This is a genomic window from Mesorhizobium salmacidum (SeqCode), assembly GCF_037179605.1.
Taxonomy (GTDB): Bacteria; Pseudomonadota; Alphaproteobacteria; order Rhizobiales; family Rhizobiaceae; genus Mesorhizobium; species Mesorhizobium salmacidum.
Genome location: NZ_JAPYKS010000001.1, coordinates 56,831 through 113,264, shown reverse-complemented (window position 1 = coordinate 113,264; position 56,434 = coordinate 56,831). Strand labels below are relative to the sequence as shown.

The following is a 56,434-nucleotide window of genomic DNA, read 5'->3' as shown; positions in this document are numbered from 1 at the left end:
GCCCTGCAGCGCGAGCAGGAAAAAGCCGACCAGCAGGATGGCCTTGGCCGGCCACACGATCAGGCCGCCGGCGTTGGTCGACATTTCACCGCTGTGGAACGACAGCGATACGTAGGGCACGAAATAGAACACCATCAGCGTCACGAACGGCATCAGGAAGAAGAGGTGGCCGAAGAGGTCGATCCAGTGCTGCACGCGGCGTGAAAACAGGCCGTAGACGATATCGATGCGGATATGCTCGTTCTGTTTCAGCGTATAGGCGGCGGCCAGCATGAAGGCGGCGCCGAACAGGTACCATTGCAGCTCGAGCCACGCGTTCGACGAGGTGTCGAACACCTTGCGGATGACCGCGTTGGCCGCACTCACCAGGATGGCCAGCAGGATCAGCCAGGATACCGATTTGCCGATGAACTCGTTCATACGATCGATCGTTCTGGATAGAGCGAGAAGCCCTGCCATGCATTCCTCCCTGATGCGGTGACGCGCGATCCCCTTTTTCGTCGCGCCGCCTGGCCCAACCGTATGCAGTGCGTGGTCCGGTTGGTCAACAAGAGGAGGAAGGATGCAGGCCATCTGCCCTTGCGGCACGGTGGAAAACCGCAGCCTGACGATACGTCATGCAACCAAAGTCTGATGGGTTCAGACGACCTTGCCGGTGTCCCGGCCGGCGCCGATCAGGATCAGCATGGCCACCAGGAACAGATACATCCAAGCATCGCGCCATTCGACCGGGAAATAGCCGGCCCACAGTGATTCGGCCATGCCGAAAGCGGCCGCGCCCAGCGCGGCCCTTGGCGGCGAGAGATAGCCGCCGACAGCCGTCACGAACAGGATCTTCAGGCCGTAGACCAGACCGGAACCGAAGCTGACATTGCCGTAATAGAGACTGGCCATGACCCCGGCCAGCGCGGCGCAGAAGCCTCCGAACAGCACGGCGCGCCTAAACACGCCACGCACGTCGACGCCGCACAGGGCGGCGGCCCTGGGGTCGTCGGAGACGGCACGCCAGCACCGGCCGAAGTTTGAGCGGGCAAACGCCCATGTAGCGAGTGCGACCGCCGCCAGGACCACGACGCAGTCGAGCACCTGGATCAGCGTCAGCGTCGCCTTGAAACCGGAGCCTTCGGCGAAAACGATGGGCTCGGCCAGCATCGGCGGCAGCCACAGATCATGCGTGTCGGCCGCGATGCGGCTTGCTTCCGACAGGATGATCAGGATGCCGAGAGTCGTCACCACGATGGCATTGGGCGAGCGGTCGGCCAAGGGTTCAAAGACGCTGCGTGAAAGGACATGGCTGATGAGCGCGGCATAGAGGAACGCCGCGACAACGCCGAACAGCACCGAAGCCAGCAGCGTCAGCCACAGCACCTGGTAGCCGAAGGCGACGCTCAGGATCATTGCCTGGCCGCAGAAGGCAAACAGCGCGCCATAGGCGAGGTTGGTGCGGTGCAGGATGCCGTTGGTCAGCACGTAGCCGAAGGCGAGCAGCGCATAAAGCGCGCCCGAATGCAGCCCGTTCAGCACCTGCTGGAAGAAATAGAGCATGCTCGACAACACCACAAGCATCCCGCCCAAGAGCGGATCGGACAGGAGCGGATCGGATAAAGGCGATCATACCGTGCGCATCTGAGGTTTGCATCGCCGAATCTAACTTGTCAAATGCGATTTATCGGTTAGATTTTCGGAATGACAGTCGCCTGGACCCCACACCGCTTCGCCGGCGGCCTGCTTGCGCTCGACACGGCAAACACCGTCGTGCTGCGCGGCGATCCGGAGCGCACGTTCGACCGCTTCGACGATCCGGTCGAAATCGCCCGCTTCGCCGACGCGGCCAGCGGATTTCGCGCCGTCGAGCTTGGCGACAGGCGGCTGGCGGTGTCCTCGCCGGCTGCAATCGCGCCCGTCGTGCTGTCGATCCGCGAGACGACCGACCGGCTGTTTCGAGGCGCGGTCTCGAAGGGCGCGGTCGCCACCGCCGACCTGCCTGAATTCCTGCGGGCCTGCGCCGACGGCCTGGCCGCCGGCCGGACCGAGATCGGGGCGCCGGGACGGCCGTTCGGCGATCCGGCGACGCCGATCGCCTTCGAGGCGGCGCTGGCGGTTTCAGCCCTTTCACTGCTGCGCGGCGACACGGTCGCGAGGCTCAGGATTTGCCCCAACTGCACCTGGCTGTTCGTCGACAGAAGCCGCAATTCCAGCCGCCTTTGGTGCGACATGGCGGTGTGCGGCAACCGGCAGAAGGCAAGCCGCCACTATCGCCGCCGCATCGCGGCCAATGAGGTCAGGAATGGCTAGAATTCTTTCCCGCTTGATCGTTGTTGGCGTAGCGCTGGTTGCGGCGATGGCGCTCGGCGCCTGTCGCGATACCGGCGGCGAGGGCAAGCTGTTCGAGGTTTCCGGCAAGATATTCGTCTTCAACTACCGTCTCGCCAGGGCGACCTATGTCGTGACGCTGCGGCCCTTGCGGCCGATGGGCGAGGGTCAGGTGGCGGTCGCCAGTTTCCAGAATCCGGCCGGCGGCGCGCCCTTCGTGGTCGAACAGAAGATCTGGCCGAAGCTCGACAAGGTGAGCCTGGAAAGCCCGGCGCTCACCTGCGTCGTCAAGAACAAGCCCTATGCCATCGCCATCAGCATCAAGGGCGCCGACGGTGCCGTCCTGCAGACCATCGACACCACGCTGATGTCGACGGAAGACCAGTCCATCCTGCCCGACCGGCCGCTGGTCATCGACCAGCTCTACACGGCCAATCCCGATCTCGCCGGCCATCCCGACGGCAAGCTGCCGGGCGAGCCGAAGCCGGACTGCTCGAAAGCTGGCTGACGCCTGCCGACGGCATCGATTTCGCCCGGAATTTCTGTGCACCGTCGCACTGTCGGCGCACCCTTTCATGCGCGGCCCAGCACCCGCCGGACTGTTTGTTGCGCATTGGCTGGTCCTTTCGATTTTGTTTGACCTGTCTTGCAAGGGAAGAAAGGATGCGTCATCCGATCCCGACGTTGGCCGCTGCCCGGCGCGGCCTTCGCAGAGGAAATGCCTGATGACGCTGCACGATGTCGCGCTCGACGACAAATTCGATCTTGGCAAGGAGCGCATCTTCCTGTCCGGCGCGCAGGCGGTCATCCGCATGCTCCTGATGCAGCGCGAGCGCGACCGCCGTGCTGGCCTGAACACGGCAGGCTTTGTCTCGGGCTATCGCGGCTCGCCGCTCGGCGGCCTGGACATGCAGCTGTGGAAGGCGAAAAAGCAGCTCGCTGGCGCCGACATCGTTTTCCAGCCTGGCCTTAACGAGGAGCTTGCCGCCACCGCCTGCTGGGGCTCGCAGCAGACGGAACTGTTGGGCGAGGGTACCCATGACGGCGTGTTTTCGGTCTGGTACGGCAAGGGTCCGGGCGTCGATCGTTCAGGCGATGTGTTCCGCCACGCCAATCTCGCCGGCTCGTCTAGATATGGCGGCGTCCTCGCGCTCATGGGTGACGACCACATGGCCGAATCCTCGACCAATGCGCACGCCACCGAATTCCTCTTCGTCGACACCATGGTGCCGATCCTGAACCCGGCCGGAGTCCAGGAGATCATCGACTACGGCCTGTATGGCTTTGCCATGTCGCGCTTCGCCGGCACCTGGGCGGCGATCAAATGCGTCAAGGACAATATCGAATCGACAGCTTCGGTCGATGCCTCGCTCGAACGGTTGAACATCGTCGTGCCGGATTTCGACATGCCGCCGGGCGGCCTCAACATCCGCCACGAGATCGACATGCTCGGCCAGGAAGAGCGGTTGCATGAGCACAAGCGTGCCGCGGCCTCCGCCTTCATCCATGCCAATGGGCTGAACAGGATCGTCTATTCGGGCGGCCGCAATCCGAAGCTCGGCATCATCACGCTGGGCAAGAGCTATCTCGACGTCCGCCAGGCGCTGGAGGATATCGGCATCGACGAGGCGGAAGCCAACCGCATCGGCGTGCGGCTGTTCAAGGTCGGCTGCCCCTGGCCGCTCGACCTGCAGCACATCGGCGAGTTCGCGCGCGGTCTCGACACCATCGTCGTCGTCGAGGAGAAACGCTCGCTGATCGAGGTGCAACTGCGCGAAAGCCTTTATGGCACTGCCACGCAGCCGGTCATCGTCGGCAAGAAGGACGAGCGCGGCGACTGGCTGTTCCCGGCCAAGGGGGCGCTGGACCCCAACGAGATCGCCATTGCACTGGGCGAGAGGATCGTGAAGACCATCGGCCCGTCCGAAGAGATTTCGGCAAGGGTCGCGAAGTTGCGCCAGTTCCAGGCGATGCTGAAGGACGCTACCGACATCGGATCGCGCACGCCCTTCTTCTGTTCGGGCTGTCCGCACAATTCCTCGACCAAGGTGCCGGACGGCTCGATCGCCGCCGCCGGCATCGGCTGCCACTTCATGGCGCTCTGGATGGACCGCAACACGCTCGGCTTCACCGCCATGGGCGGCGAGGGCGCGCAATGGGTCGGCCAGGCGCCGTTCTCGAAGCGCGGCCACATCTTCCAGAATCTCGGCGACGGCACCTACAACCATTCGGGCACGCTGGCGATCCGCTTCGCCCTGTCGAGCGAAGCCAACATCACCTACAAGATCCTCTACAACGACGCCGTCGCCATGACCGGCGGCCAGCCGCATGAAGGCGGGCTGACCGTGGACATGATCGCCAGGCAGGTGCGGGCGGAGGGCGTCGACCGCATCGCCATCGTCACCGACGAGCCCGACAAATATGCTGGGAAGGCCGAGTTTCCGGCGGGCGCGACTATCCACGACCGCGACGACCTCGATCTCGTCCAGCGCGAGCTGCGCGAGGTCAAGGGCGTATCGATCCTGCTCTACGACCAGACCTGCGCCGCCGAAAAGCGCCGCCGCCGCAAGCGCGGCACTTTTCCCGATCCTGACAAGCGCGTCTTCATCAACGAACTGGTCTGCGAAGGCTGCGGCGATTGCGGCGTGCAGTCGAACTGCGTCTCGATCCAGCCGGTCGAGACCGAATTTGGCCGCAAGCGCAAGATCGACCAGTCGAGCTGCAACAAGGACTTCTCCTGCGTCAACGGCTTCTGCCCGTCCTTCGTCACCGTGCACGGTGCCAAGATCCGCAAGGCAGAAGGCCTGGCCGGCAAGACCGACCCGCTCGAAGGCGTACCGACACCAGTGGAATTCCCGCTCGGCGTCGAGGGTTGGGCGGCGATTATCGACGGCGTCGGGGGCACCGGCGTCGTCACCGTCGGCGCCGTGCTCGGCATGGCGGCGCATCTGGAGGACAAGGGTTGCGGCATGATCGACATGGCCGGCCTCGCCCAGAAGGGCGGCTCTGTGTTCACCCATGTCCGCATCGCCCGCACACCCGAAGACATCAATGCCATCCGCGTTTCGGCGGGCAAGGCCGACCTCGTGCTCGGCTGCGATCTCGTCGTATCGGGGGCCAAGAAGGTGCTGACGGCGGTGCGCGAGGGCCATACGATCTTCCTTGCCAACACCGCCGAGATCATGCCGGGCGAATTTGCCCGATCTGCCGATTTCTCGCTGCCGGTCGAGCGCCTGAAGAAGGCGATCCGGTCCGCCGCCGGCGACGACAAGGCCCATTTCTTCGACGCCACCCGTACCGCCACCGCACTGTTCGGCAATTCGCTCGGCGCCAATATGTTCATGCTTGGCTTTGCCTTCCAGCACGGTGGTTTGCCGCTCTCGGCCGAAGCCGTTGAAAAGGCCATTGAATTGAACGGCGAAGCGGTGGCAATGAACATCGCCGCTTTCCGGTGGGGCCGCCGCGCCGCACATCAGCCGGATTTTGTGCGCGGCCTCGTCGCCCAGCCGGGCTCAACCTTCGCCAAGACCGGGCACGCCGCGCCGGTCGCCGAGACGCTCGACGAGATCATCGCCCACCGAGGCACTTTCCTCACGGCCTATCAGAACGCTGCTTACGGCAAGCGCTACGCCGACAGGATCTCGACGCTGCGAGCGGCGGAAACCAAGGCCATGCCGGGTTCGACGACCGTGACCGAGGCCGCCGCCAAAAGCCTGTTCAAGCTGATGGCGATCAAGGACGAATACGAGGTGGCGCGGCTCTACACCGACGGCTCCTTCGCCGCCGAGCTTGGCAAGCAGTTCCAGAGCTACGAGAAGCTCGAATTCCATCTCGCGCCGCCGATCATGGGGCGTCGCGGCAATGACGGCAAGCCGAGGAAATCGAGCTTCGGGCCTTGGATGATGAAGGGCTTTCGCCTGCTGGCGGCGATGAAGGGCCTGCGCGGCACGGCTTTCGACCTGTTCGGCTACACCGCCGAGCGGCGCATGGAACGGCAATTGCTGGCGCAGTACGAAGCCGATCTGCAGCTCGTGGCCAGCTCGCTGGCGCCGGGCAAAATCGAGGCCGCGGTAGCCCTTGCCTCGGTCCCGGCGCTGATCCGCGGCTATGGCCATGTCCGGCGGGCAAGCGCCGAAAAGGCGGCGGGCGAGCGCCGCAGGTTGCTCGACCGTTTTGCGGCGGCGCCGGCGAGGCCTGAACTCCAGGCCGCCGAGTGAGCCAAAAGCGCCCGAAAATCAGGCGTTTGAGCCCAAGCTAAAGGTTTTTTAATGGGACTATGCCAAGGCTGAGGCTCATTGGGCGCCAGTAATGGGCAGAACAAAAACCGATAACATCCCGGTGGATGTTTATATCCAGTTTGTGCGCTCGTTGTTCGACAACGCGCATATGCTGGTTATCGGCGCGCTTTGCCATGCCGTCATCAGCCTCATGGTCTACTGGCGCAACGGCCAACCCATCTTCCTGGTTCTCGCAGGCGCGCTGCTTGCCATCGGCGTCTGGCGCTACTTCAGCCTGCGGCGGTTCCACCGCTCGGGTGGCGTGATGCGCGACGCCGCCGATGCGACCAGGTGGGAGCGCGAATACATCCTGAAGGGAAGCCTTCAGGGGTTATTGCTGGGGTTCTTTTGCTTCATTTCCATCTATGTCTACTCGGATTCCTATGCCGAGATCGGCGCGCTTTCGGTAACGCTGTCCTCGCTGGTGACTGTCGTGGGCCGAAATTACGGCTCGCCGCGCATGGTCATGATCTTCGCGGTCACCTTCGTCGGGCCGATCGCCGCCGCCCTCATTCTCAGGTTCGACATTCCCTACGTCGTGCTTGGCCTGCTGATCATTCCGTTCATGTTCATCATCAAGGGCAGCGCCGACCATGTCCGCAACGTGCTGTTTTCGGCCGTTGTCGGACACAAGCAGGCGAGGCAGATCGCGCAGCGCTTCAATCGCGCCCTCAACACCATGTCGCATGGCCTCGTCATGCTCGGCCCCGATGGCAAGGTCGTCGTCGGCAATGCGGAAGCCGCCCGTCTGATGTCGCTCAAATCGCCGGACCAGTTGCTCGGACGGTCGATCCATTCGCTGCTCTTGCGCGGCGTCGCCGGCGGCATGCTCGCACCAAAGGACTGCCGCTATGTCGAGGCGCAGCTGACGCGCGCGTTGCGCGAAGGGCGCGACCGCAAGGTGCTGGTTTCCTTTTCCAACGGACAGCACTTCGAATTCTCGGCGCGCGAGGGCAACCAGGAATTGGGCGTCATCACCTTCGAGGACGTCACGGCGCGTGTCGAAGCGGAGGAAAAGATCCGGTTCATGGCGCGCTACGACAACCTCACCGGCCTTCCGAACCGCGCCTATTTCCACGAACTGGTCGGCGAATTGATGGCCTCGGGCGACCGCGATCGCATGTGCGGCCTGGCCGTGGTCGACCTCGACGATTTCAAGAGCGTCAACGACACGCTCGGCCATCCTGTCGGCGATGGCCTGATCTACGCCGTCGCCGAGCGGCTGGCGGCCATTGCCGGACAAGGCCTTACCGTCAGCCGCTTCGGCGGCGACGAGTTCATGCTGTTCTTCGATCGCATTGATGATGAGAGCCATCTGGCGAGCCTGCTCGACGAGATTTTCGCCGAGCTGCAGGGAGAGGTCGACGTCGCGGGCCATGGGTTGCGGATTCAGGCCAGCGCCGGCGCGGTGCTGTCCAAGGTCGACGAAATCGATGTCGACGCCATGATCGTCAAGGCGGACCTGGCGCTCTACAAGGCCAAGGAACTGGGCAAGAACGGTTGGCGGCTGTTCGAGGCGGCGATGGACGCCGCGTTCCGCAACCGCCAGCTGATGAAGGCGGATCTGCGCACCGCCGTGGAAAGCAGGGACCTGCGGGTCGTCTATCAGCCGATCGTGGCGATGAACACCATGCGCATCGCCAGCTGCGAGGCGCTTTGCCGCTGGGATCATCCCGATCTCGGGCCGATTTCGCCCGGCATCTTCATTCCGCTTGCCGAGGAGATGGGCATCATTTCCGAGATCAGCACCTTCGTGCTGCATGCGGCTTGCACCGAATGCGCCAAATGGCCTGACCAGACCAGCGTCTCGGTCAATCTCTCGGCCAGGGATTTCCGCAGCCGCGACGTCATCCAGAAGGTGCGCGATGCCTTGGCGAACTCCGGGCTCCCCGCTAGCCGCCTGGAAATCGAAGTCACGGAAACCGCGCTGCTCGACGACAAGTCCTTGACCCGCCAATATATCGAGGAACTGAAGCAGCTCGGCGTCCGCATCGCCCTCGACGATTTCGGCACCGGCTATTCAAGCCTGAGCTATCTGCACAAGCTGCCACTCGACAAGATCAAGATCGATCGGTCGTTCGTGATGGACATCACCCACAATCCGCGCTCGCTCGAGCTGTTGAAGGGCGTCGTCGACCTGATCCGCATCCTCGGACTCTCCGTCACCATCGAAGGTGTGGAGACATTCGAGCAGCTCAAGATTCTCATGCAATCGGTGAAGCCGGATCTTGTCCAGGGCTTCCTTTTCGGCGCCGCGCTCAGCGCGTCGGGCATCGAAACCATGTCCAACGTGACCTGGCCCTTCGCTGCCGAATTGCGGCCGCTCAAGCAGCGCGCCACCACCTGACATCGTCCTGAAGTCATTCGTCGAGAGGCATGATGCTCCCGTGCTCGTTATTTACGATCTGTTAACGTTAATTTAGGGTAAACGCGAAAGCTCGCAATTTTGCTTCTTGTTCCTCCAGCGCTTCGCTATGGTCGTTTGTGCGGCGGTACGAGGGTCAAATGGACAATAAGTTGGTGAGTAGGCCGCTGGCGGCGGCTGCGGGCAGGGACAAGAATCGTCCTTCGGTGTTTACAGATCACATCATGGATGTTCTGGAGCACGTGGAGTATCGCCTTTGCGATGGCGCCGAGGATTTGGAAGCGATCTATAAGCTTCGCTACAATTCCTACCTTCACGCCGGCATGGTAAAATCAGATGCTTCCCGCATGGTGAAGGACAGCTTCGACGATCTGCCCAATTCTTACCGCTTTGGCGTCTTCTTCGACGGCACGCTCGTCAGCACCATCAGAATTCACTACGCCAGCGCGAGGTATCCTGTTTCACCCAGCACCGATGTTTTCGGCGACGTGCTGTCACGGCGTCTGGCTTCTGGCGAGACGTTCGTCGACCCGAGCCGGTTCGCCGCCGATCTCGAGTGGTCGAGCAGTTTGCGGGTGCTGCCCTACATCACGTTGAGGCTGGCGGTGGTCGCCTGCAGCCATTTCAAGCCAACCTATTGTCTGACGGCGATCAAGGAAGAGCATTCCGCTTTCTATCATCGCATCTTCCGTTCCGAGCAGGCGGTGCCGCCGCGGAATTATCCCGGACTTACCGTTCCCGTGCATCTGTTCCAGTCGAAATGCTCCGAGAACATGCAGGCGACGCTGGATCGTTTCCCTTTCTTCAATTCCACGGCGTTCGAGCAGCGCATGCTTTTCCAACGCCCCAGGCGGGGCGAGTTGGCGCCGCTGACCATTTTGCCCACGGCCAAGTATTTCGAGGCGGCCTGACCCCACGCCATTTCCGGGCCTTACGCCTCCTGCGGGTCGATGGAGCTTTCCAGGCCTGACCGCGTTGTGATTAGCGGCGTCGACGCGAGTTGATGCTTATCGCTTCTTGAAAGGACAACGACATGCATCTATCCCAGCCCGCGCTCACGCCGCTGATCTCGCTGATCGCCGGCGTGCTGATCCTGATCATGCCGCGGCTGCTGAACTATATCGTCGCGCTCTATCTGATCATCGTTGGGCTGCTCGGGCTTTTTCCTCACCTTGCTGGCTGAGACGCTGGGCAGGCCTCGCACAAAACCCATCCCTGCGGGCATCGGCCCGCCTGTTTCTATTTTCCCTTGAGGCAGTTGTCGGCTGCGATGCGGCAATAGCGCCATTGCTCTCCGCGCGGCTTTTCGGTATGTGCCTGAAAGATGTCTTCGAAGGGGTATTCCTATGGCTGAGCATACGCCGAGTGGTCCTGCAGAACTGGGCGCGAAGATGGACTATGCCGAGCATGACCGCACCTATGCGGGCTTCCTGGCCCTGGCCAAATATGGTTCGCTCTTCTGCGGTGCGCTTCTTCTGGCGATGGCTTTCGGCTTCTTCGCGGGCGGGTTCTTCTCTGCGCTGATCCTGTTCGTGCTTATTCTGGCCGTCGGCGCCTTCATTCTGCGATAGACCTTCCAAAAACCCTCTTGCGGTTGAAGTAGCCGGATATCCCGGCCGACACTTCGCGCAGACAGGTTCCAGCCGAAAGGATCATGCGGTGGGACAGACGGTTTTCATCCCTCGTGAGCTCGATGCGAACGAGCCGCGCGTTGCCGCTTCGCCCGATACGGTGAAGCGGCTGGCGGGGCTGGGCTTCGACATCATCGTCGAAGCCGGTGCCGGCACCCGCTCGCGCATCCCCGACGAGGAGTTTGCCAAGGCAGGCGCTGCCATCGGCAAGGCGGCGGATGTCGCCAAGGCCGATGTCGTGCTGAAGGTTCGCCGGCCAACGCATGCCGAGCTGAAGGGCTACAAAGCCGGCGCCGCGGTGATCGCCATCATGGATCCCTACGGCAACGATGCTGAAGTCGCGGCCCTTGCCAAAGCCGGCGTCACCGCCTTCTCGATGGAGTTCATGCCGCGCATCACCCGCGCGCAATCGATGGACGTGCTGTCCAGCCAGGCCAATCTTGCCGGCTACCAGGCGGTGATCGACGGAGCCGCCGAATATGACCGGGCGCTGCCGATGATGATGACGGCCGCGGGCACGGTGCCGGCGGCGAAGGTCTTCATCATGGGCGTCGGCGTCGCCGGCCTGCAGGCGATCGCCACGGCGCGCCGTCTCGGCGCGGTCGTCACCGCCACCGACGTTCGGCCCGCCGCCAAGGAACAGGTCGCCTCGCTCGGCGCAAAATTCCTGGCCGTCGAGGACGAGGAGTTCAAGGCCGCCGAGACCGCGGGCGGCTACGCGAAGGAAATGTCGAAGGAGTATCAGGCCAAGCAGGCGGCGCTCACCGCCGAGCATATCGCCAAGCAGGACATCGTCATCACCACGGCGCTGATCCCAGGCCGGCCGGCGCCGAAGCTTGTCTCTGCCGCCATGATTGCCTCGATGAAACCGGGCTCGGTAATCGTCGACCTCGCCGTCGAGCGTGGCGGCAATGTCGAGGGTGCCGAGCCGGGCAAGATCGTCACCACCGCCAACAATGTGAAGATCGTCGGCCATCTCAACGTGCCGGGTCGCATCGCGGCATCCGCCTCGCTGCTCTATGCCAGGAACCTGTTCGCATTCCTCGAGACGCTAGTCGACAAGACCACCAAGACGCTGGCCATCAACCGCGAAGACGATCTGGTCAAGGCGACGATGCTGACCGATGGCGGCAAGGTCGTCCATCCGGCCTTCGCCAAGGCCGACCAGCAGCCTTATATCGAGCCGCCCGCGATCCCGGCCACGACCATGGTCGCCGATGCTTCGGCTGCGCCGAAGAAGTCAGCGACCCGGAAGACCGCCGCATCCAAGTCACCCTCGCCGAAGCCGAAAGGGACCGCGTGATGGATCAGACCTTGCAGAAAGCCCTGGACCAGCTCGACCAGGCGAGTGCCGCCGTCAGGCTCGCGGTGCAGAACCTGGCCAATGCCCCGGGTGGCACTGAGGCCGCCGGTGACGCCGCGCACGCGCTGTCGGGCGGTGCCATCGATCCCTTCGTCTTCCGTTTCGCCATCTTCATCCTGGCGATCTTCGTCGGCTACTACGTCGTCTGGTCGGTGACCCCCGCACTGCACACGCCGCTGATGGCGGTCACCAATGCCATTTCCTCGGTCATCGTCGTCGGCGCGCTGCTCGCGGTCGGCATAGCGGCCTCCGGCGTCGCCGCCGGCTTTGGCTTCGTCGCGCTGATGCTGGTCTCGGTCAACATCTTCGGCGGCTTTCTCGTCACCCAGCGCATGCTGGCCATGTACAAGAAGAAGGACAAGTAGAGCGCCATGAACGCCAACTTCGCGTCCTTCCTCTATCTGGTTTCCGGCGTCCTGTTCATCATGGCGTTGCGCGGCCTGTCACACCCGACCACCAGCCGCCAGGGCAATCTCTACGGCATGATCGGCATGGGCATCGCCATTGCCACCACACTGGCGCTGGCAGTCCCGTTGGTCCCGTCGGCCGGCCGCTACGGTCTGATCGTGCTCGGTCTCGCCATCGGCGGCGGCGTCGGCGCCGTGACCGCGCGCCGCATCGCCATGACCTCGATGCCGCAGCTGGTCGCCGCTTTCCACAGCCTCGTCGGTCTCGCCGCCGTCATGGTCGCGGCCGCGGCCATCTACGCGCCCGAAAGCTTCGGCATCGGTACCATGGGCGACATCCATGCCCAGGCCCTGATCGAGATGAGCCTGGGCGTCGCCATCGGCGCCGTCACCTTCACCGGCTCGGTCATCGCCTTCCTGAAGCTCGACGGCCGCATGTCGGGCAAGCCGATCATGATCGGCGGCCGTCATTTCATCAATGCCGCGCTTGGCATCGCCCTGATCGTGCTGATCGTGCTTTTGGTCGCCACCGAATCGAAGCTCGTCTTCTGGCTGATCGTCGCCGCATCGCTGGTGCTCGGCGTGCTCCTGATCATTCCGATCGGCGGCGCCGACATGCCGGTCGTCGTCTCGATGCTGAATTCCTATTCGGGCTGGGCAGCGGCCGCACTGGGCTTCACGCTCGGCAATCTGGCGCTGATCATCACCGGCGCCCTGGTCGGCTCGTCGGGCGCGATCCTGTCCTACATCATGTGCAAGGGTATGAACCGAAGCTTCATCTCGGTCATTCTCGGCGGTTTCGGCGGCGAAACGGCGGCTGCCGCCGATGACGGCATCGAGCGCACCGTCAAGCAGGGTTCGGCCGACGACGCCGCCTATCTGATGATGAACGCGCAGAAGGTCATCATCGTGCCGGGTTACGGCATGGCGGTCGCCCAGGCGCAGCACGCGCTGCGTGAAATGGCCGACAAGCTCAAGGCCAACGGCGTCGACGTGAAGTACGCCATCCACCCGGTCGCCGGCCGTATGCCTGGCCATATGAACGTGCTGCTCGCCGAAGCCAACGTGCCTTACGACGAAGTGTTCGAGCTCGAGGACATCAACTCCGAGTTTGCCCAGGCCGACGTCGCCTATGTCATCGGCGCCAACGACGTCACCAACCCGTCCGCGCGTGATGACAAGAGCAGTCCGATCTACGGCATGCCGATCCTCGACGTCGACAAGGCGCGCACCTGCCTGTTCGTCAAGCGCTCGCTCGGTTCCGGCTATGCCGGCATCGACAACACGCTGTTCTACAAGGACGGCACCATGATGCTGCTCGGCGACGCCAAGAAGATGACCGAGGAAATCGTTAAGGCCATGGATCACTGACCGGGCGGCCTTGACCGTCGAATAGAAAGAGCCCGGTCGATGCCGGGCTCTGCGATTGTGGCGTGATGCTGCCTTCAACCGTTGGTCAGGAAGACCGCTTCCTCTTCATCGCGCTGCCGGCCGCCGAGCGCGGCGGCCGCACTGGCGATGAAGGCGCCGATGACCAGCGACAAGGCGCCGAGGAGCGCAAAGGTGGCGCTTGCCTTCCTTGCCGTGTCGGCCGCCTGTTTTGCCTTGACCTTCGCTTCCTGCGCCTTCGCCAGCACCGTGTCGACACGCGTCTTGGCGTCTGCCTCGGAAAGACCGGTTCGCGCGGCGACCAAATGGGCAAGATAGGTCTTGTCTTCCGCGGGGACCTCGCCGGCGACAGCGCCGGCGATCAGGATGCGCGAGGCCTGCCCGGCCGCGGCCGCTTCGTCGCCTGGATTGGCGGTCGCGAGCTTGGCCGGATCGGCCGGGCGGAACAGCGAATCCACTAGATAGGATGTCGCATTATCGGCCGAGGTGGCGCTGGCATTGGCGGAGGCACCGGCCGACGCACCCATGGCGGCTCCCGAGGCCACGGTGGACACGGCCTGGACGCCTGAACCAATCGCGGCGGAAAGCGCCGAGCCGAGCACGCCGACGACCAGCAAGGTGGCCAATGCCCAGGCGAGGAAGCCGTGCGCGGTGTCGCGGAAATAGACCTCGTCGGTGTGGATGCCGACCCATTTGGTGCGCAACCGGCCCGCGAGGTAGCCGCCGACGCCCGACGACAGCCATTGCACGATGATAAGCCAGATGGCGGTCGAGACCGCGAAAGTGGTGGCCGATGCACCGGAACCCGACCATGGCGAGACCATGCTCAATCCAAGGCCCGAGCCGAGCAGCATGAGGATGAACGTCAGCGTCGAGGCCGCGAAGGCGCCGGCAATGATCGGTCCCCAGCTGACGGCGGTGGAGGACGATTCCGTTGAAGCTGATACGTCGACAGGCGATAGGGTGGCGGACTGCATAGCGGCCCCCTATCGCATGAAAAGCATGAGAAGAATGATGATCGGAATCGGAACTCCGAGCAACCAGAGTAGAATGCCGCGTCCCATGAAAGCCTCCTGCAAGAAATTGTGATCGACACTGTCACAATGTCTCTGAAGGCCTTCTGTTCCGGCAGGTCCTCATTATTGGCGCGCGCCCGAGCTACGCCAATGTACCGAAAAGGCTGGGCGAAACCTCAAATGTCCAGATTGGCGACCGACAGTGCGTTGTCCTGGATGAATTCGCGTCGTGGTTCCACCTCGTCGCCCATCAGCCGCGAGAACAGGCTGTCGGCATCGGTCGCGTCATTGACCTTGACCTGCAGCAGCGAGCGCACATTCGGGTCGAGCGTGGTCTCCCAGAGCTGCTCGGCATTCATCTCGCCGAGACCCTTGTAGCGCTGCATGGTCAGTCCCTTGCGGCCGGTCGCGAAGACCGCGTTGAGCAGCGCCAGCGGTCCCGACACGGTTTCGGACACCTCCTTGCGGCGCAGCACCGGCGGCGCCCCGTAGACCTCGCTGAGGCGCTGGGCGTAGCGGTCGAGCTGGCGTGCGTCGGCGGAATTGATCAGTGCCATGTCGAGATGGGCATATTCCTTGACGCTGCGCACGGTGCGTTCGAAGACATAGCCGCCGATGCCCTCGTTCGAGGTGGACATGCGGCCGGTCCAGCCGCGCTCGGTGTCTTCGGCAATGATGTCGAGGCGTTGCGCGATCCGCTCCGCCATCGCGTTGGCGCGACCGAGATCGGCGAAGACATCGGGATTGAGCCCGCCGGCGATCGCCGCCTGCTCGACGACATTGCGGTTGTAGCGCGTGTGCAAGCCGTTGATGAGCTGGCGCACAGCCAGCGCATCGGCAACGGCGCCGTGCAGATCCTGTCCGGTCCGCACTTCCCCAGAGCCAAGCGTAAGGGAAGCTTCCTCCAACCCTGAAACGATCAGGAATTCTTCGAAGGCGCTCTCATTCTTGATGTATTGCGAGCTCTTGCCGCGGGTCACCTTATAGAGCGGCGGCTGGGCGATGTAGAGATGGCCGCGCTCGATCAGCTCCGGCATCTGCCGGAAGAAGAAGGTGAGCAGCAGGGTCCTGATATGGGCGCCGTCGACGTCGGCGTCGGTCATCAGGATGATCTTGTGATAACGCAGCTTGTCGGCGTTGAATTCGTCCTTGCCGATCGAGGTGCCGAGCGCAGTGATCAGTGTGCCGATCATGTCGGACGAGAGCATTCGGTCGAAGCGGGCCCGCTCGACATTGAGGATCTTGCCGCGTAGGGGAAGGATCGCCTGGTTCTGGCGCGAGCGGCCGCCCTTGGCGGAGCCGCCGGCCGAGTCGCCCTCGACGATGAAGATTTCGGACTTCGCCGGGTCGCGTTCCTGGCAGTCGGCCAGCTTGCCCGGCAGCGAGGTGACGCCGAGCGAGGTCTTGCGGGTGATGTCGCGCGCCTTGCGCGCGGCTTCGCGCGCCGCCGCGGCCTGGATCACCTTGTCGACGACAACCTTGCCCTCGGCCGGATGCTCCTCGAGCCACGTGCCGAGCGCTTCGTTGACCAGCCCCTCGACCACGGGACGGACTTCCGACGAGACCAGCTTGTCCTTGGTCTGCGACGAGAATTTCGGATCGGGAACCTTGACCGACAGCACCGCCGTCAGGCCTTCGCGGCAATCGTCGCCGATCAGCGAGACCTTTTCCTTCTTGGTGAGGCCCGAGGATTCGCCATAACCGGTGATCTGGCGGGTCAGCGCGCCGCGAAAACCGGCCAGATGTGTGCCGCCATCGCGCTGCGGAATGTTGTTGGTGAAGGCCAGCACATTCTCGTGATAGCTGTCGTTCCACCACATCGCCACTTCGACGGTGATGCCGTCACGCTCGGCCCTGATGGAAATCGGCTTCTCGATCAGCGGTTTCTTGACCCGGTCGAGATATTTGACGAACTCTTCGAGCCCCCCGTCATAGTGCAGTTCATGCCTCACGACGTCGGCATGACGGGCGTCTGTCAGCACGATGCGCACGCCGGAGTTCAAGAAGGCGAGCTCGCGCAGCCGGTGCTCCAGCGTGCCGAAATCGAACTCGACCATGGTGAAGGTCTCGGCGGACGGAAAGAAGGTGATCTCACTACCGCTGCGGCCCTCATTGGTGCCCGGGCGCTTGTTCTGTTCGTAGCTGCCGGTCGCCTTCAGCGGCGCGTCGGCATCGCCATGGGTAAAGCTCATTTCGAAGATCTGGCCGTTGCGGCGGATCTTGAGCTTCAGCCAGGCCGATAGTGCGTTGACCACCGAGACGCCGACGCCATGCAGGCCGCCAGACACCTTATAGGAGTTCTGGTCGAATTTTCCGCCGGCATGCAGCTGCGTCATGATCACTTCGGCCGCCGAAATGCCCTCACTGGGGTGAATGTCGGTCGGAATGCCACGGCCATTGTCGATAACCGTCACCGAGCCATCGGGGTTGAGCGTCACCGAAACCAGGTCGGCATGGCCCGCCAGCGCCTCGTCGATGGCGTTGTCGACCACCTCGTAGACCATGTGATGCAGGCCCGAGCCGTCATCGGTGTCGCCGATATACATGCCCGGCCGCTTGCGGACAGCATCCAACCCCTTCAAAACCTTGATGGAATCGGCGCCGTATTCGGCTTCAGCGCCGTTGGTGTTCTCGGTCTGGTCGCTCATGAAAACCTATTGTCTAGATGCCGTTTTTGCAGCGCGAAAAATTGGCCCCGAATCGCGCTTCTGAGATCGACTAGATATAGGCGCTAAAGGCGGTTTTTCCAAGGTTTGCAGGCATTTCCGGCGCAAATCCCAAGCCGGTGGCCGGCTATTTTTTTCGGGCGTTGATTTTGGCGAGAAGGCCGCGCAAATATTTGATCGTGGATTTGTCCCTGGGTGCCAGCCGGCCTGTGCGGTCGAGCTCCAGCGTCAGGTTCAGCGCCTTGGTCAGCACCGCCTTCGGATCCTTGGCCACATACGCATAGTTGATGTAAGCCTGCACCAGATCAAATTGCCAAACCGCGTTGTTCGGATCGGACTGAGCCAGTTGCTGGCGGATGCCAAGGCTGGCTTCGAAGGCCCTCTTGGAGCCCTCGAAGTGGCGCTGCTTGGTCTCCAGCATGCCGATTTCAGACAGAGTGATCGACAGGTCGCGTTGCCAGTCGGAATTGCCTGGGTCGAGCTGGGCCAGCCGGTCGGCAATGGCAAGACTGTCCTGGTAGTTTTGCAGCCTCGCTGACATTGCCCTGCGCATCAAGCACACTGGCAACCTTTTCCAGACAGACCGACAGGTCGCGCTGCCAGCCGGTGTTGCCGGGGTCGCTCCGGGCAAGGTCACGCGCTACGGCCAGCGCTTTCTGATAGGAGACCAGTGCTGCCGGCCAGTTCTCCTGGTCGTTGAGCGCGTTGCCGATCTTGGCGTAACTGATCGACAGGTCGCGCTTCAAGTCGGTATCGTTAGGGTCGCGGCGCACCAGGCTCCCGGCGATCGCCTGGCTCTTGTTGTAGGCCACAAGCGCACCGGCGGCGTCGCCTCGCTCGCGCAGCACGTTGCCGATCCTCTCGTGGCTGACAGAGACAGTCCGCTGGCGCTCAAGGTCGTCGGGTTTGTTCTCGGCCAGCGCCAGCCGGAGTCTCAGGCTCTCTTCAAAGGCGGTCTGGGCGCTGTTCAACTGGCCGGCGGTACGGGCAAGGTCGCCGATTTCGTCATAGGTTATGGTCAGGTCGCGCAGCAGATAAGCGCTGTTCGGCTCGGCGTCGGCCAATTTCTGCTTGATCGACAGGCTTTGTTGATAGGCCTGGGCCGCCGCACCCACATCGCCTTGCGTCGCCAGCACGTTGCCGATCTTGTCATTGGCCATGGCAAGATCACCGAGCCAGTCTTTCTTGCCCGGCACGCTTGCGGTCAGCTCCTGCAGCATGCCCCTGGCCGCCTCATAGTTTTCGAGCGAGTTTGGCAGGTCGCCTTGCGCCATCTCTATGTTGGCGAGCTTGATGTGGCTGATGGCGAGATCGCGTTTGACGCTGGGATCGGTTTCCCGAAGCGACCGCTGCTCGAGGTTGGCCAACAGGGCGGTGAAGGCCCGGCCGGCCGCCTCGACATTGCCGACCGTCGTATAGAGCAGACCGAGCTCGTCCAGCGTGCTGCTCTGGCGGTCGGCTTGTTCCAGGCTGAGCGGGGTCTGCCCAGCCTCGCCATACAGCGACAGCACCGTTTCATAGCCCTTGATGGCCGCCGCATAATCGAGGTCGGCGCGCGCCGTGCCCGCCGACAGGAACAGCGTCGCGGCTTGCGACAGCGTTCGATCGACGAAATTCACCTTCAGCGCCTTGCGCGACACTTCGTCGATGCCGACCGCCTCGGCCAACTTCGCCTGCGCGGTGCCGAAGGCACCCAGGGCCAGCTGCTCCTCGGCCTGACGGCGCAGGTCCGTCACACGCGGATCGTCGGCAGCCAGCGTCTTCATCTCGGCGCGCACCTTGACGAAGGCGTCCGCCGCCTCGCGCAGCCGGGCATTCAGGCTCTCCGCCGATAGATGGCTGGTGTCGGCGCTGATCAACGCCCCATAGAGCGGCGCCAGCGGCATGTCGGCGTCGCTGGCGATCCGCTCGACCTCGCCCCGCATCTCCGGCGTCACGTCGGCCATGGCCAGCAGCAGCCTTTCGCGCTCCGGCAATTGTTCCTTGGCGGCAGCGGCGAAAAACAGCTTCGGCAGGCCGCTCTCGACATAGGGTAGTTGCTTGCCGCGCGACAGGTCGTAGACCTCCTGCTGCACCAGCGTCAGCACCGAGCGAATCTCGAGCCCGTCGGTGCCGAGATATTTGGTCAACGCCGTGGTGAAGGGTGAGTTCTGGCCGGCGCCATCGGCGGCCGTCTCGCCGGGTGCGGCCGAGAACGCGAACAGGATGTTTTCCGCCCGCCCGATGCGGCCAAGACCCGGTTTTACACTGTCGGCGACATCCTTGGCCAGCGAGGTCGGCGCCACGACCGGTGCCGCTGCTCCCCGAGAACGGATCGCTGCGGCAGGCATCGAGCACGATCAGCCCGACTTTCGCGGTGGCGGCGACCGCGTCGCGCACCTCTTCCAGCGGCAGGCTGGTCTTGTCCAGCGCATCGAGCGAAGACGCGTCGGCATCGACCGGCAGCAGCCGGTTGTCGCCCGATATTTCGACGCCATGGCCTGAGAAATACACCAGCGCCACGTCCGCGCCCTTGGCGTCTTCGCGGAAATCGTCGAGCGCGCGGCGCATGCGCCTGAGGTCGCGATTGGTTTCGAGCACCACCTCGAAACCAAGCTTCTTCAGCGCCGCCTCCATCGCCTCGCCATCATGGATGGGGTTGGCAAGCGGCCGGACCAGCCGGTAGTCGTCATCGGCCATGACCAATGCCACGCGCCGCTCCGCCACCGCCGCGGCGGTGGTCGCAAGCATCAGCAGCAAGGCAAACAGCAAACGCAAGTCGAACCGCCCCCGGCTCAGTCATCTGCCGACCATTCCACCTCTTTATGGCGCGAGCAAGCCGCGCTGAGAGCGGCTCTCTCAGGCAGCGCGCATTGGTTTCAACGCCTCGCTCCAGCGCAACAGTTCGTCCAGCATGGTCTTGGTTCCGCCCCGCACCTGCTCGCTGGCATCGAAGGCGCCATTCTCGTCGAGCAGCTTCTGGTACAGCGGCAGCGCGACACCTTCCGGGATCGGCATGATCCCGACCGCGGTCAGCAGCGGTTTCAGCGCCTGCGCCGCGCGCAGGCCGCCGGAAACACCGCCATAGCTGAAGATGGCGGCTGGCTTGTATTTCCATTCGCGGGCGAGATAGTCGATCGCGTTGACGATCGCGGGCGCCACGAAATAATTGTATTCCGGCGCCACGAAGACTAAGGCGTCTGCGGCGTCGATCGCCTTCGACCAGACCTTGGTGTGGTCGTTTTGATAATTGCCGAGCCTTGGATGATAGGGTTCGTCCAGCACCGGCAGACCGAACGCGGCGATGTCGGTCAGCACCGGCTCGAATTTTCCGTGCTCGCGCGCGAACGTCTCCAGCCACTCGGCAAAAACCGAGCCGGCGCGGCCGGGCCGCGTGCTGCCGATGATGATGTTCAACAGGTGCTTCAAGGCAGGCTCCTTTGTCGGGCGGTATCCGTTGGTGACCGTCACTACGGCAGAGCGTTCCAGCGGACAAGGTCGGAGCCCTGACGGAACGGTCACGATCGGATGAACAGACTGTCTGCCCTGCGTTCCTGAAGTCATGGTCCGCTCTGCCGTTTGGCCACATGGACGCCCGGTGTGCCAGCCACTACATTGATGGGAACAGCGGAGCACTCCATGGATACTCAGCCCGCCCCTTTCGTTCCTCCCGCCCCGAAGCCGCGCACGTCGCCGCCTTCGACGCTGGAGATGATCCGCATCGTCTATCGCAACCCGCTCGAACTCTGGGGCGAGCCGACCTACAACGAACCCTGGATTTCGGCCAAGGGCGCCGGCGGGCCGCTGGTCATCGCCAATGATCCCGCCCTGATCCGCCATGTGCTGGTCGACAACGCCAAAAACTACAAGATGGCGACGGTGCGCCAGAAGATCCTGAGGCCGATCCTGCGCGATGGCCTGCTGACCGCCGAGGGCGAGGTGTGGAAGCGGTCGCGCAAGGCGATTGCGCCGGTGTTCACACCGCGCCACATTTTCGGCTTTGCCCAGCCGATGCTGAAACGCACGCTGGAGTTCGTCACCCGTTACGAGGCGGGCGGCACGTCCGATATCGCCCATGACATGACGCTGCTTACCTACGACATCCTGGCCGAGACGCTGTTTTCCGGCGAGATCGCAGGCGAGCCGGGCAGTTTCGAAAACGAGATCGACCGCCTGTTCGAGACCATGGGCCGCGTCGACCCGCTCGACCTGTTGCGTGCGCCCGACTGGCTGCCACGGCTGACCCGCATCCGCGGCCGCAAGACGATGGCCTATTTTCGCAAGATCGTGACCGACACGGTCAAGATGCGCGAAGAGAAGTTCAGGCGCGACCCCGATGCCGTGCCCCAGGATTTCCTGACGCTGCTGCTCAAGGCCGAAGGCCCCGACGGACTGACACGCCCGGAAGTCGAGGACAACATCATCACCTTCATCGGTGCCGGCCACGAGACCACGGCGCGCGCGCTAGGCTGGACGCTTTATTGCCTGGCCGAATCGCCCTGGGAGCGCGACCGCGTCGAACAGGAGATCGACCAGGTGCTGGCGCGCGAGCCCGATCCGACGAAGTGGCTCGACGTCATGCCGCTGACACGCGCCGCCTTCGACGAGGCGCTTCGGCTCTACCCGCCGGCGCCATCGATCAACCGCGAGCCGATCGTGCCGGAAATGTGGAGGGACCTTTATATTCCCAAGCACGCCGCCGTGCTGGTGATGCCGTGGGTCGTCCACCGCCACAGGAAGTTGTGGGACCGGCCCGACGCTTTCCTGCCCGAACGCTTCCACCCGGGAAACCGTGAAAAGATCGACCGCTTCCAGTATCTGCCCTTCGGCGCGGGACCGCGCGTCTGCATAGGCGCCAGTTTCGCCATGCAGGAGGCGATCATCGCGCTCGCCATCCTTTTGTCACGCTTCCGCTTCGACGCGACCGCTGAAACAAAACCCTGGCCGGTGCAGAAATTAACCACGCAGCCGCAAGGCGGGCTGCCGATGCGGATCACGCCTCGTCATCGTTGAGGGCTGACGCTTCTGGAGATTATACCGCGGGCTTGCGCTGCTGGAACTGGCCGGCGGCGCGGAAGCGCCAGAGGTAGCTGGGCAGGATCGTCGCGATCGATTGCGGCTGGATGCCGAGCCCCGCCAGTGTCCGGTTGGCCTTGGCGGCTTCGTCCGAAACGATGTTGTGCTCGCGCAGCTGCGTCACCTGGTCCTTGGTCAGCATCGGGTTGGGCAGCAGGCCGAGGATCGAGGCCTGGATGTTGGCCACCCACCACGGCACCGGCACCAGCAGGCGCTTGCGCTCGATCACGGTGAGCATTTCCTGCATGCACTCCTCGAAGGTGAGCACGTTGGGGCCGCCAAGCTCGTAGACCTGCCCGCCATCGATCTTGCCGTCGACCGAGCGCGCAACAGCTTCAGCAACATCGCCGACATAGACCGGCTGGAATTTGGTCTGGCCGCCGCCGATCAGCGGCAGCACCGGCGAATAACGCGCCATGTTGGCGAAGCGGTTGAAGAACGCATCCTCCGGCCCGAAATTGATCGACGGCCGGAAAATGACGGCGTCCGCGATCGTCTCCAGAACGGCCTTTTCACCCAGCGCCTTGGTGCGTGCGTAGACCGATTCGGACTCCAGATTGGCGCCGAGCGCCGAAATATGGGTGAGCCCGGCGCCGACGGCGCGCGCGGCCTCGGCGACAGCGCGAGCACCGAATTCGTGCACGGCGGAGAATTTCTGACGGCCGCTCTCATGCAGGACGGCGACGAGATTGACGACGTGATCGGCGCCTTGCACGGCGCGGTCGACGGACCAGCGTACGCGCACATTGGCCTGCACCGGCTGGATTTGACCGACATTGCCGAGTGGCTGCAAATGGCCGGCAAGATCGGGCCGCCGGCAGGCGACCCGGATGCGATAACCGCGCTTGGCCAGCGCCCGCACGACATGACGGCCGACAAAGCCTGACCCGCCAAAGACGACGACGAGCTTTGGGGTCTGCAGGATTTCGGTCATGGCGGGCTCCGGCGCGCGTTCCAGATGGCTTGGCTGAGCCGTTTCATAGTCCGTTTTGCGCTAAAGGCAAAGGGTGACGCGTCGTCGCGTCATCCTTGTCTCTTGGGCAATTCCAGAAAAAGTGTGAAGCGGTTTCCGCGAAAGCGCATGGCACTTTCATTCATGTTTTGGCGCCGCGAACGACAAACGCAGAAAACCCCGCCGAAGCGGGGTTTTCCGGGTGACGTTCGCGCCGAAAGCAGGGTCCAGCGAGGCGGCCTGACCTGAGACGGTATCAGCGTGGCGTGAAGCAAGTACGCCCGCCCCAGCCCCGAACGCATCCGACGGAAGACACCGACCGGGCAAACCCGACCCGGACAGCCATTGGTCGTCGGGACGCGCGGGAAGGTTCACCGACGCGCGGGAAATTTCGTCAGTTTCTTCAGGCCGAATAGCGCTCGGCGAATTCGGAGATGCGCTGGATCACCGCCTTGGGCGCGGTGATGCCGCGCGCCTGCGCCTTCTCGACCGCTTCGGCCCGGGCGCGGCCGGGCACATGCACGCCATAGCGTCGGCGCAGCCGGTCGAGCTGGTCTTTCATGCGCTGCTCGAAATCCGGATCGAGCAGCTTCGGCTCGACCGCAAGCACGAACAGGCCGGTTCCCGGACTGTCGGGACCGCCGCTGAACCACGGTGCGTCGAGCGACCAGTTGGCGCCCGACAGGCCCGCCGCCAGCACTTCGACCATCAGCGCGATGTTGGCGCCACGCTGGCCGCCAAAGGCAAGCATGGCGCCCTTCATGGCGGCGGCGGGGTCGGTCGTCGAATTGCCGCTTGCGTCTAGCGCCCAGCCTTCGGGAATCTTCTTGCCGTCTTCCGCCGCCTTGCGGATGTTGACGAAGGCGGTGGCGCTCGACGACTGGTCGATGACCAGCGGCGCGCCGTCGGCGGCGGGCGCGGCGAACGACATCGGATTGGTGCAATAGACCGGCTTGACCGACCCCGAGCCGGCCAGGACGGCCGGGCCGTTGGTGGCGGCGAAGGACACCAGTCCCTGCGCCGCCAGCCGGCCGGTGAAGTAGCCAAGCGCCCCGCACGTATAGGCGTTTTTCTGCGAGAAGATGGCCACGCCGAACAGTCTTGCCGCCTTGGCGAGGTCGTCGATGGTGCGGTCGAATCCGGTATGCGCCAGCCCGCGGCGTGCGTCCGAGAGATAGATGGCCAGCGCCGGCCGCGTGATCACCGGATCGGCATTGCCGTCGATGCGCCCGGCCTCGAACGCCTCAAGGTAATCGATGAAATGCGACAGCCCGACGGTGGCAAGTCCTTCCGCCTCGGCCGCGATGATCGAGGCGGTGAGCGATTGCGCCGCTTCCTCATTGGCGCCGGCGCCAAGTGCCGCCATCCGGCACAGTCCTTTTGCCTGGTCGAGACTGAGTTGCATCAGGGCTGCTCCTGAGTGAGTAGGAAATAGGAAGTAGTCAGTAGGATAAAACCGGCAAGCAGCCCACTATTTCCTGTTCACTACTCGCTTACCCGATCTTGACCGGAATCCGCGCCTCGATCCGGCTGAAGGCGAAGACCAGAATGCCGGTGATCGCCATATAGATCAACGCCAGGAGCAGCAAGGGCTCGTAGGTGAGGTAGGTGTCCTGCCGCACCTTGGACGAGACGGCGAAGATGTCGATCACGCTGATGGTCGCCACCAGCGGCGTCGATTTCAGCTGCAGCACGGTCTCGCCGGTCAGCGTCGGCAGCGCCCGGTAGAAGGCTTGAGGCAGCCAGATGCGGCGGAAGATCTTCCAGCGGCTCATGCCGAAGGCGCGCGCGGCTTCCAGCTGCCCCTTGGGCACGCCGGCAAAGGCGCCGCGCATCACTTCGCCTTCATAGCCGGCAAAGGACAAGGTCAGCGCCAGCACGCCGTACGGCCAGGCCTGTCTGAGATAAGGCCACATCCAGGATTCGCGGATCCATGGATATTGCGGGAACAGCGAGCCCAGCCCGTAATAGAGCAGCCATAGCTGCAGAAGCAGCGGCGTGCCGCGAATGATGGTGCAGAACACTTTCGCCGGTGCCGCGACCCAGATCGAACCGGCCGCCTGCGCCAGCCCGACGGGCAAGGCGATCATGAAGCCGAGCGTACAGGTGACGGCCAGGATCCACAGGGCACGCCAGATGCCCATCAGGCCCATTTCCCAATATTGCGGCAGCCAGTCCCAGCGCATGAAATAGGCGGCCGACGCCACGAGACCCAACGCGATGAGGATCAGCACGATGCGATGTGGCTGCAGCCAGAGCGAAGCGCGCGCCGCCGTGTCGATGACGGCTGTTTCGCTGGTCATCAGCGTGCCTCCTTGATGGAAGGCATGCCGCGCCGCGCCCATTTCTCGGCGCGGCCAAGCAGGAAGTTCGAAACCAGCGTCACGCAGAGATAGAGCACGCCGGCGGCGAGGAAGAAAACCAGATAGGCTTTGGTGACGCCCGCCGCCTGTCGTGTCGCCAGCGTCAGTTCGAAGAAGCCGACGACGGCCAGCAGCGCGGTGTCCTTGGTGGCGATCAGCCACAGATTTGCGAGGCCCGGAATGGCGAAAGGCAGCATCGCCGGCAGCGTGATGCGCCGCAACAGAAGGCCGGGAGACATGCCGAAGGCGCGAGCGGCTTCGATCTGGCCCTGCGGAATGGCGAGGATCGCGCCGCGGATGACTTCCGTCGAATAGGCGCCCTGGACGAAGCCGAGCACGGCAATGCCGGCCACCAGCCCGCTTATATCGACACGCTGGTAACCCATCGCGGCCAGCACCTGGTTTATCAGGTCTGTACCGGCATAATAGAGCAGCAGTATCAGCACCAGTTCCGGCACGGCGCGCACCACCGTGGTGTAGACCGCGAACAGGTCGCGCACCACGGGCCCGCCGTAGAGCTTGCCATAGGCACCCCAGGTTCCAATCAGCAGGCCGACGATCGTGGCGCCGACTGCGATCTCGAGCGAATGCAAGAGCCCGAGCAAAAGGGTCCCACCCCAGCCGACGGGCGCCGGCGAGAGGAGTTCGACGATGCCGGCCGCGGAGGCCGGAAGAAAGGATTCGATCAGCGTCGCCCCCGGATTGCTGGCTCGATCCGCCGGCACCAGCGGCCGGCGGCAAGCATGCGTGGACTGGCTAGCTGGAGGATGGGGACGTCAGCGCCCTGTCCTCCAGCCCATGCGAGGGTCGTCAGTTCGACTGCGTGGCGCCGCCGTAAATGTCGAAATCGAAGTATTTCTTCGAGATCTCGTCATATTTGCCGTTGGCGCGGATCGCCTTGATGCCGGCATTGATCTTCTCTTTCAGATCGGTGTCTTCCTTGCGCACGCCGGCGCCGACCCCCGGTCCGAGCACTTCGTCGTCAGGGGCCACCATGCCCTTGAGATCGCAGCAGGCCTTGCCCTGGTCTGTCTTGAGGAACTCCTTGAGCGCGATGGAATCGGCCTGCACCGCGTCGAGGCGGCCGGCGGCAAGGTCGTTGTTGGCTTCGTCCTGCGTCTGGTATTCCTTGATCTCGGATGCCGTGGGGCCGAAATGCTTCTTGGCGTAGACGGCATGCACCGTCGACACCTGGACGCCGAGGACCTTGCCCTTGAGATCGTCAGGCGTGGCGCCGAACTTCTGGTCCTTCGGGCCAATGATCGCGGTCGGCGTGTTGTAGTACTTGTCCGAGAAGTCGATGGTCTTCTTGCGTTCGTCGGTGATCGACATCGACGAGACGATGAGGTCGATCTTCTTGGTGGTCAGCGCCGGGATGATGCCGTCCCAGGCGACAGGGGTGATGACGCAATCGAGCTTTTCCTCGGCGCAAACGGCGTCGATGAAGTCGATCTCCCAGCCGACCCATTTGCCCGAAGCGTCGGGCGAGGTGAAGGGCGCGTATGGTTCGGCGGCGACGCCGATCTTGACCGGATCGGCTTTGGCCACGCCCATGGCGGCGACGCCGAGCAGCAGCGCCGTGGCGAATGTCTTCAGAACAGTCTTCATTTTCAGAACTCCCAGTTTGTTGTTGGTTCCCGGTTTTCTTCCGTCCCGGCCGTTCCCTAGCCGATGTTGCGGATGAACTGCTTGAGCCTTTCGGATTTGGGCGCGCCGAAGATCTGCTCCGGTGGTCCCTCCTCCTCGACCAGCCCGTTGTAGAGGTAGACGACGTGGGTCGCGACCTCGCGGGCGAATTTCATTTCGTGGGTGACCAGCACCATGGTGCGGCCTTCGCGCGCCAGATCGCCGATCACCTTCAACACTTCGCCGACCAGTTCAGGATCGAGGGCCGAGGTCGGTTCGTCGAACAGCATGACACGCGGATTGATGGCCAAGGCGCGAGCGATCGCGGCGCGCTGCTGCTGGCCACCGGAGAGATAGGCCGGGTAGACATCGCGCTTCTCGGCGAGCCCGACGCGCGCCAGCAGCTTTTCGGCCTGGGCGACAGCCTCGTCGCGCTTGACGCCCAGTACATGCACGGGCACCTCTATGACGTTTTCGATCAGCGTCATGTGGCTCCACAGGTTGAAATTCTGGAACACCATGCCGAGCTTGGAGCGGATGCGTTCGATCTGCCTGCGGTCGGCCGGAATGGTGTGGCCATGGCTGTCCGCCTTGAGCTTGATCTCCTCGCCATTGACACGGATGATGCCGCTGGTCGGATTTTCCAGGCAGTTGATGCAGCGCAGCAGCGTCGATTTGCCCGAGCCCGAGCCGCCGATGATGGCGATGACCTCGCCGTCGCGCGCCGACAGCGATACGCCCTTCAGCACATGCAGTTGACCGAATTTCTTGTGCAGGTTCTCGACATGGATGGCTTCTGCGGCGCAGTCCTGCGCCTCGCCGGATGAGATCTTGGCAGCTGCCAGAGCGCTCACCAAATGACCTCCATATGGCCGCCGGCGGTTCGTCGAACGTCTATCCGGCTAATCAACATACGCTGTACTGCCCTGCTCCAGATTTCAAGCATGGACTCAACAGAGCGAGCCCGTCAATCCCGCTCATTACGGCACTTGCGGCCTTGTTGTGCAAGTGTATAAATAACCTCTCATGAAATTTTCTCGATTTTTTTCAGCTTGAAAAGGGCATCGATGAGCGCTTTCGGATCACAGTCCATGGCGGCGCCGCTGCGGCGCGTGCTGATGCGGTCGGCGGCCAACGCCATGCGCGACGCCGACAGGGCCGCCTGGCACTATGGCCCGGGATTCAACCCGGCGAAAGCAGCCTCGCAGCACGCGGTCCTTGCTGAACTGGTGGCCGCTTCAGGCGCCGAGATCGAATGGATCGAGGACAAGGCCGACGGACTTTCGGATTCGGTGTTCACGCACGACCCCTCGCTGATGACCGACCGCGGCGCGCTGATCCTGTCCATGGGTAAGCCGTTGCGCGCCAGCGAGCCTTCGCTGCATGAGGAAACCTACAGAAGACTGGGCATTCCGATCCTCGGCCGCGTCGAGGCTCCTGGCCAGGTCGAAGGTGGTGACTGTGTATGGGTCGATGCCCGCACGCTGGCGATCGGGCGCGGTGTCCGCTCCAACCAGGAAGGCATCCAGCAGGTTTCCAATCTGCTGACGCCGCTGGGCATTTCCGTCTACGGCTTCGATCTGCCGCTGTGGCAGGGCGAAGAGGCGTGCCTGCATCTGATGTCGGTGATCAGCCCGCTGGCCGACGACCTGGCGCTGGTCTATTCGCCGCTTTTACCGGCCCCGTTCTATCAGGCGCTGAAGGCGCGCGGCATCCGGCTGGTCGAAGGCGATGCCGAAGAGTTCGCCGCTTCCAATGGCCTCAGCCTGAACGTACTGCCGACCAGCCCGCTCAACGTCATTGCCGTCGCGGGCTTTCCCAGGACCAAGGCCGCGATGGAAGCCGCCGGCTGCACGGTTGAAATCTTCGACGCGGATGCGCTCTGCATCGCCTGCGAAGGCGGGCCGACATGCCTGACGCGGCCGATCCTGCGCCAATGAATGCGCGCCGTAAGTTCCGTCGCGAGGGCGAGGGGCGGCGGCGGCAGGATCTGATCGAAGCGACTCTGGACAGCGTGGCGGAACATGGCCTGCAAGGCGCCAGCCTGCGCACCATCGCATTGCGTGCCGGCGTCACCGCCGGGCTGATCGGGCACTATTTCCCGGGCAAGGAAGAATTGCTGCAGGAAGCCTATACGGCGCTGGTCAGCCGCATGACCGAGCAGGCGAAGGCGGCGTTGGTCATGGATGACGCCTCGCCGCGCCAGCGCCTTGCGGCCTTCGTCACCGCCAATCTCAATGCGCCGATCATCGACGCGCGGGTGTTTTCGCTCTGGGCAACCTTCATCGGCCGCGCCAGTGCGGATCCTGCCCTGGCCCGCGCCCACCGCGAAGGCTACCTTGGCTTTCGCAACGAGGTGGAAGCGGTTGTGGCTGAAGTGCTCGCCGCCGAACAGCACAAGCCGGACGCAAGCGAGCTGCGCCACCATGCCATCGCGATCAATGCGATCATCGACGGGCTCTGGATAGAAGGCTGCCTGGCCGGCGAGATGTTCTCGCCCGGCGAATTGGCGGCGATTGGCATCAAGGCTGTCGAGGCCGAGCTCGGCCTCGCGCCGCTAGAGCAATTCCAGGAAAAGTGAGAAGCGGTTTTCCCGGGAAGAGCGCGTAGCGCTTTCCCTTCGGAATTGCGTAAGAAACAAAGACACAGAGCGGAACCAATAATCCGCTCTAACCGGGAGAAAACCAATGACCACCATCGGCGAAGCATTGATTTCGCTACTCGAGGCCCATGGCGTCGACACCGTGTTCGGCATCCCCGGCGTCCACACGGTCGAGCTCTATCGGGGCCTGGCGAGGTCGAAGATCCGCCATGTCACGCCGCGCCACGAACAGGGCGCCGGCTTCATGGCCGACGGCTATGCCCGCGCCAGCGGCAGGCCGGGCGTCGCCTTCGTCATCACCGGGCCGGGGCTGACCAACACCATCACCGCCATGGGCCAGGCGCGCGCCGATTCGGTACCGATGCTGGTGATTTCTGGCGTCAACGCCACCGATACGCTCGGCAAGGGGCTCGGCTTTCTGCATGAATTGCCTGATCAGCGCGGCATGATGGAGAAGGTGGCGTTGATGTCGGTACGCGTCACCGGGGCCAGCGAGTTGCCCGGTGCGTTGGCGCGGGCCTTCGCCCTGTTTTCCTCCTCGCGGCCCGGTCCTGTGCATATCGAGATCCCGACCGACGTCATGGTCAAGCCGGCGGACGGCATCGCCGCCCTGCTCAGCAATGCGGCGCCTCCGGCACCGAATGATGCGGCAATTGTGAACGCGGCCAAGCTCATCGCCGCCGCGCGCCGTCCGCTGATCCTTGCCGGCGGCGGCGCCAGGAAGGCGGAAGCCCCGCTGCGGCGCCTCGCCGAAAGGCTGGGCGCTCCCGTCGTCGAGACGACCAATGCGCGCGGGTTGCTGCACCGCCATCCGCTCTGCGTACCGGCAAGTCCGAGCCTGAAGGCGGTTCGCGCGCTGATGGCCGATGCCGATCTGGTGATCGCCGCCGGCACCGAATTCGGCGCGACCGACTATGACGGCTATGGCGACGGCGGCTTTGTGCTGCCTTCAAACCTGATCCGTATCGACATCGGTGCCGACCAGCTTGCGCGGCGCCCGGTGACGGTCGCCATCCAGGCTGACTGCGCCGAGGCGATCGAGGCCCTGCTTGCGGCGATCGATCCGGCCCACAGCGCCGGTGAAGATGGTCATGGCCGCGCCGCGACGGGGCGAAAGGCCGCCTTTGCCGAGTTGAGCCCGGCCTATGCGGCGCAGGTGCACGCCGTGGAAATGATCCGCGATGCCTTGCCCAGGGCCATCATTGTCGGCGACTCGACGCAGCCGATTTACGCCGCCAACCTCTATTACGACCACGACCGGCCTGGCGGCTGGTTCAATGCCGCGACCGGCTTCGGCGCGCTGGGCTATGGCCCTCCGGCGGCGATCGGCGCGGCACTCGCCATGCCCGATGCACCGGTTGTCTGCCTGACCGGCGACGGCGGCTTCCAGTTCACCTTGCCGGAGATAGCCGTAGCGCTGGATTCCGAAGCGCCTGTCATCTTCGTCGTCTGGAACAACAGGGGCTATCGCGAGATCGAGACCTCGATGCTCGATGTCGGCGTGGAACCTGTCGGCGTGTCGCCGGCCCCGCCCGATTTCTGCAAGCTGGCCGACGCCTATGGCATTGGCGCCGAAAGGCTGGCCGACATCGACGCCTTGCCACAGGCGCTGAAGCACGCCCGGGCAACGGGACTGCCGCGCGTGATCGAAATCACGGTCGTTTGAACCATCCAGGCTGGCCTTGGTCCCCCGTCCCGAAGCGGATCATTCGCCGGCTTAGTCCTGAAAGGCATGGGCTGCTTCCGGGTGGCTTCGCTATTCGACGATGTCCTGACGCATGCAAAGACGTGACGGCTGCCATGTCGAGATATCGGTTGAGTGATCGGCTGAAAGGCGCGACGCTTCGCGTCGGCGCGGCAAACCAACGACAAAAGTCATAAAAAAGACAGGAGCGGTCCAGGATGATGGAAACACTTGAAGGCAGGCATATCGTTGTGACCGGGGGAACCGGCGCGCTCGGTGGGGCGGTGGTCGGCAGACTGCTGGAGCAGGGCGCGATCTGCCATGTGCCGAACGCGCACGCCGCCGCGCCTTCACATTTCCCCTTCACCGCGCATGACAATGTGAAGCTGGCGCACAATGTCGACCTGTCGGACTCCGCCAAGGTCGAAGCCTTCTATTCCCAGGTCCCCGCCTTGTGGGGATCGATCCATCTGGCGGGCGGCTTTGCCAAGGCACCGGTGGAAAAGATCGAATCGGCATCCTTTGCCGAGATGATGGACACCAACGCCCGCACCACCTTCCTGTGCAGCCGCGCGGCTATCCGCTCGATGCTGGCGTCGGGCTCTGCCGGCCGCATCGTCAACGTCACCGCGCGCGCCGGGCTCGACCCCAGGCGCGGCGCCGGGATGGTCGCCTACACCGCCAGCAAGGCGGCGGTGGCCGCCATGACGGTGGCAATGGCGGAAGAGCTCAAGGCCAATGGCATCCTGGTCAATGCCGTCGCCCCCTCGACGCTCGACACGCCGGCAAACCGCGCCGACATGCCGGATGCCGATTTCACCAAATGGGTCAGCCTCGAAGCGGCCGCTGAAGCAATCGCCTATCTCGCCTCGCCCACCAACCAGGCGATGAGCGGAACGCTGGTGCCGCTCTACGGACGCGCTTAGTGCATGTCGCCCGGAAGTGTCCTCGGTTCCGGGACAACGACATGCAAAATCAGAAGCTTACAGCAGGTCGGGCGAATCCTAGTCGCCGCGACATGCTGTAGCCGGCCTCCGACAGCATTCGTCAAAGAAAAACCCCGCCGGAGCGATCCGGCGGGGTTTTGTTTTCAAGGCTGCGAGAAGAGCTTAGCTGCCCTGCTTCTTCAGCGCGGCACCCAGGATATCGCCCAGCGAAGCCCCGGAGTCGGTCGAGCCGTACTGGGCGACCGCTTCCTTCTCTTCGGCGATTTCCAGCGCCTTGATCGAGACCTGCAGCTTGCGGGTCTTCTTGTCGAAGGCGATGACGCGGGCGTCGACCTTCTGGCCGACGGTGAAGCGCTCGGGGCGCTGCTCGTCGCGATCGCGGCTGAGGTCGGAGCGCTTGATGAAGGTCTCGATGCCGCTGTCGACCAGCCGCACTTCCAGACCGCCATCCTTGACGCCGATGACTTCGCAGGTGACGACCGCGTTCTTGCGCAGTTCTCCGCTCGTCGCTGCTTCGCCGACCGTGTCCTTGGCCAGCTGCTTGATGCCGAGCGAGATGCGCTCCTTGTCGATGTCGACGTCGAGCACCTGCGCCTTGACCATGTCGCCGCGATTGTACTCCTCGATGACCTGCTCGCCCGGACGGGTCCAGTCGAGATCGGACAGGTGCACCATGCCGTCCACGTCGCCCTCGAGGCCGATGAACAGGCCGAACTCGGTCTTGTTCTTGACCTCGCCCTCGACCTGGCTGCCGACCGGATGGCTCGAGGCGAAAGCCTGCCACGGATTCTCCAGCGTCTGCTTGAGGCCGAGCGAGATGCGGCGCTTGGCCGGATCGACCTCGAGCACCACCACGTCGACTTCCTGCGTCGTCGACAGGATCTTGCCGGGGTGCACGTTCTTCTTCGTCCACGACATTTCCGAAACGTGGATGAGACCCTCGATGCCCGGCTCCAGCTCGACGAACGCGCCGTAGTCGGTGATGTTGGTGACGGTGCCCTTGATCTTCTTGCCGATCGGGAACTTGGTGCCGATCTCGGACCACGGATCGCTCTCGAGCTGCTTCATGCCGAGCGAGATACGGTGGGTTTCCTGGTTGATGCGGATGATCTGCACCTTGACCGTCTGGCCGATGTTGAGGATTTCGGTCGGATGGTTGACGCGGCGCCAGGCCATGTCGGTGACATGCAGCAGGCCATCGATGCCGCCGAGGTCGACGAACGCACCGTAGTCGGTGATGTTCTTGACGACACCCTCGACAACCTGGCCTTCTTCGAGGTTCTGCACGATTTCCGAACGCTGTTCGGCGCGGCTCTCCTCGAGCACGGTACGGCGCGACACCACGATGTTGCCGCGACGGCGATCCATCTTGAGGATCTCGAAAGGCTGCGGGTTGTGCATCAGCGGGGAAACGTCGCGGATCGGGCGGATATCGACCTGGCTGCGCGGCAGGAAGGCCACGGCGCCGTCGAGGTCGACGGTGAAGCCGCCCTTGACCTGGTTGAAGATGACGCCTTCGACGCGCTCACCCTTGGTGAACTTCTCTTCGAGACGGACCCAGCTCTCTTCGCGGCGGGCCTTCTCACGCGAAAGCATCGCTTCGCCAAGCGCGTTCTCGATGCGCTCGACATAAACTTCGACGGTGTCACCGACCTTGAGAGTGGTGTCCTTGCCCTTGACGCCGAATTCCTTCAGCGGCACGCGGCCTTCGACCTTGAGGCCGACGTCGATGATGGCCATGTCCTTTTCGATCGCGGTGATCGTGCCCTTGACGACCTGACCTTCGCCGGAGTGGCCGGCGGTGAATGATTCTTCGAGCAGGCTCGCGAAATCATCGCGAGTGGGATTTGCAGCTGACATTGTTTCTCCTGGAGTGCCCCGCATCTCAAGCGGAACGGGCGCCGTGGGTTAGCGTTGCGTTGGCCTGCCGGCGTTCCGGGCTAAAAGCCCTGGGCCGCTTTTGGGCGGCAATTCCGGCGCATGAAGAATGCTGGCAGGCTGGTTCGTGCCCGATATGGGTATTTTCTTCGCCTCCGGCAATCGGAAGCAGCATGAAAACCCGGATCAGGCCTTGTTTCTCTTGGCCAGCACGTCGTCGATGACAGACATGGCCGCGAGAAACGCGGCTTCTATAGCCATTTCGCTGGTATCAAGCAAGTGCGCGTCGGCGGCCGGCTTCAAGGGCGAGTCGGCCCGGCCCATGTCGCGCTCGTCGCGGCGTTGGATATCGGCAAGGATTTCGGCGAAATTGGCGGTGCCGCCGATGCTTTCGATTTCGGCCAGCCGGCGTTGTGCCCGCACTTCGGCGCTGGCCGTCACATAGAGCTTTATGTCGGCGTCGGGACATACGATGGTGCCAATGTCGCGGCCGTCAAGCACCGCACCCGGCGGCGTCCTGGCGAAGTCGCGCTGCTTTTCGACCAGGATGCGGCGCACGGTCGGGAAAACCGCGATCTTCGAAGCCGCTTCGCCAACCGCATGCGCCGACAGCACCGCCCGGTCGAGTTTTGCCAGATCGACCTGGCGGGCAGCGGTCTCGGCCGCCGAGACATTGTCGAGCGGCAAGCCAAGCCGTAACAGTGCGTACGCCACCGCGCGGTAAGTGAGGCCGGTGTCGAGCAGGTTCAGCCGGTAGTGGTCGGCGAGCCGCCGCGCCAGCGTGCCTTTGCCGGCACCGGCGGGTCCGTCGATGGCGATGGTGAAGAACTGAGTCATGAACGACAACAAGCCGAGAACCGGCGTCAATGCAATATGCCACCAGCGGTTCGAACGAGTTAGCGCTAGTGCCGAGCAGGCTGCGAATTTGTTCTAAAAACAGAAAATACCAAGCCCAGTATATGCCCGAAAAAATACACGCTGAGGATCGCATAGCCACCCATCACCAACAATATGGCGCTTGAGGCCAGATAAGCTCGGGCTGGCTCAAGTATCCAGCCGAAATGCAGGCCATATGAGCAGCCAATGGCTCCGCACGAAGAAGCCATGCTTGGTATGGTCAGTCCGATCCATAGGGTTGCGGTCAAACCAAGGCGCACCCATGAATAGTTTCGATCTTTCATAGCCTTGGCAACGGACATCGCCTTCGCAATTGTCAAAACTGCACCAGCTATTATCGTCGAGACTAGGAAACTCATGGCTCTCTCCAATGTTCACTCGACCTTGAAGGGCCGGCCTTAAAGAACAATTGAGTCGGCAGCCAAATTTGACGACAATTCTGGGTTTACGATATCTCCGCGCCAAGTCCCTTCATCAACCCCATGAACTCCGGAAAGCTCGTCGCGATCATCGCCTGGTCGTCGATCGTCACCGGCTTCTCCGTCGCCAGTCCCATCACCAGAAAGCTCATGGCGATGCGGTGGTCGAGATGGGTCTCAACGGTCGTGTCCCGCCCGTTGGGATGACCGCCCAGACCCTTGCCGCCCGGCTGGCCGCGCACGGCAAGCGAAGCTTCGCTCTCGGTGCAGTCGACGCCGTTGAGCTTCAACCCGGTGGCCACCGCCGACAGCCGGTCGGATTCCTTCACCCGCAGTTCTTCCAGCCCCTGCATCAGCGTCTCGCCCTCGGCGAAGCTCGCGGCAACGGCCAGTACCGGATACTCGTCGATCATCGACGGCGCCCGCTCGGGAGGCACGGTGACGCCTTTCAGTTCGGAGTAGCGCACGCGCAGGTCGGCGACGTCCTCGCCGCCGGCATTGCGCGGGTTCAAGATGTCGATCTGGCCGCCCATCTCCTGCAGCGTGAGAAGCAGGCCGGTGCGGGTCGGGTTCATCAGCACATTTTCGATCGTGATGTCCGAGCCCGGTACGATCAGCGCCGCCACCAGCGGGAAACCCGCCGATGAAGGGTCGCCCGGCACCGCGATGATCTGGCCGGTCAGCTTGCCCTGGCCTTCGATGAAGATGTGGCGCGCGCCGCGCTCGTCGGTCTCGACCGACAGATTGGCGCCAAAGCCTTTCAGCATCTTTTCGGTATGGTCGCGCGTCATCACAGGTTCGATCACCGTGGTGATGCCTGGCGTGTTCAGCCCGGCCAGCAGCACCGCCGACTTTACCTGCGCCGAGGCCATCGGCACGCGGTAGGTGATCGGTGCCGCGTGTTTTGGGCCATGCAGCGTGATCGGCATACGGTCGCCAGGCGTGGCTTTGAGCACCTGCACGCCCATCTGGCGCAAGGGTTCAAGCACGCGCCCCATCGGCCGACCGGATAGCGAAGCATCGCCGATGAAGGTCGTCTCCATGTCATAGGTGCCGACAAGGCCCATGGTCAGCCGCGAGCCGGTGCCGGCATTGCCGAAGTCGAGCGGTCCTTCCGGCTGCAGCAGCGCGCCGTTGCCGGTACCGCGGATCACCCATTCGGCGCCGTGCTTCTCTATATGCGCGCCCATCGCCTTCATGGCCGCCCCCGTGCGCATCACGTCCTCGCCCTCGAGCAGGCCGGTGATGCGGGTTTCGCCGGAGGCGAGCCCTCCGAACATGAAGGAGCGGTGCGAGATCGACTTGTCGCCCGGCACGCGGGCCGTGCCGGAAAGGGCTGGTGACTTGCGGGCGGTGGCCGGCTTGGCAGCGGCGGCGTGAGACATGGAATTTCCCTGGACGGATTGCCGGCTGACCGGCGCTTTTCATTTGTTGCGGCGGTCTCGTATCACGGCGAGGCGAAATGGTCATCCCCATGGTCGTCACTTGGCGCGAAGCCTTTCAATGCTTGGTTTGTGACGCCGGCTTTTCGCTTTGACAGCGCTGCAAACTGTGGTTAAGGGGACCACTCTTTTATTGACGAGGCTTGGCCGTGGTAAAAACCGAACTTGGCACAAAACGCATCGACCCTGAAACGGGCCGGAAATTCTACGACCTGAACAAGGACCCGATCGTCTCGCCCTATACCGGCAAGAGCTATCCACGTTCCTATTTCGATGAAGGCAAGATCGCCGCCGTCGAGGAGGAGGAGGAAGTGGCCGAGAAGGAAGTGGACGCCGAGGACGAAGAGGGCGTCGAGGTCGTCTCGCTCGAAGAGGCGGAAGACGATGCCAAGAGCGACGATCTTCCCGATCTCGGCGACGACGAGGATGACGTCGACCTGGGCGACGACGAGGATGACACCTTCCTCGCCGACGAAGAGGAAGAAGAAGACGACGTTTCCGACATGATCGGCGTCGGCGACGACGACGACGAGGTCTGACAAGGTCTCGAACGCGAGCCTTTGCCGGCTTTCACCGCCTGTGAAGAAAAAGCCGCCGATGAAGGCTTGATATCTGGGAAAGGCGGGGTTAGAAGCCGCCTGCACTAACGGCGCGGTCTTCCAACCCGCGCCGATCTCTCGCCGGAAACGGCGCCGGCTGACTGCCGGGAGTGGGGCCATAGCTCAGTTGGGAGAGCGCTTGAATGGCATTCAAGAGGTCGTCGGTTCGATCCCGATTGGCTCCACCAAACAGTTTCCGGGGCGTTTAAGACAACCCTTTGATTTCAAGGTATTGCTTTGAAATGTACTGATCTGGCGCGACGTCTCCAGCTTCGCGGTGACGTCTGACTTGGGTTGCGTATCCGGATGCCCATTCACCAAATCAGGGACGACCGAACTCGAACGGTCACGGAACGTCGGCGTCGAATTCGATGGCAAATCCCGCATCGATCGCGCTTCGCGCTATGTGGTCGCCAAGTTCCCAATCCGTGAGCTCGCAAAGCGGAAAAATCTTTCTCACGGCGCGGATAACCTCGGATAGCGAAACGCTGGGGCTGTCAACATTGTCGATCAGGTAGCGGACAATGGCCTGGCGAACGTCCGGGGAAACAGTCCTCTGCGCCAGCGCGGACATCTCCGGCCTACGAATGGAGACGCGGTGCTGAGCCATCTGGCTCGGCTGCGTCGAAAGCGACGGGCACCATGTGAGCGATGCAGGCCGCCGCCAGCATTTCCTCCAATTCGTGATCGGTGGCCTTGCATGCCGGCATAAGAGTTCGGATGGCGCGGATTGCTTGTGCAATGGAGAGAAAGCGGGCCTTGCCCCTGGAAAGGACATAGGCTTCGGCCGCTCCTTCCACCGTGATGGTGTGAAACGTATTGGTCATCAAGAATGCCTCCCTGAAATCCAAGCCAATGCTACTTTCGGCCAACATCCGGCGGTCTTCAAGGCTCTGTCCGATTCCGGACAGTCAGCCGGCGATTCCGAAGTGACGCTGCTCCTCCTCGCCATATGCGCCGTCCGTGAGTTTTATCATTCCGGTGCGGTCGACGATCGTGATCTCGCCGCGCTTGGCGTGGACCAGCCCTCGATATTCAAGCATCTGGAGAGCCGTGGTAACGCCGGGACGTCGGGAACCAAGCATGGTCGCCAGAAATTCATGCGTCAGGTAGATTTTGTCTCCCTCGATGAGGTCGTCGACCATGAGCAACCAGCGGGCCAGCCGTTCCTCGATTTTCGATTGGCTGTTGACCAGCGCCGTGCGCGATGACTGGATCAGGAACGCGTGGGCGTGCCGAAGCAGTGACGGCTGAAGGGTCTGGCTTTCGGCAATCGCAATGCGAAGATGTTCAGCCGGCAGACGCCAAGCAATGCTGGCGAGTTGAATGTAAGTTTCGTTGGGAGACCGGTCCTGGCCGAGAACGACCGCAACACCCGTCATGCCATGGCGGCCGATAATGCCGACTTCGCTTTGCCGCCCCCCGGTCATTAGGGCGACCACGGACGCGATACCCGTCTCGGGGAAATAGACGTGCTCGATCGGCTGATACGCGATCTCCAGCCGGGCTTTGATGGCCAGTTCGACGTGATGCATCGATGGCCGTAAAAGCGCGAAATCCTCAGGCGTGAGGGTATTCAAAACATGGTTGCGAAAAGTGGATTGAGGCATGGCACTTCTCCCTGACGGGCAAGAGCGCGTACCTCTCACTGTCGGCTGCACCCGGATAAATGGCGGCCGATGGTTGAGTTTACGCTCCATAGGCGGGCTTGGCAAATAATTGCGCCCGCGTCGGGCGAGGCCAGCCCAAGACCATTCTTCCTGCGACGGAACGCCATTCTTTTTCGACGGAACGAAGGAGCGGCTTTGGGCCCCGTCCCGTCACCACTCGGCGAAGGAGCCGTCCTTGTGGCGCCAGATCGGGTTGCGCCAGCGGTGGCCTTCCTTGGCTCGCTCCTTGACATAGTCCTCGTCGATCTCGACGCCCAGCCCCGGGCCGCCGGGAATGGCGACATAGCCATCCTCGTAGCGGAAGACATCCTTGTTGGCGGCGTAGTCGAGCAGGTCGTTGCCGGCGTTGTAGTGGATGCCGAGGCTCTGCTCCTGGATGAAGCAGTTGTAGCTGACCGCGTCGAGCTGCAGGCAGGCGGCGAGTGCGATGGGTCCGAGCGGGCAATGCGGCGCCACCGCCACGTCATAGGCCTCCGCCATCGCCGCGATCTTGCGGCACTCGGTGATGCCGCCGGCATGCGACAGGTCTGGCTGAATGATGTCGACGATGCCTTCCTCGAACACCGACTTGAAGTCCCAGCGGCTGTAGAGCCGCTCGCCCAGTGCGATCGGCGTCGAGCCGAGGGCGGCGATCTCCTTCAGCGCCTCGCGGTTTTCGCTGAGCACCGGCTCCTCGATGAACATAAGCCTGTAGGGCTCCAATTCCTTGACCAGGATGCGCGCCATCGGCCGGTGCACGCGGCCGTGGAAATCGACGGCGATGCCGACGTTGGGCCCGACTGCCTCGCGCACCGTCGCGACGCGCTCGACGGCGGCATCTATTCTGTCGTGGCTGTCGACGATCTGCAGTTCCTCGGTGCCGTTCATCTTGAGTGCCAGGAAGCCGCGCACCACCATTTCCTTCGCGCCCGCCGCCACCTCCGCCGGCCGGTCGCCGCCGATCCAGGAATAGACCTTGATGGTGTCGCGCAGCCTGCCGCCGAGCAGTTCATGCACGGGCACGCCAAGCGCCTTGCCCTTGATGTCCCACAGCGCCTGGTCGATACCGGCAATGGCGCTCATCAGGATCGGCCCACCGCGATAGAAGCCGCCGCGATGCATCACCGTCCAGTGATCCTCGATCAGGCGCGGATCCTTGCCGATTAGATAATCGCCAAGCTCCTTGACCGCCGCTTCGACGGTCAATGCGCGGCCCTCGACCACCGGCTCGCCCCAGCCGGTGACGCCGGCATCTGTCTCGATCTTCAGGAACAGCCAGCGTGGCGGAACGATGTAGGTGGTGAGCGAGATGATTTTCATGCGCGGTCTCAGTTGTTCTTGAGTTTCTTGGCGCTGACGAGGTCGCGCGCCGCAAGGTCGAGGATCCGGTTGGCCGCACCCCGCGCCGCCTCGGCATCGCGCATGCGCAGTGCCTCCACCACTTCTCGGTGCGCCGCCACGGCTTCCATGCGCCGGTGGAGCGAGATGGTTGCCGTCGCTTCCAGCGAGAATTTCAGCCCTGTGTCGATCAGATTGCCGATCTGGCGAAAGATCGGATTGTGGCTCGCGGCATAGACGATCTGGTGGAAAGCGATGTCGCTGCGCGAGAAGGCGGCGAGGTCTTCGCCGGCATTAGCCATGCCGCGCCATGCGGCTTCCAGATCGGCGATCTCCTGCAGTGTCGCGCGCGTGGCGGCAAGCTCGGCGACCAGCGGCTCGATGGCCCGGCGTGTTTCCAGAATGGCATCGAACAGCTTATCGTCCAATGCATGCGGCGCATGCCAGGTCAGCACCTGGGGGTCGATGATGTTCCAGTCATCCTCGTTGCAGACGATAGTGCCGACGCGCGGCCGCGACAGCACCAGGCCCTTGGCGGCGAGAACCTTCAAGGCTTCGCGGATCACGGTGCGGCTGACGCCATACTCGACGCCGAGTTCGTTTTCGGTGGGCAGCGAAGAGCCGGCCGGATAGCGTCCGGAAAAGATGTCGGAGGCAATGGCCTTCGTCACATCGGGCATGACGCGCGGGCGGCGCGTGGCCTTGTCGGCTGAAGCCTTCTTCGACGTTTCGGTCACCTCAGCCCTCCTCCAAGGCGGCGAGCCCACTGACTTCGCACAACCGGCCCGGCCTTACCGGATGCGGATGATTTGCGCCAGCGATCCCTGGTCAGAGCATGTAGCTTAATTATCATACCAGATCAATTGACGAGTATGATAAAACCGAATACAGACTCCGGCACCCGGGCCGAGCGCCCGGCCTATCGCTGGGAGGTAATCATGCGACTTTTGAAGACCGCGCTCGTCGCGGGCGCGCTTGCCGTGCTGTCCGTCACGACCATTGCTGCGTATGCTCAGGACACCAAGATCGGCTTCATCGTCAAACAGCCCGAGGAGCCGTGGTTCCAGGACGAATGGAAGTTCGCCGACCAGGCCGCCAAGGAAAAGGGTTTTACCCTCGTCAAGATTGGCGCCGAGGACGGTGAGAAGCTGATGTCGGCGATCGACAATCTCGGCGCCCAGGGCGCCCAGGGCTTCATCGTCTGCACGCCCGACGTGAAGCTCGGCCCCGGCATCGTCGCCAAGGCGGCCGCCAACAATCTCAAGCTGATGACCGTCGACGACCGTCTGGTCGGCGCTGACGGCAAGGCGCTGGAAGACGTGCCGCATATGGGCATCTCGGCCACCAAGATCGGGGAGGCGGTCGGCCAGGCGATCGTCGACGAAATGAAGGCACGCGGCTGGAAGGCCGACGAGGTCGGCGCGATCCGCGTTTCCTATGACCAGTTGCCGACCGCCGTCGACCGCGTCGAAGGCGCCATCTCGGTGCTGAAGGCGAACGGCTTCAAGGCCGAGAACATCTTTGACGCCCCGCAGGCCAAGACCGACACCGAAGCAGCCCTCAACGCCGCGACGGTGGTGCTCAATGCCCATGCCGACATCAAGAAATGGGTCTCTTTCGGCCTCAACGACGAAGCGGTGCTCGGCGCCGTGCGTGCTTCCGAAAGCGTCGGCATCCCTGCTGATGGCATGATCGGCGTCGGCATCGGCGGCGCGGATTCGGCGATCAACGAATTCAAGAAGCCGACCGCCACCGGCTTTGTCGGCACGGTGATCATCTCGCCGAAGCGCCATGGCTACGAGACGGCGCTCAACATGTATGACTGGGTCGCCAACAACAAGGAACCGGAGAAGCTGATCCTGACCTCCGGCGCGCTCGCCAAGCGCGATGACTACCAGAAGGTCCGCCAGGGCCTCGGCATCGAATAATCCTCCCTGTACAAACAGGTGGCGGCCCCATGCCGCCGCCTGTTTGCCGTGGCATAAGAAGGATCGACGCACGTGTCCTTTCTCGAATTTTCGCACATCACCAAGACCTATCCAGGCGTCAGGGCGCTGTCGGACGTCTCGTTCGGCATCGACAGGGGCGCCGTGCATGGGCTGATGGGCGAAAACGGCGCCGGTAAATCGACCCTGATCAAGATCCTGTCCGGCGACCAGCATGCGGATGAAGGCGAGATACGCATCGACGGCAAGGTCCAGGCCTATGCCTCGACAAGGGATGCTTTCGACAATGGCGTCATCGTTATCCACCAGGAACTGCAGCTCGTCCCGGAACTCACCGTCGCCGAGAACCTCAGCCTCGGCCGCTTTCCCGCCAGTGTCGGCGTCATCGCGCGCGGCAAGATGCTGGAAGAGGTCGGCGCCAAGCTGAAATCGGCCGGCATCGACATCGATATCAGCCGCAAGGTCAAGACGCTGTCGATCGGCGAACGCCAGATGGTCGAGATCGCCAAGGCGATCATGCTCGATGCGCGTGTCATCGCACTGGACGAGCCGACATCGTCGCTGTCCTCGCGCGAAAGCGAAATCCTGTTTGCCCTGATCGACCGCCTGCGCGGCGAGGGCAAGGTCATCATCTATGTCTCGCATCGGCTCGACGAGGTGTTCCGCCTCTGCGACAGCCTGACCGTGCTGCGCGACGGCAAACTCGCGGCGCACCACGCATCACTGAAAGGCGTCACCCGCGACCAGGTCGTCGCCGAAATGGTCGGTCGCGAAATCTCCGACATCTGGGGTTTTCGGCCACGCAAGGCCGGCGGCATCAGGCTGAAAGTCGAAGCTATCTCCGGGGCAAAACTGAAGACGCCGGCCAGCTTCGAGGCCCGCGCTGGCGAAATCGTTGGCTTCTTCGGCCTCATCGGCGCCGGGCGCTCGGAACTGATGCGGCTGGTCTTCGGCGCCGACCCGCGGTCGGGCGGCACCATGACGGTGGATGGCAAGACGATCCATGCCAGCGACCCGCATGGCGCGATCCGCGCCGGCATCGTGTTGTGTTCGGAAGACCGCAAGCATGACGGCATCATCCAGGGCCGCTCGATCGAGGAGAACATCAACATCTCGTCGCGGCGCCATCACGCGCGCTTCGGCATCTTGAACCGCGCTAGTGAGATCGCCACGGCCGAAACCTTCATCAAGAAACTCAAGGTGCGCACCCCCTCGCGCAAGCAGGACATCATCAATCTTTCTGGAGGCAACCAGCAGAAGGTCATCCTTGGCCGCTGGTTGTCGGAGCAGGGTGTACGGGTCCTCATCGTCGACGAGCCGACACGCGGCATCGATGTCGGCGCCAAATCCGAGATCTATGAACTGCTCTACCAGCTTGCCGAGGACGGCATGGCGATCGTTGTCGTCTCGTCCGAACTGCCGGAGGTGATGGGCATTTGCGACCGCATCCTGGTGATGTGCGGCGGGCGCATCAACGCCGGTCTTACACGGGAAAAATTCGCCGAAAAAGCGATCCTGGCCGCGGCACTTCCCGACACCAAAACCCCCGACGCGATCGCATCCTGAGGACCTGACATGACCGATCAGTTGAAGAAGATCCTGCTCGGCGAACAGGGGCTCGTCGTCATCTTCGTCGTTGCCTTCGCGCTGGTCTCACTGCTGGTTCCCAATTTCCTCACCGACCGCAACATGCTTGGCCTGCTGCAGTCGGTGGTCACGGTCGGCATTGTCGCCTGCACCATGATGTTCTGTCTCGCGGCGCGCGATTTCGACCTGTCGGTTGGCTCGATCGTCGCCTTTGCCGGCATGGTCGCGGTGATGGCGTCGAACTACACTGGCTCGATCCTGCTTGGCCTCTTGGCGGCGGTCGCATGCGGCGCCTTCGTCGGCTTCATCAACGGCGTCGTTATCGCCAAATTCCGCATCAACGCGCTGATCACGACGCTGGCGACCATGCAGATCGTGCGTGGCTTGGCGCTAATCGCATCCGACGGGCGCGCCGTCGGCATCAACAGCCCGGATTTCTATCAGCTCGCGCTGTCGAAATTCTTGGGCATACCGACACCCGTCTGGATGCTGGCCGTCCTGTTCGGCATTTTTGGCTTCGTGCTCAACCGCACCGTCTTCGGCAAGAACACGTTGGCCATTGGCGGCAATCCCGAAGCGTCACGGCTTGCCGGCGTCAATGTCGACAGGACACGCATCTGGATCTTCGCGCTGCAAGGCGTCGTCTGCGGCATCGCCGGCATCTTGCTGGCCTCACGCATCACCTCCGGCCAGCCCAATGCGGCGGTCGGGCTTGAGCTCTCGGTCATCTCGGCCTGCGTGCTCGGCGGCGTGTCGCTTGCCGGCGGCCGCGCCACAATGTCGGGCGTCATCGTCGGCGTGCTGATCATGGGCATCGCCGAGAATGCCATGAACCTGCTTAACATCCCGGCCTTCTACCAGTACATCGTGCGCGGCGTGATCCTGCTGCTCGCCGTACTGCTCGACAATCTGCGCTCGTCGGCTTTGGGCCGGCGTTGATCATCTTCGACTGGAGGGACACCCATGGCTGAGCGCCTGTCCGGCAAACGCATCTTCCTGACGGGTGCCGCGCAAGGCATCGGCCTCGCCATCGCCGAGGCTTGTCTTGCCGAGGGTGCGAAATTGTTCATTGTCGATCAGGACGGCACGTTGCTGGACAAGACCGTCGCTGGCCTTGCGGCACCCAAGGGGCATCTCGGGCATGCGGCAGCCGACATCAGCGACGGCGCGGCGATAAAAGCAACCGTTCATCGGGCGGACGCCGAGATCGGCCCGATCAACGCGCTGATCAACAATGCCGGCATGAACGTCTTTTCGACGCCGCTCGAGGCCACCGAAGAGGAGTGGAACCGCAATTTCGATGTCAACGTCAAGGGCGCCTGGAACTGCAGCAAGGCGGTGCTGCCGGGCATGCTCGCAAATGGCGGCGGCGCGATCCTCAACATCGCCTCGACCCACAGCTTCACCATCATCCCGCACACATTCCCCTATCCCGTCGCCAAGCACGCCCTGCTTGGCCTGACCAAATCGCTGGCCCTTGAATATGCCGGGCAAGGCGTGCGCGTGAACGCGCTCGCGCCCGGCTATGTCGCGACGCAGAAGGCCATCGATTACTGGAACAGCCTTCCCGATCCGGCGGCGGCGCGCGCCAACACCATGGCGTTGCATCCCGGCGGTCGCATCGCCTCCGCGCGCGAGATCGCGCTGGCCGCCGTGTTCATGATTTCCGACGAGTGCCCGTTCATGAACGCGGCGACCCTCGTCGTCGATGGCGGGCTGAGCCAGCTTCAGCATCCCGCTTGAACGCCTGGAAAGACCGTGACCATGAGACGATCGCGGCCGTGGGCCCGATGGCGAGCTCGAGATCGTGCCGAGACAGGCACGCGTCATCAATCTGCCGGCCTTCAGGCCGATACAAAGCCTCATTCTCTTCACGTGCGATCGTGTCCGGTCGCGGGTTTTCAGCCGAGAAGGTCGGCGGCGACTTCGAGCGTGTTGCGGAACGACGTCTCGAGGTGGTTTTCCATCGCCTGTGCCGCGCCCTCGGCATCGTGTCGCTTCAGGGCGTCGAGAATGGCTTCGTGCTGCTCGATCGTCTGTTCGCCATAGCCGGGCTTTGGAATGGCGAGGTAACGGCCGCGGTCCATCTGCGCCTTCGAGATGTCGACCGCCCGCCAGATCATCGGAAGGCCACAGATTTCGGCAATAGTGCGATGGAAGACATCGTCGAGCTGGATCGCGGTCGCGTATCTGCCGCGCGATATGGCAAGCCTGTGCGCCGCCATATTGTCCTCCAGCAGTTCGGCGGACGCCGGCGTGAGCTTGACGGCCGCGCGCCTGGCGCTCTCCATCTCCAGGGCCCGGCGGATGACATAGGCTTCCTCGAGATCGGCGCGGCTGATCGGCGCGACATAGGTGCCGGTCTGCGCCAGGATCTTGACCAGACCTTCGTCGCTGATGCGCTTGACCGCTTCCCGCACGGGCGTGCGCGAGACGCCGAGCGCCTCCGCGATAGCCACCTCGTTGATCACTTCCCCCGGCTTCATCTGTCCGACGACGATCAGGTTGCGGATCTTCTGATAGATCTGATCGCGGAGCGGCAGCGCCCGATTGAGGCTCGAAGGGTCCAGGTCCATGGCAAATCCATAGCTTCGTTCACCGGAAATGGTCGGATTATATTAGAATGTAAATCGGAATGCAGCCAATGAGAGGTGGTCTCTGTCGACAAGCGCGCTCGATCTTTTCGGGCGGCATCGAGAATTCGTGCGCCTGCGGGCGCAATCGAGGACGACTGCAATGCCGTTGCCCAGCTATGCCTTGGGAGCGATGGAAGCCTCGGTCTACGCGAACTGGCCGGCACGCGCTCGACGCTGGCCGAGCACAATCTCGATCGCCATTGGCGCAACGCCCGCACGCACACGCTGCACGATCCGGTGCGCTGGAATATTCGATCCTCGGCAAATATTTCCTCAACGGCGAAAATCCGCCGCTGCACGCCTGGAGCTGATTTATCACCGGCGGCCGGGACGAGCGGCACCGTTGAGCTAAGTGGCTTCGCCCCTGTCGGCTATCCCGGGTGAAAGCTTACCCGCAATTTACGACCATCGGTTACATCAGTTCCTGTCTGATTCGCCCGGGACAGGAACATCATGAGCAAAGCCCTCACATCCTTCGCACTGGTCGCGGTGCTGACCGCCTTGCTCATGGCGCTGAGCCTGGCGGTGGCAAGGCACGGTTATCCCTATGGCGCGATCGGTGTGAGGCGGCTTGACGGCATCGCCGATGCCAGCACGTTCATTCCACTTGCAGCGGTCTATTTCTTCAGCGCCCTGCTGATGATGATCCTGCCGATCAGGGCAGCCAGCATTGTCCTGACCAACGCCGCGGACGCGGTCTTCTGGACCGTCATCGTGCTGTTCGCGGCCATCCTTGGCTGCCTCGTCGCCAGGTGGGCGTTCGGTCAGCGGGATGTCTTGTGGGCGGTGTTGAACTGGCGCTTCCTTTTTGCGGCTGCGATCATCGGCTGCCATTTCGTCATGAACGAGTTGCGCCGCAATGTGCTGCTGCGCAGCCTGTTCTTCGTGGTCTTTGCCGCCGCGACGCTGGCCTGCCTGTTCTGGTCGTTTACGCTTTGAGCATGATCAGCGCTGGCTAATTTTCGGCGGCGATGTTGCCGACATAGATGCGCAGCTTGCTTCCAGGGGATGGCTACCGGGTGCGGGGGACGGTCTTCTCGACGTAGCGCGAGAAATCCTCGATATCCTGGCGCGAGGGCTCCCGGCCGGTGAAGCTGCGCAGATAGGCGGCAACATGCGGCAGGCGGCTGCTCATCGGCTCGTTGAGTTCCAGCGAATAGTAGCCGATCTGCATGAAATAGAGCACGCGAGCGCGCACGAACGCGTCTTCCTCCTCATAGCCATGACGCATGAACATGTCGCGTATGGCATTGACGCGTTCTTCGTCGGCCTCATCGAGCGCACGCCGGATGGTCGGGGAGCGGCGCGCCCAGGCCCGGATCGCGAAATCCAGCCGGGGGTCGAACAGCTTTTCGTCCACCCAGCATTCGAAAATGCTCATCACCCCGCGAATGACAGTCGCGGAAGGGCGTTGGGCGCGCTCGACGATGAATCGGGTATTGGTCTGTCGCCAGTGGTCCAGCAACTGGTCGAGCAGGTCCTGGCGGCTCTTGAAATACCAATAGAAGCTCGAGCGCGAGACGTCGAGCTGCTGGCCTAGCGTCAGCACACGGACGCGTTCGACGCCATCCGAGATCAGGGTTTCAAGCGCGAGCTTCAGCCAGTCGTCCCGAGTGGCCTTGATGTTGCCGGTGGCGCCGGCACGCTGGATCGTCGTCTCGGGTGCTGCCATCAGCACGACGCTTGACACGCCGCATCGGGCAAATCAAGGTCGTGGACATATCTGTACAGGGCAATTCGACCTTGACCCGGAGCGCTATCCACCGATGTTAACCGGATTGGTTGTCGACGCGGCACTTGTCGCCGCAGCAACGAAGGCATGAGCGCGGCCCGGGGACTTTTGTCGCGCCCTTCGAGCCCAGTGCGTGCTTTCCCGCAACGCAATTGTCTGGCAAATACCCCTTCAGACAGATGCGGCCGCGCGGCCAGCAAGCAGGAAGGCAAGGACATGACAGCGTTTCGAAAGAACCTCATCGATGGCGAATGGGTCGGCGATGCCGGGTCCCGCAACATCAACCCTTCGGATACCGGCGACGTCGTCGGCGAATATGCCTCGGCGGGCGTCGAACAGGCGGGCCAGGCGATAGCGGCGGCCAAGGCGGCGTTTACGGCGTGGTCGCGCTCCGGTCCGCTGGCCCGTCATGCGGTGCTGAAAAAGGCGGCCGACGAGATCATGGCGCGCAAGGACGAACTCGGCCGCAATCTTGCGCGCGAGGAAGGCAAGACGCTGGCCGAGGGAATTGGCGAGACCATTCGCGCCGCCCAGATATTCGATTTCTTTGCCGGCGAAACATTGCGCCTGTCGGGAGAGGTGGTGCCAAGCGTGCGGCCGGGCGTCGGCGTCGAGATCACGCGCGAAGCGGTCGGCGTGGTCGGCATCATCACTCCATGGAATTTCCCCATCGCCATTCCCGCCTGGAAGATCGCTCCGGCGCTGGCTCACGGCAACACCATCGTCTTCAAGCCGGCCGAACTCGTTCCCGAGAGCGCCTGGTCCATCGTCGACATCCTGCATCGCGCCGGCCTGCCCAAGGGCGTGCTGAACCTCGTCATGGGCAAAGGCTCGGTGGTCGGCCAGGCAATGCTCGACAGCCCCGACGTCAACGCCATCTCCTTTACCGGCTCGGTGGGAACCGGGAAGCGCGTCGCCGCGGCAAGTGTCGAGCACATGCGCAAGTTCCAGCTCGAAATGGGCGGCAAGAACCCGCTGGTCGTGCTCGACGATGCCGATCTCGCGGTCGCCGTCGATTGCGCGCTGAACGGCGCCTTCTTCTCGACCGGCCAGCGCTGCACGGCCTCGTCGCGTTTGATCGTCACCAACGGCATCCACGACCGTTTCGTCGACGCGCTCAAGGAGCGCATGGAAAAGCTGGTGATCGGCGATGCGCTCGACGCGCAGACCCAGATCGGCCCGGTTGTGGACGCGACCCAGCTCAAGCAGGACGAGGACTATATCGCCATCGGTGTCCGGGAAGGCGCCACGCTCGCCTTCGGCGGCGAGCGGCTCGACCGCAAGACGCCGGGTTTCTATCTCAAGCCGGCGCTGCTGACCGAGGCCACCAATGCCATGCGCAGTTCGCGCGAGGAGATTTTCGGCCCCGTCGCCAGCGTCATCCGCGTCCAGGACTATGACGAGGCGCTTGCCGTCGCCAACGACACGCCGTTCGGGCTGACCTCGGGCATCTGCACCACGAGCCTCAAGCACGCCACGCATTTCAAACGCAACTCGGAAGCCGGCATGGTGATGGTCAACCTGCCGACGGCGGGTGTGGACTTCCACGTTCCCTTCGGCGGGCGCAAGGGCTCGAGCTTCGGCCCGCGCGAACAGGGCCGCTATGCCATGGAATTCTACACCACGGTAAAGACCGCTTATACGTTCGCGGGATGAGTTGGCGCGCCGGCTGACGGGCCGGCGAACCGTCACCTCACCAGAAACCGGACCGGTGCAAGCGATGACGTTGCAGGACCTGACCTGGCTCAACCCGCCGCCGCATCACGCCATCGAAGGTGATGGCGTGCGTGTGCGCACCGGCAAGGAGACCGATTTCTGGCGCGAGACCTTCTATGGTTTCTGGCGCGACAACGGCCACTTCCTGTCTGGGCGGGTCGAGGGCGACTTCACCGCCGAGGTCACCGTCAAGGGCGACTACAAGGTGCTTTACGACCAGGCCGGGCTGATGGTCCGGCTGAGCGAAACACACTGGATCAAGGCCGGCGTCGAATACACCGACGGCCTTGCCTATGTCTCCGTCGTTGTCACCAACGACACCTCGGACTGGTCGCTGGTGGCCATTGCCGCTGGCCCGGACGGCGTCAGGATCCGCCTGACCCGCCACGGCGAAGCGATCCGTGTCCAGTATCTCGACGCTTCCGACGGTCATTGGAAGCCGGTGCGGCTCGCCTATTTCCCGATCTCGAAGATGGTCGATGTCGGCATGATGTGCTGTTCGCCGCAGCGTGAAGGTTTCGAGGTCACGTTCTCCGGATTTTCGGTCGGCCCACCGATTGCGCGGGACCTGCACGACTGACGCCCGCAAACTATCTGGAGCCTCTGCGCGAGGAGCTTCGGCGGGCGGCCGCCCCACAACGGGACGTGTAGGATTTCTAGCTTGGGCAGGCCGACCGGCCGGATGCCGAGGTCGTTGGCAAGGAGGCGCCACGAATCGAGCAGCATCCGGTCGTTCCTTTCGGGATTTTCGACGAGCTCCACACCAGGCAATCCGGCAGCGTCCGCACGGTTGCCTCGGGGATCGTCGGATAGACGCTGTCGGTCGCGGCTTCGGCGGGCAGTACGTTGGGAATTCCATTAAGCGACATCGATCGGCACCTTGTGCCGAAAGACCGATCAGCTTGTCGCAGTGGTTCTTGGGGTTATCGCCTGGACCATGCCAGCCAGCGCGCCGCCAGGCGCCTGCGCAAGGAGGTGAACCGTGTCCGCCTGTAGGCGTCGCCCGCCATCTTGATGCCTTGCGTCTGTGTCGGGAAAGGATGGATGACATCGGCCAACGCATGCAATCCCATGCCCGATCGGATAGCGAGGGTCACCGTGTTGATCATCTCGCCGGCATGGCTGGCGACGACCGTCGCCCCCAGGATACGGTCGGATCCCTCCCTGACATGGATCTTGACGAACCCTTCCTCCTCGCCGTCCATCACGGCGCGGGCGACGTCGTGCATCAGCACGGTGTAGGTCTTGACCGGAATGCCGTTGCCGCGCGCCTCCAGGGGGTAGAGACCGACATGGGCGATCTCCGGATCGGTATAGGTGCACCAGGGAACGACGAGTTCGCTGAGCCTTTCGCGGCCGCGAAACAAGGCATTGCGCACCACAATGCGCGCCGTTGCCTCGGCGGTGTGGGTGAACTTGTAGTCGAGGCAGACGTCGCCCGCCGCGTAGATGTGCGGGTTGCTGGTTCGCAGATAATCATCCACCTCGATGCCGCTGGCATCATACGCCACGCCAGCCTCTTCAAGGTCGAGACCCGCGATATTGGGTGAACGGCCGACGCCGGTGATGATCTCGTCCACCGAAATCGTCGTCGTGTCGCCATCCCGCATCAGGTCGGCGAGCTTGTTTGCCCCTTCCCTGCGCACCGCCACCACTTCGGTGTTCAGGCACACCTCCACCCCCTCGCGCGCCAGCGCATCCGAAAGGATCTGCGCGGCGTCGCGTTCCTCGCCGGGCAGGAACATCGGATCGCTCTGCGCCAGGATGACTTTCGCGCCGAGCAGGCAGAAGGCCTGCGCCGTCTCGCAGCCAAGCGGCCCACCGCCGATGACGAGGAGCCGCGGCGGGCATTGCGTAAGGTCGAACATCGTCTCGTTGCTGAGATAACCGGCTTCGACCAGTCCCGGAATGGCAGGGAAGGCCGGATGCGCGCCTGTCGCAATCAGCGCCTTCTTGAAATGCAGCGTGCTGTCCGCGACCATGACCGTATCGCGTCCGGCAAATCGCGCCTGGCCGAAATAAAGATCGATTCCTACCGAAACCAGGCTCGCGGCAGAATCGGCACGGCTGATCCGCTGCCGGATCTGCCGCATCCGTGTCATTGCCCGTTGAAAATCGACACGAAGATGGTCCGGCGGGTCGCCGCCAAAACTCTCGGCATCGCGCATGTCGGCATAAAGCCTGGCTGTGCGGATGATCGACTTCGACGGAATGCTACCGGCATTGACGCAGGCGCCGCCGATCAGCCCACGCTCGATCAGCGCCACCTTCGCTCCAAGGCTCGCCGCGTCACGCGCGGCGGTCAACCCTGCCGGCCCGGCGCCGATGACGACGAGATTGTAGGGGCCGTTCGGGATCGGGTTCTTCCAGTGCGGGGGATGCGCGCCCCTGATCAGTTCGACGTCGTTGCGGTCGACGGGGAAGGCGGCGGCTCTCGTCGGTTCACCTGACATCGCGCGCCCCGGTTGCCGGCCGCGACAGCCACCCGCCGGTGAAGCCGGCCTTGCCCAAGCCGCGACGGATATGGGGATTGGAGCGCATGAGCTCCCAGATCAGGCCGGAACGGTGGTTTTCGATCATCATCACCGCAATACCCTGGTCCAGTCCGAAATGGCCTTCCGACACCCAGCCGTTGCGGCCGAATTTTCGCCGGTTGGCCAATGTCGGGTTGAAACCGCTCGGCAGCCGGAAATTGTCGATCACGTCCGGGTAACGATCGACGAGGTGGCGTAGCGCCGCCAGGCAGATATCCGGCGCGAAAGGCAGCGACGCCGGATAGGACCATGGCGCGATCGTACCGTCATCCGGACCGAAAGGCGCGCCGCGCGCCGCATAACCGGAAAACCGGTGGCGCCGTCGCTCCACGCTGGCGCGGAAGCCGCCTGGTCCGTCGCCTGCCGAAAGGCCCCACAGGTTCTCGCCATAGCCGTCAAAGCCGTAAGGATTGTGCCGGGCGTAATCGCGGTGAAGGTGTGTCGAGCGGCGGCTGTTTTCAAAATAGTCCGAATTCTTCTCGCGCATGAAAGCGTCGCGGATGCCGGCGAAATCGATCCAGGCATGTGAGAACTGGTGCATGAACAGCGGCCCGCCATAGAGCACGTCGTGGCCGTAGATGTTTTCCCATTGATAGGTCGCCGTCCAGGCCTCGTAGCTGCCGTCGGAACTCGGGTGGTCCGGTGAGGCCATGGACAGCACATAGAGGATCGTCGCCTCGTTGTAGCCTTCCCAGCCATAGTGTAGAAAGCCGCTCCTGGCCTTCCAGCCCTGGCGGAGCGTCGGGCTGCTGCCTTGCGCCCATCGCCAGTCGACGCGCCTGTAGAGCGCCTCGGTCAGTTGGCGGATTTCGGCCTCATCGCCATTGTCCCCGGAAAAATAGGCGCCCGCCACCAGCATGCCGGCGATCAGCAAGGCGGTGTCGACCATCGACAGCTCGCAGCGCCAGACGCGCAAACCAGTCCGCATGTCGAGGAAGTGGTAGTAAAAACCCTTGTGGCCGGTGACGTCGTGGCCGCTGCCTTGCGTGCTGGTCTGGAAGAAGCGTAGCGCCGCAAGGGTCAGCCTGGCAGCCGCGTCGCGCGCTATCCAGCCACGTTCGACGCCGATCGGATAGCAGGACAGGGCGAAACCGACGACGGCGATGCTGCACGGTGAATTGGGCCGCGACGTGTCGGCGACCAGCCCGTTGTCGGGATTCACATTCTCCAGGAAATAGCCGAAGGCGGCGCGTTGATAGCGGTCCAGAAGCTCGTCATCGGCCAGCGCGGCGGGATCTGCTCTAAGCAAACGATGCAAACTCCAACATGATGATCGCGGCTCCCGTTGATCGCACGCCACCGGCACGGTGGCCGGGGGGCCTCGCACCTGCCGGGCTCTCTCGTCGTGTCATGGCATTTCCCTGTTATGGCACGTTCATTGAGACGTCAGCTACCATAAGCCTGCCCAGCTCCAATCGTTGCTTCGTCACGCGGAGTTGTGGTTGGCTCGCGCCAACTCGGAACTGCCTCGATACGGCTCAATAAGTGGCGCGGCCGCCCGAAACGTCAAACACGGCGGCCGTGGTGAACGAGCATTCCTCCGAGGCGATCCATGAGATCAGCGCCGCCACCTCCTCGACCTCGCCGAAGCGAGCCATCGGTATCTTGGACAGCATGAAGTCGATGTGCTCCTGGCTCATCTGCTTGAAGATCGCTGTGCGTACGGCGGCCGGCGTCACGCAATTGACCGTCACCTTGGTCTTGGCGAGCTCCTTGCCGAGCGACTTGGTCAGGCCGATCACCGCCGCCTTCGACGTGCTGTAGGCGGAAGCGTTGGGATTGCCTTCCTTGCCGGCGATCGAGGCAATGTTGACGATGCGGCCATAGTTGCGCTCGAGCATGTGCGGCACCAACGCCTTGTTGCAGTAGAAGACGCCGTTGAGGTTGATGTCGATGACCCTTTGCCAGTCCTCGGCCGAATAGGACCAGGTCGTCATGTTCGGCCCGGTGATGGCGGCGCTGGTGACCAGTATGTCGACGCCGCCGAGGGCTTCGATACTCGATTGTGCGGCGGCCTCCACACTTGCCGCATCCGCAACGTCCATCATCACCCCATGCAAGCCGGGAATAACGGCTTTCGCCTGTTCGATCTGTGCGGGATCGCGATCCCAGACACTGACGCGCCCGCCTTCGTCGACGATCCTCTGCGCGACCGCCAGGCCGATGCCCGAAGCGCCGCCGGTAATCACCGCCGCGCGGCCGGCGAAGCGTCCCGCGAAATTCATTGGCATGTGATCCCCTCCCTGTCTATCCTGGCTGAAAGCCGATCTATGTGATGGCCTCCATTCGAGACTGTGAGGGTACCGCCAGCCGAGTTCAAGTCGGTATGCGGTCGGATCGTCTGGGCCAACACCGGCCGGATCATGGGATGTGATCTCTCGGCGATCGCCGCGCTGTAAGACAAGGTGACCGGATTTGCCATTGAGCATGGGGTGCGATAGGTTATATTGCACTGCACAATGGAGACGCCGTTTCTTGCACGCCCTTGTTTGCGGATATGCCGGCTGGTTTGCGACCTGCCGGTCCCGGGTCGTGTCGACGGGACCCTTTAGATGAAAATTCCCAAATCCCTGATCGTCGACCCCGAAAAGAATTCGGTCTATGGCAGCTTTGCCGTTGCCGTCTCGATCTGGGCGTTCTCCTATTCCGTCATTTTCGGCCAGGTGCTGATCCTGGCCTATTATGCCGTCTGGCTTCCGCTCATCCTGGTCGACTACCGCCGGTTCCTGCGGCAACTGTCCAGTGCCTGGCTGCCGCTGCTCTTCGTGGCCTATGTCTGCTTCTCCGTGTTCTGGTCGCAGGCGCCCGGCGTCACCGCCAGAACGGCGGTCCAGTACTTTTCGCATATCGCCTGCGCCTATGTCGCGGCGCGCACCGTCAGCGTGCGCACCCTGACGATAGGCGCCCTGGTCGGTATATTCTTCGTCCTGGTCTATTCCCTGAAGGTCGGTGGCTATTCCGAGGACGTGCTCGACGGTACCTATAATTTCGTCGGCGCCTTCGCCTCCAAGAACCAGATCGGTTTTGTCGGCTCGCTCGGCATCTATTTCTCCGTCGTGTTCCTTGCTTTTCTGCGGCGTGGCCGGCTGAGCTTCATGCTGACCGTGCCAGTCGTGCTTTTGTCGGCCTATGTGCTGGTCGTCTCGCATTCCGCCACCTCGATGGCCTCGATACCGGCCGTCCTGGCACTTATTGCGCTTCTTGCGATGAGCAAGCTTTTGTCGCGGCGTTATCGCCGGGTGATCTTCCTGATCGGCGCCGGCATGATCGTCGTGGTGGCTATTGTCGCCCTCAATCTCGGGCTCATGGATTTCGTGCTTGGCATCTTCGGCAAGGATTCGACGCTCACAGGGCGGACCTATCTGTGGGAGCAGGGCTGGGACGCCGCGCAGCGCTCGCCGATTC

52 protein-coding genes, 1 tRNA gene and 2 pseudogenes (2 of these 55 cut by a window edge) are annotated in these 56,434 nt (G+C 63.2%); 27 read left to right on the top strand and 28 right to left on the bottom strand.

Annotated features, from left to right (window positions below; genetic code table 11):
• A protein-coding gene (locus tag O7A60_RS00540) for a TRAP transporter small permease subunit (RefSeq protein WP_027142809.1) crosses the window boundary here: on the bottom strand, nt 1-459 show its 5' portion. 147 nt of this gene lie to the left of the window's left edge; 459 of the gene's 606 nt are visible here — the first part of the coding sequence; its start codon is at nt 457-459; its stop codon lies beyond the left edge, outside the window.
• Between the two features lie 180 nt (nt 460-639).
• A complete protein-coding gene (locus O7A60_RS00535) occupies nt 640-1,545 on the bottom strand; it encodes a branched-chain amino acid ABC transporter permease (RefSeq protein WP_337104873.1) in 906 nt (301 codons plus the stop codon).
• 141 nt (nt 1,546-1,686) lie between these two features.
• On the opposite strand from O7A60_RS00535, the gene O7A60_RS00530 reads away from it, so the two are divergent.
• The 10 genes from O7A60_RS00530 to O7A60_RS00485 all read left to right on the top strand — a co-directional run bounded on the left by O7A60_RS00530 (nt 1,687) and on the right by O7A60_RS00485 (nt 13,727).
• The gene (locus O7A60_RS00530) at nt 1,687-2,295 is read left to right on the top strand and encodes a CGNR zinc finger domain-containing protein (RefSeq protein WP_337104538.1); all 609 of its coding nucleotides are present in this window, start codon (nt 1,687-1,689) and stop codon (nt 2,293-2,295) included.
• The gene (locus O7A60_RS00525) at nt 2,288-2,821 is read left to right on the top strand and encodes a hypothetical protein (protein WP_337104537.1); all 534 of its coding nucleotides are present in this window, start codon (nt 2,288-2,290) and stop codon (nt 2,819-2,821) included. Before O7A60_RS00530 ends, O7A60_RS00525 begins: the two co-directional genes overlap by 8 nt.
• Before the next feature lie 217 nt (nt 2,822-3,038).
• A complete protein-coding gene (locus O7A60_RS00520; RefSeq protein ID WP_337104536.1) occupies nt 3,039-6,530 on the top strand; it encodes an indolepyruvate ferredoxin oxidoreductase family protein in 3,492 nt (1,163 codons plus the stop codon).
• Between the two features lie 91 nt (nt 6,531-6,621).
• Nucleotides 6,622-8,937, top strand: a complete 2,316-nt coding sequence (locus tag O7A60_RS00515; RefSeq protein WP_337104535.1) for a putative bifunctional diguanylate cyclase/phosphodiesterase — start codon at nt 6,622-6,624, stop codon at nt 8,935-8,937.
• 158 nt (nt 8,938-9,095) lie between these two features.
• Complete coding sequence (locus tag O7A60_RS00510; RefSeq protein WP_337104534.1) at nt 9,096-9,866, top strand: N-acyl amino acid synthase FeeM domain-containing protein; 771 nt, start codon at nt 9,096-9,098, stop codon at nt 9,864-9,866.
• 122 nt (nt 9,867-9,988) lie between these two features.
• Entirely contained in the window at nt 9,989-10,138 is a 150-nt protein-coding gene (locus O7A60_RS00505) for a DUF3096 domain-containing protein (protein WP_337104533.1), read from the top strand.
• 163 nt (nt 10,139-10,301) lie between these two features.
• Entirely contained in the window at nt 10,302-10,526 is a 225-nt protein-coding gene (locus O7A60_RS00500) for an aa3-type cytochrome c oxidase subunit IV (RefSeq protein WP_027142816.1), read from the top strand.
• 88 nt (nt 10,527-10,614) lie between these two features.
• Nucleotides 10,615-11,889 (top strand): Re/Si-specific NAD(P)(+) transhydrogenase subunit alpha, encoded by a 1,275-nt coding sequence (locus tag O7A60_RS00495; protein WP_337104532.1) that lies wholly within the window; start codon nt 10,615-10,617, stop codon nt 11,887-11,889.
• The gene (locus O7A60_RS00490; protein ID WP_032935097.1) at nt 11,889-12,314 is read left to right on the top strand and encodes an NAD(P) transhydrogenase subunit alpha part 2; all 426 of its coding nucleotides are present in this window, start codon (nt 11,889-11,891) and stop codon (nt 12,312-12,314) included. The genes O7A60_RS00495 and O7A60_RS00490 overlap by 1 nt, the downstream gene beginning before the upstream one ends.
• Before the next feature lie 6 nt (nt 12,315-12,320).
• On the top strand, nt 12,321-13,727 hold the full coding sequence (locus O7A60_RS00485) for an NAD(P)(+) transhydrogenase (Re/Si-specific) subunit beta (RefSeq protein WP_337104530.1): 1,407 nt from the start codon (nt 12,321-12,323) through the stop codon (nt 13,725-13,727).
• 74 nt (nt 13,728-13,801) lie between these two features.
• Here the strand turns inward: O7A60_RS00485 and O7A60_RS00480 are convergent, their stop codons facing one another.
• The 5 genes and pseudogenes from O7A60_RS00480 to O7A60_RS00460 form a co-directional block, all read right to left on the bottom strand.
• The gene (locus tag O7A60_RS00480; RefSeq protein WP_337104529.1) at nt 13,802-14,722 is read right to left on the bottom strand and encodes a hypothetical protein; all 921 of its coding nucleotides are present in this window, start codon (nt 14,720-14,722) and stop codon (nt 13,802-13,804) included.
• A 215-nt stretch (nt 14,723-14,937) separates the two neighbouring features.
• On the bottom strand, nt 14,938-17,409 hold the full coding sequence (gene gyrB / locus O7A60_RS00475; RefSeq protein WP_337104528.1) for a DNA topoisomerase (ATP-hydrolyzing) subunit B: 2,472 nt from the start codon (nt 17,407-17,409) through the stop codon (nt 14,938-14,940).
• A 145-nt stretch (nt 17,410-17,554) separates the two neighbouring features.
• Nucleotides 17,555-17,848 carry a hypothetical protein gene (locus O7A60_RS00470; protein WP_337104527.1) on the bottom strand — a complete coding sequence of 98 codons (294 nt, stop codon included), beginning with the start codon at nt 17,846-17,848 and terminating at the stop codon, nt 17,555-17,557.
• 7 nt (nt 17,849-17,855) lie between these two features.
• Nucleotides 17,856-19,712: a caspase family protein gene (locus O7A60_RS00465; RefSeq protein WP_337104526.1), complete on the bottom strand. Its 1,857-nt coding sequence runs from the start codon at nt 19,710-19,712 to the stop codon at nt 17,856-17,858.
• 70 nt (nt 19,713-19,782) lie between these two features.
• A pseudogene (locus O7A60_RS00460) lies at nt 19,783-20,106 on the bottom strand (caspase family protein); the annotation flags it as partial.
• Between O7A60_RS00460 and O7A60_RS00455 the strand changes: the two are divergent.
• Nucleotides 20,105-20,254 carry a hypothetical protein gene (locus O7A60_RS00455; RefSeq protein WP_337104525.1) on the top strand — a complete coding sequence of 50 codons (150 nt, stop codon included), beginning with the start codon at nt 20,105-20,107 and terminating at the stop codon, nt 20,252-20,254. The pseudogene O7A60_RS00460 and the gene O7A60_RS00455 sit on opposite strands and share 2 nt — an antisense overlap.
• A gap of 11 nt (nt 20,255-20,265) precedes the next feature.
• Here O7A60_RS00455 and O7A60_RS00450 read toward each other — a convergent pair whose 3' ends face one another.
• Nucleotides 20,266-20,835: an NADPH-dependent FMN reductase gene (locus O7A60_RS00450; protein ID WP_027142823.1), complete on the bottom strand. Its 570-nt coding sequence runs from the start codon at nt 20,833-20,835 to the stop codon at nt 20,266-20,268.
• A 210-nt stretch (nt 20,836-21,045) separates the two neighbouring features.
• Here O7A60_RS00450 and O7A60_RS00445 point away from each other — a divergent pair, with 210 nt between their 5' ends.
• Complete coding sequence (locus tag O7A60_RS00445; protein WP_337104524.1) at nt 21,046-22,419, top strand: cytochrome P450; 1,374 nt, start codon at nt 21,046-21,048, stop codon at nt 22,417-22,419.
• A gap of 19 nt (nt 22,420-22,438) precedes the next feature.
• On the opposite strand, the gene O7A60_RS00440 is transcribed toward O7A60_RS00445, so the two are convergent.
• From O7A60_RS00440 to O7A60_RS00415, 6 genes are all read right to left on the bottom strand, one after another.
• Nucleotides 22,439-23,416 carry a complex I NDUFA9 subunit family protein gene (locus O7A60_RS00440; RefSeq protein ID WP_337104523.1) on the bottom strand — a complete coding sequence of 326 codons (978 nt, stop codon included), beginning with the start codon at nt 23,414-23,416 and terminating at the stop codon, nt 22,439-22,441.
• A 421-nt stretch (nt 23,417-23,837) separates the two neighbouring features.
• Entirely contained in the window at nt 23,838-24,839 is a 1,002-nt protein-coding gene (locus O7A60_RS00435; RefSeq protein WP_027142826.1) for an Ldh family oxidoreductase, read from the bottom strand.
• Between the two features lie 88 nt (nt 24,840-24,927).
• The gene (locus tag O7A60_RS00430; RefSeq protein ID WP_140768575.1) at nt 24,928-25,737 is read right to left on the bottom strand and encodes an ABC transporter permease; all 810 of its coding nucleotides are present in this window, start codon (nt 25,735-25,737) and stop codon (nt 24,928-24,930) included.
• A complete protein-coding gene (locus tag O7A60_RS00425) occupies nt 25,737-26,402 on the bottom strand; it encodes an ABC transporter permease (RefSeq protein ID WP_140506889.1) in 666 nt (221 codons plus the stop codon). Before O7A60_RS00425 ends, O7A60_RS00430 begins: the two co-directional genes overlap by 1 nt.
• A 205-nt stretch (nt 26,403-26,607) precedes the next feature.
• Nucleotides 26,608-27,405: a transporter substrate-binding domain-containing protein gene (locus O7A60_RS00420; protein ID WP_140716408.1), complete on the bottom strand. Its 798-nt coding sequence runs from the start codon at nt 27,403-27,405 to the stop codon at nt 26,608-26,610.
• A gap of 56 nt (nt 27,406-27,461) precedes the next feature.
• Nucleotides 27,462-28,277, bottom strand: coding sequence for an ABC transporter ATP-binding protein (locus O7A60_RS00415; protein ID WP_051442619.1), 816 nt, complete (start codon nt 28,275-28,277; stop codon nt 27,462-27,464).
• A 213-nt stretch (nt 28,278-28,490) separates the two neighbouring features.
• On the opposite strand from O7A60_RS00415, the gene O7A60_RS00410 reads away from it, so the two are divergent.
• The 4 genes from O7A60_RS00410 to O7A60_RS00395 all read left to right on the top strand — a co-directional run bounded on the left by O7A60_RS00410 (nt 28,491) and on the right by O7A60_RS00395 (nt 32,635).
• Complete coding sequence (locus tag O7A60_RS00410; RefSeq protein WP_337104522.1) at nt 28,491-29,363, top strand: dimethylarginine dimethylaminohydrolase family protein; 873 nt, start codon at nt 28,491-28,493, stop codon at nt 29,361-29,363.
• Nucleotides 29,333-30,004 carry a TetR family transcriptional regulator C-terminal domain-containing protein gene (locus tag O7A60_RS00405; RefSeq protein ID WP_337104521.1) on the top strand — a complete coding sequence of 224 codons (672 nt, stop codon included), beginning with the start codon at nt 29,333-29,335 and terminating at the stop codon, nt 30,002-30,004. Before O7A60_RS00410 ends, O7A60_RS00405 begins: the two co-directional genes overlap by 31 nt.
• 106 nt (nt 30,005-30,110) lie before the next feature.
• Entirely contained in the window at nt 30,111-31,691 is a 1,581-nt protein-coding gene (locus O7A60_RS00400; RefSeq protein WP_337104520.1) for a 5-guanidino-2-oxopentanoate decarboxylase, read from the top strand.
• Nucleotides 31,692-31,927: 236 nt separating this feature from the next.
• Nucleotides 31,928-32,635 carry an SDR family NAD(P)-dependent oxidoreductase gene (locus O7A60_RS00395; RefSeq protein ID WP_027142833.1) on the top strand — a complete coding sequence of 236 codons (708 nt, stop codon included), beginning with the start codon at nt 31,928-31,930 and terminating at the stop codon, nt 32,633-32,635.
• A 183-nt stretch (nt 32,636-32,818) separates the two neighbouring features.
• On the opposite strand, the gene rpsA is transcribed toward O7A60_RS00395, so the two are convergent.
• The 4 genes from rpsA to aroA form a co-directional block, all read right to left on the bottom strand.
• A complete protein-coding gene (gene rpsA / locus O7A60_RS00390; RefSeq protein ID WP_008872513.1) occupies nt 32,819-34,516 on the bottom strand; it encodes a 30S ribosomal protein S1 in 1,698 nt (565 codons plus the stop codon).
• Between the two features lie 204 nt (nt 34,517-34,720).
• The gene (cmk, locus tag O7A60_RS00385; protein WP_337104519.1) at nt 34,721-35,371 is read right to left on the bottom strand and encodes a (d)CMP kinase; all 651 of its coding nucleotides are present in this window, start codon (nt 35,369-35,371) and stop codon (nt 34,721-34,723) included.
• Nucleotides 35,372-35,436: 65 nt separating this feature from the next.
• Entirely contained in the window at nt 35,437-35,790 is a 354-nt protein-coding gene (locus O7A60_RS00380) for a hypothetical protein (protein WP_337104518.1), read from the bottom strand.
• 86 nt (nt 35,791-35,876) lie between these two features.
• Nucleotides 35,877-37,235 carry a 3-phosphoshikimate 1-carboxyvinyltransferase gene (aroA, locus tag O7A60_RS00375; RefSeq protein WP_337104517.1) on the bottom strand — a complete coding sequence of 453 codons (1,359 nt, stop codon included), beginning with the start codon at nt 37,233-37,235 and terminating at the stop codon, nt 35,877-35,879.
• Nucleotides 37,236-37,441: 206 nt separating this feature from the next.
• Between aroA and O7A60_RS00370 the strand changes: the two genes are divergently transcribed.
• Together O7A60_RS00370 and O7A60_RS00365 are read left to right on the top strand one after the other, a co-directional pair.
• Nucleotides 37,442-37,831, top strand: coding sequence for a TIGR02300 family protein (locus tag O7A60_RS00370; protein WP_027142837.1), 390 nt, complete (start codon nt 37,442-37,444; stop codon nt 37,829-37,831).
• 172 nt (nt 37,832-38,003) lie between these two features.
• Nucleotides 38,004-38,079 (top strand) — tRNA-Ala (locus O7A60_RS00365).
• A 158-nt stretch (nt 38,080-38,237) separates the two neighbouring features.
• Here O7A60_RS00365 and O7A60_RS00360 read toward each other — a convergent pair.
• From O7A60_RS00360 to O7A60_RS00340, 5 genes are all read right to left on the bottom strand, one after another.
• Complete coding sequence (locus O7A60_RS00360) at nt 38,238-38,465, bottom strand: hypothetical protein (protein WP_337104516.1); 228 nt, start codon at nt 38,463-38,465, stop codon at nt 38,238-38,240.
• A 7-nt stretch (nt 38,466-38,472) separates the two neighbouring features.
• Nucleotides 38,473-38,766, bottom strand: a complete 294-nt coding sequence (locus O7A60_RS00355) for a hypothetical protein (protein ID WP_337104515.1) — start codon at nt 38,764-38,766, stop codon at nt 38,473-38,475.
• 36 nt (nt 38,767-38,802) lie between these two features.
• On the bottom strand, nt 38,803-39,501 hold the full coding sequence (locus O7A60_RS00350; RefSeq protein ID WP_337104514.1) for a Crp/Fnr family transcriptional regulator: 699 nt from the start codon (nt 39,499-39,501) through the stop codon (nt 38,803-38,805).
• Nucleotides 39,502-39,711: 210 nt separating this feature from the next.
• A complete protein-coding gene (gene dgoD / locus O7A60_RS00345; RefSeq protein WP_337104513.1) occupies nt 39,712-40,860 on the bottom strand; it encodes a galactonate dehydratase in 1,149 nt (382 codons plus the stop codon).
• An 8-nt stretch (nt 40,861-40,868) separates the two neighbouring features.
• Complete coding sequence (locus O7A60_RS00340) at nt 40,869-41,558, bottom strand: FadR/GntR family transcriptional regulator (protein ID WP_337104872.1); 690 nt, start codon at nt 41,556-41,558, stop codon at nt 40,869-40,871.
• A 258-nt stretch (nt 41,559-41,816) separates the two neighbouring features.
• Between O7A60_RS00340 and O7A60_RS00335 the strand changes: the two genes are divergently transcribed.
• The 4 genes from O7A60_RS00335 (at nt 41,817) to O7A60_RS00320 (ending at nt 46,154) form a co-directional block, all read left to right on the top strand.
• A complete protein-coding gene (locus O7A60_RS00335; protein WP_013891527.1) occupies nt 41,817-42,806 on the top strand; it encodes an arabinose ABC transporter substrate-binding protein in 990 nt (329 codons plus the stop codon).
• A 72-nt stretch (nt 42,807-42,878) separates the two neighbouring features.
• Nucleotides 42,879-44,390, top strand: a complete 1,512-nt coding sequence (araG, locus tag O7A60_RS00330; protein WP_337104511.1) for an L-arabinose ABC transporter ATP-binding protein AraG — start codon at nt 42,879-42,881, stop codon at nt 44,388-44,390.
• A 9-nt stretch (nt 44,391-44,399) separates the two neighbouring features.
• Entirely contained in the window at nt 44,400-45,350 is a 951-nt protein-coding gene (gene araH / locus O7A60_RS00325; protein ID WP_337104510.1) for an L-arabinose ABC transporter permease AraH, read from the top strand.
• 24 nt (nt 45,351-45,374) lie between these two features.
• Nucleotides 45,375-46,154 (top strand): SDR family oxidoreductase, encoded by a 780-nt coding sequence (locus O7A60_RS00320; protein ID WP_337104508.1) that lies wholly within the window; start codon nt 45,375-45,377, stop codon nt 46,152-46,154.
• Nucleotides 46,155-46,312: 158 nt separating this feature from the next.
• Here the strand turns inward: O7A60_RS00320 and O7A60_RS00315 are convergent, their stop codons facing one another.
• Entirely contained in the window at nt 46,313-46,987 is a 675-nt protein-coding gene (locus tag O7A60_RS00315; protein WP_337104507.1) for a GntR family transcriptional regulator, read from the bottom strand.
• A gap of 204 nt (nt 46,988-47,191) precedes the next feature.
• Here O7A60_RS00315 and O7A60_RS00310 point away from each other — a divergent pair.
• Both O7A60_RS00310 and O7A60_RS00305 read left to right on the top strand, forming a co-directional pair.
• Nucleotides 47,192-47,358: pseudogene (locus O7A60_RS00310) on the top strand (SfnB family sulfur acquisition oxidoreductase); the annotation flags it as partial.
• 142 nt (nt 47,359-47,500) lie between these two features.
• The gene (locus O7A60_RS00305; RefSeq protein WP_337104506.1) at nt 47,501-47,986 is read left to right on the top strand and encodes a hypothetical protein; all 486 of its coding nucleotides are present in this window, start codon (nt 47,501-47,503) and stop codon (nt 47,984-47,986) included.
• A gap of 73 nt (nt 47,987-48,059) precedes the next feature.
• Here the strand turns inward: O7A60_RS00305 and O7A60_RS00300 are convergent, their stop codons facing one another.
• Nucleotides 48,060-48,719 (bottom strand): TetR/AcrR family transcriptional regulator, encoded by a 660-nt coding sequence (locus tag O7A60_RS00300; protein WP_337104871.1) that lies wholly within the window; start codon nt 48,717-48,719, stop codon nt 48,060-48,062.
• Between the two features lie 276 nt (nt 48,720-48,995).
• Between O7A60_RS00300 and O7A60_RS00295 the strand changes: the two genes are divergently transcribed.
• Nucleotides 48,996-50,435, top strand: coding sequence for an aldehyde dehydrogenase family protein (locus tag O7A60_RS00295; RefSeq protein WP_337104505.1), 1,440 nt, complete (start codon nt 48,996-48,998; stop codon nt 50,433-50,435).
• Nucleotides 50,436-50,499: 64 nt separating this feature from the next.
• Entirely contained in the window at nt 50,500-51,075 is a 576-nt protein-coding gene (locus tag O7A60_RS00290; protein ID WP_337104504.1) for a DUF1349 domain-containing protein, read from the top strand.
• A 343-nt stretch (nt 51,076-51,418) separates the two neighbouring features.
• Here the strand turns inward: O7A60_RS00290 and O7A60_RS00285 are convergent, their stop codons facing one another.
• From O7A60_RS00285 to O7A60_RS00275, 3 genes are all read right to left on the bottom strand, one after another.
• Nucleotides 51,419-52,948, bottom strand: a complete 1,530-nt coding sequence (locus O7A60_RS00285; protein ID WP_337104503.1) for a mercuric reductase — start codon at nt 52,946-52,948, stop codon at nt 51,419-51,421.
• Nucleotides 52,938-54,278, bottom strand: a complete 1,341-nt coding sequence (locus O7A60_RS00280; protein WP_337104502.1) for a glucoamylase family protein — start codon at nt 54,276-54,278, stop codon at nt 52,938-52,940. The genes O7A60_RS00285 and O7A60_RS00280 overlap by 11 nt, the downstream gene beginning before the upstream one ends.
• Nucleotides 54,279-54,507: 229 nt before the next feature.
• A complete protein-coding gene (locus O7A60_RS00275) occupies nt 54,508-55,260 on the bottom strand; it encodes an SDR family NAD(P)-dependent oxidoreductase (protein WP_337104501.1) in 753 nt (250 codons plus the stop codon).
• A gap of 321 nt (nt 55,261-55,581) precedes the next feature.
• Here O7A60_RS00275 and O7A60_RS00270 point away from each other — a divergent pair, with 321 nt between their 5' ends.
• Nucleotides 55,582-56,434, top strand: the 5' portion of a protein-coding gene (locus O7A60_RS00270) for an O-antigen ligase family protein (RefSeq protein ID WP_140506663.1). The gene runs 446 nt beyond the window's last position; the window shows 853 of its 1,299 coding nt (coding positions 1-853); it begins with the start codon at nt 55,582-55,584; its stop codon lies off the right edge, out of view.

Bases quoted from the DNA above. Each gene is read 5' to 3' on its own strand.
- O7A60_RS00320 (WP_337104508.1), top strand. From the start codon at position 45,375: ATGGCTGAGCGCCTGTCCGGCAAACGCATCTTCCTGACGGGTGCCGCG.
- O7A60_RS00470 (WP_337104527.1), bottom strand. From the start codon at position 17,848: ATGCTGGAGACCAAGCAGCGCCACTTCGAGGGCTCCAAGAGGGCCTTC.
- rpsA (WP_008872513.1), bottom strand. From the start codon at position 34,516: ATGTCAGCTGCAAATCCCACTCGCGATGATTTCGCGAGCCTGCTCGAA.
- O7A60_RS00520 (WP_337104536.1), top strand. From the start codon at position 3,039: ATGACGCTGCACGATGTCGCGCTCGACGACAAATTCGATCTTGGCAAG.
- O7A60_RS00285 (WP_337104503.1), bottom strand. From the start codon at position 52,948: ATGTCAGGTGAACCGACGAGAGCCGCCGCCTTCCCCGTCGACCGCAAC.
- cmk (WP_337104519.1), bottom strand. From the start codon at position 35,371: ATGACTCAGTTCTTCACCATCGCCATCGACGGACCCGCCGGTGCCGGC.
- O7A60_RS00395 (WP_027142833.1), top strand. From the start codon at position 31,928: ATGATGGAAACACTTGAAGGCAGGCATATCGTTGTGACCGGGGGAACC.
- O7A60_RS00405 (WP_337104521.1), top strand. From the start codon at position 29,333: ATGCCTGACGCGGCCGATCCTGCGCCAATGAATGCGCGCCGTAAGTTC.
- O7A60_RS00525 (WP_337104537.1), top strand. From the start codon at position 2,288: ATGGCTAGAATTCTTTCCCGCTTGATCGTTGTTGGCGTAGCGCTGGTT.
- dgoD (WP_337104513.1), bottom strand. From the start codon at position 40,860: ATGAAAATCATCTCGCTCACCACCTACATCGTTCCGCCACGCTGGCTG.
- O7A60_RS00295 (WP_337104505.1), top strand. From the start codon at position 48,996: ATGACAGCGTTTCGAAAGAACCTCATCGATGGCGAATGGGTCGGCGAT.
- O7A60_RS00445 (WP_337104524.1), top strand. From the start codon at position 21,046: ATGGATACTCAGCCCGCCCCTTTCGTTCCTCCCGCCCCGAAGCCGCGC.
- O7A60_RS00480 (WP_337104529.1), bottom strand. From the start codon at position 14,722: ATGCAGTCCGCCACCCTATCGCCTGTCGACGTATCAGCTTCAACGGAA.
- O7A60_RS00515 (WP_337104535.1), top strand. From the start codon at position 6,622: ATGGGCAGAACAAAAACCGATAACATCCCGGTGGATGTTTATATCCAG.
- O7A60_RS00355 (WP_337104515.1), bottom strand. From the start codon at position 38,766: ATGTTGGCCGAAAGTAGCATTGGCTTGGATTTCAGGGAGGCATTCTTG.
- O7A60_RS00360 (WP_337104516.1), bottom strand. From the start codon at position 38,465: ATGTCCGCGCTGGCGCAGAGGACTGTTTCCCCGGACGTTCGCCAGGCC.
- aroA (WP_337104517.1), bottom strand. From the start codon at position 37,235: ATGTCTCACGCCGCCGCTGCCAAGCCGGCCACCGCCCGCAAGTCACCA.
- O7A60_RS00430 (WP_140768575.1), bottom strand. From the start codon at position 25,737: ATGACCAGCGAAACAGCCGTCATCGACACGGCGGCGCGCGCTTCGCTC.
- O7A60_RS00340 (WP_337104872.1), bottom strand. From the start codon at position 41,558: ATGCCCGATGTGACGAAGGCCATTGCCTCCGACATCTTTTCCGGACGC.
- O7A60_RS00440 (WP_337104523.1), bottom strand. From the start codon at position 23,416: ATGACCGAAATCCTGCAGACCCCAAAGCTCGTCGTCGTCTTTGGCGGG.
- O7A60_RS00380 (WP_337104518.1), bottom strand. From the start codon at position 35,790: ATGAGTTTCCTAGTCTCGACGATAATAGCTGGTGCAGTTTTGACAATT.
- O7A60_RS00290 (WP_337104504.1), top strand. From the start codon at position 50,500: ATGACGTTGCAGGACCTGACCTGGCTCAACCCGCCGCCGCATCACGCC.
- araH (WP_337104510.1), top strand. From the start codon at position 44,400: ATGACCGATCAGTTGAAGAAGATCCTGCTCGGCGAACAGGGGCTCGTC.
- O7A60_RS00275 (WP_337104501.1), bottom strand. From the start codon at position 55,260: ATGCCAATGAATTTCGCGGGACGCTTCGCCGGCCGCGCGGCGGTGATT.
- O7A60_RS00500 (WP_027142816.1), top strand. From the start codon at position 10,302: ATGGCTGAGCATACGCCGAGTGGTCCTGCAGAACTGGGCGCGAAGATG.
- O7A60_RS00315 (WP_337104507.1), bottom strand. From the start codon at position 46,987: ATGGACCTGGACCCTTCGAGCCTCAATCGGGCGCTGCCGCTCCGCGAT.
- O7A60_RS00335 (WP_013891527.1), top strand. From the start codon at position 41,817: ATGCGACTTTTGAAGACCGCGCTCGTCGCGGGCGCGCTTGCCGTGCTG.
- O7A60_RS00505 (WP_337104533.1), top strand. From the start codon at position 9,989: ATGCATCTATCCCAGCCCGCGCTCACGCCGCTGATCTCGCTGATCGCC.
- O7A60_RS00530 (WP_337104538.1), top strand. From the start codon at position 1,687: ATGACAGTCGCCTGGACCCCACACCGCTTCGCCGGCGGCCTGCTTGCG.
- O7A60_RS00410 (WP_337104522.1), top strand. From the start codon at position 28,491: ATGAGCGCTTTCGGATCACAGTCCATGGCGGCGCCGCTGCGGCGCGTG.
- O7A60_RS00485 (WP_337104530.1), top strand. From the start codon at position 12,321: ATGAACGCCAACTTCGCGTCCTTCCTCTATCTGGTTTCCGGCGTCCTG.
- O7A60_RS00420 (WP_140716408.1), bottom strand. From the start codon at position 27,405: ATGAAGACTGTTCTGAAGACATTCGCCACGGCGCTGCTGCTCGGCGTC.
- gyrB (WP_337104528.1), bottom strand. From the start codon at position 17,409: ATGAGCGACCAGACCGAGAACACCAACGGCGCTGAAGCCGAATACGGC.
- O7A60_RS00510 (WP_337104534.1), top strand. From the start codon at position 9,096: ATGGACAATAAGTTGGTGAGTAGGCCGCTGGCGGCGGCTGCGGGCAGG.
- O7A60_RS00490 (WP_032935097.1), top strand. From the start codon at position 11,889: ATGGATCAGACCTTGCAGAAAGCCCTGGACCAGCTCGACCAGGCGAGT.
- O7A60_RS00435 (WP_027142826.1), bottom strand. From the start codon at position 24,839: ATGCAACTCAGTCTCGACCAGGCAAAAGGACTGTGCCGGATGGCGGCA.
- O7A60_RS00455 (WP_337104525.1), top strand. From the start codon at position 20,105: ATGACCAATGCCACGCGCCGCTCCGCCACCGCCGCGGCGGTGGTCGCA.
- O7A60_RS00300 (WP_337104871.1), bottom strand. From the start codon at position 48,719: ATGGCAGCACCCGAGACGACGATCCAGCGTGCCGGCGCCACCGGCAAC.
- O7A60_RS00350 (WP_337104514.1), bottom strand. From the start codon at position 39,501: ATGCCTCAATCCACTTTTCGCAACCATGTTTTGAATACCCTCACGCCT.
- O7A60_RS00305 (WP_337104506.1), top strand. From the start codon at position 47,501: ATGAGCAAAGCCCTCACATCCTTCGCACTGGTCGCGGTGCTGACCGCC.
- O7A60_RS00400 (WP_337104520.1), top strand. From the start codon at position 30,111: ATGACCACCATCGGCGAAGCATTGATTTCGCTACTCGAGGCCCATGGC.
- O7A60_RS00535 (WP_337104873.1), bottom strand. From the start codon at position 1,545: ATGCTCTATTTCTTCCAGCAGGTGCTGAACGGGCTGCATTCGGGCGCG.